The sequence below is a fragment of the Pseudomonadota bacterium genome (assembly GCA_039028155.1).
GTDB lineage: Bacteria > Pseudomonadota > Alphaproteobacteria > SP197 > SP197 > JANQGO01.
This window is the reverse complement of sequence record JBCCIS010000017.1, coordinates 1-57,671: the sequence shown is the minus strand read 5'-3', so window position 1 is coordinate 57,671 and position 57,671 is coordinate 1. Positions and strand designations below refer to the sequence as shown.

Here is a 57,671-nt window from a genome sequence, read left to right as displayed (position 1 = left end):
ATACGTTCGAGGTGGCGGTCGCGTTCTATCCGCGTTGCCAGTCACACGCGCCTGAGTTGGATGCGCCGCTGCTGATTCTGGTTGGCAGCGAGGACACGGCGACGGCGCCTGTCCTGTGCGAAGCCATGAAGCAAGAGATCCGCGCCGACCACGGTTTTGACCTTATCGTCTTCCCCGGCGCCACCCACGCTTTCGACTGGGAGGGCGCGCCCAGCACCTATCAGGGTCATCAGATCCGCTACGACCCCGACGTCACGGCGATCGCCTATATGCGCATGCGCGCATTCTTGTCGCAGCACCTGCAGTAGACGGCGCCGCCTTAGAGCAGTTTTACGCGATCAGCCAGAGCCGCCGAATGGCTCTGATTAATCGCGATCGGCTCTAGCCGCGCGCGCGATCGACTTCTTTGCGCTTCGAAGGATTGGGCGATTGGACCACGTGTTCGTCGCCGGGGAAGGTGCGTTCGCGCACCTCGGTCGCATAGGCGACGACGGCTGCTTCCAGGGCGTCGCCGAGTTCGGCGTAGCGTTTGACGAAGCGCGGTTTGAAGTCGGTGAACAAGCCCGACATATCCTCGGTCACCAGGATCTGGCCATCGCATGTCGCCGACGCGCCGATGCCGATGGTCGGCACATGGACGGCGTCGGTGACATCCTGTGCGACCGAATCGACCACGCCTTCAACGACCATGGCAAAGGCGCCGGCATCCGCAATGGCCCTGGCGTCTTTGACGATGCGCCGGGCTTCGGTGTCGCTCTTGCCCTTTGTGCGGAAGCCCGAGCGGTCCTTCGCCCGCTGCGGCATCAGTCCGATATGGCCCATGACCGGAATGCCGCTTGCCGTCACCGCCGCGACCGTCGGCGCCAGATCGGCACCGCCCTCCATCTTGACGGCATCGCAGCCGGTTTCCTCCATGACACGTTTGACGTTCGCCATGGCGGTGTCGCGGTCGTCCTCATAGGTGCCGAACGGCATGTCGACGACAACGACTGCCTGGTGCGCATGTTCGGCAACGGCGCGGCCATGCCGAATCATGGTGTCGAGATCAATCCCGCGCGTCGTCACCATGCCGTAAAGCACCATGGCCAGGGAATCGCCGACCAACATGAAGTCGACATGGCGATCCAGCCGTTTGGCCACCGGTGCGGTATAGGCGGTCAGGCCGACGATCGGTTCGCCGCCCTTCGGCCCAAGCACTTCATTAACCGGAAGCTGAGACTTGCTGCATGATCTCTTCGCTGTCATGGCGACCTCACACCTTGCCTGGGGCAACGGCGACATTGTCGATGAGCCGAGTCGTACCCAGCCTGACCGCCGCCAACAGGCGGCTTGGCCGATCGTTCGCCGGATTGGGCATCAGCGTTTCCCCGTCACGCCACGCGACATACTCCACCTCATCAAAGCATGCTTCAAGGTCACGCTTTGCGTCGGCCACGATGGCGTCCGGCGTGTCGGTCGTCCGGATCGTTTGTGCCGCTGTGGACAAAGTCTGCCACAGACGCGGCGCGATCCGGCGCTGTGCCGTGTCGAGATAGGCGTTGCGTGAGGAGCAGGCGAGGCCGTCTTCCTCGCGAATGGTCGGCATGGCGACGATCTCGATTGGCACATCAAGATCCCTGACGAAACGTTTGACGACGATGAGCTGTTGGTAGTCCTTCTCACCAAACGTCGCGACGTCCGCGCCGGTCTGCAGAAAAAGTTTGGTCACGACCGTCGCGACGCCGTCGAAAAAGCCCGGCCGATGGTCATCTTCCAGGCCTTCTGCGGGACCTTTAGGCGAGATGGTTGTCGCAAATCCCTCCGGATAGACCTGGTCGAGCGTCGGCGCATAAAGCAGGTCGACGCCTGCGGCATCGAGTTGCGCCGCGTCGCTTTCGACATCGCGCGGATAGGCATCAAGATCCTCATTCGGGCCGAACTGACGCGGGTTGATGAACAGGCTGACCACGACCTTACCAGCGGCGGCTCGGCATCCGTCCACCAGCGACATGTGGCCGGGATGCAGCGCGCCCATGGTTGGCACCAGGCCGATGCGCTCTCCCGCGGCGCGCCAGTCTTTGAGGCGCGCCCTGATCTGATCGAGGGTCGTTGCCGTTTCCAAGCCGTGTCTCCGGCCTCCCAATATTGTGCAGTGCAGCACAAACCCTTCGCGCATGCAACATTCAGCGCTGAGCGGTTCCACCAGTTCATAATCGGTTCTAGGCTGCGCACGGTTTTCCACAGGTGGATAAGAGACCGCCATGCGGTTCGACAGCACGCTCTTCTATCACGTCGGCGATCCCTATGACTGGGAGCTGTTGTTCGACGAAATGCATGAGACGACAGAGCTGCTCGACGAGCTCGGCTTCACGGGCGTCTGGCTCGCCGAGCATCACTTTGCCTGGGACGGCTGGTACCGGTCCGGCTCCAACGCGCTGCTATTGGGCGCCGATCTCGCGCGCTACAGCGACCGGCTGCGGTTTGGCCAGTGCGGCAACGTGGTGCCGGACTGGCATCCCATCAGGCTTGCGGAGGACATCGCGTTCCTTGATCAGATGACTAAGGGACGCGTCGATATTGGCATCGCGCCGGGCATCAACAGCCGAGCGTGTAAGAACTTTCACCCCGCCGGCGACCGCCGCGACCGTGATCTCAATCGCGCGCTCTACGAGGAGAACGTCGAGGTTCTATTGAAGGCGCTGACCCAAAAGGCATTCCGCCACGAAGGGCGCTTCCATACCTTTCCGGCGCCGGGCTGGAAGGAAGCCAACCCCTTGGCCCACGACCCCGACTATCATGCCGAAGATGGCGAGCTGCAGAATATCGGCATCTTTCCCGGCCCTTACCAGAAGCCCCGTCCGCCGATCTGGGCGATGGCTGAGTCGGTGCCGTCCCATGAATACTGCGCGCGGCTGGGGATTGGCACCATGTGCCAGTTCCTGTCGCTCGGCCGTATCCGTGAGAACTGGACACGCTACCAGGAGGTCGCGTCGCAGACACAGGGCAGGGACGTCGCCTATGGCGATGGCCTTGCTGTCATGCGTGTCGCTTACATTGCCGAGGATTACGATGAGGCGCTCGCCGCGGCGGCGCCCGGCCTGGACCGCCTGGCACAGTGGGCCAGCGGCAATCTCTATCGGATGCGCAAGGCGACGGTATCGGAAGCGGAACTGGACGACGGGGACCTGGAACTAGGCGCTCTCGACTTCCAGCTTAAGCACGATCTCGTCCTGATCGGCACGCCGGAAACGGTCGCGCGCCAAATCGAGCGTCTGCGTGACGAGACCGGCTGCCAGCATCTGGCGCTGTTTCTCAACGTGCCAGGCCTGACATTCGATCAGGTGAAGTCCAGCCTGCGGCTGTTCGCGACCCAGGTCGCCCCGCGCTTCACGAACTAGGTTTTTCTCCACTCACGCGGCATCGCCGCCGGTCCACTCCCCAGGCTCCGCGGCAAAACGCCGAGAGGCGTTTTCGCCGAGGCCAGCCATGGCAGCATACTCGGGGTGGCCGGGTGGGGGAGTGGGCTGGTGATGCCAACTAAACCGAGTGTGACTAACACTCGGAAATCAAACAGCTTTCGGATTGATTTGGCGCGGCCGGTCGGGCGTGCCAGGATTGGTTTCCTCCCTGGCGCCATGAAAAAAAGGGGCGCGCCGAAACGCGCCCCAAGTCAGGGAGGACACACCATGAGCGGTGGCCGGCGAAACCCCTCAGGGACGTCGGCCACCCGTGCCTGCAACAGGACGCTTCTTCACGAGCAACCGCTCGTTGCGCCACAAGTGACACACTTGAGGCACGTCCCGTTGCGGACCAGGGTAAGGTTTCCGCATTCTGAGCACGGATCACCTTCATAACCTTGCATACGCGCGGCGCGGACTTTCTCGGCCTGGTCGCCGATAACCGCATCGACAACCTCGACCGCCGCGACGGCGGCACCGGATGTTCCCGATACCGATACGTTGCCGAAAGCCGCTTCCGTTTCGACCATCTCGGTCTCGACGACCTCGACCTCGGATGTCGTAACCTTGGTCTGTTCCTTCAGACCGCCGTCGAGCACCTGCAGACGGCCGCGTGTATAGCCGTTGCTGGTGATACGGCGGAGCAGTTCGGCGACTTCATTCATGCCGTTGTCTTCTTCGCCGGTAAACTCTTCGGCGGCGTCGCCACGGCCAACCGTGTCGGGCGTCAGATCGGTCGGCTCGACATGGGCCAGATCGTCGCGCGCCAGATAGCTGATAGCGAGTTCGCGGAAGATGTAGTCCAGGATCGAGGTCGACATCTTTATCGTTTCGTTGCCCTCGACCATGCCCGACGGCTCGAACCGGGTGAAGGTGAAGGACTCAACGAACTCTTCCAGCGGCACGCCGTACTGTAGGCCGATCGAGACGGCGATGGCGAAGTTGTTCATCAAGCTGCGGAAGGCCGCACCTTCCTTGTGCATGTCGATGAAGATCTCGCCCAGGCTGCCGTCGGCATACTCGCCGGTCTTCAGGTACACCTTGTGACCGCCGACGACCGCCTTTTGCGTGTAGCCGCGGCGGCGGTTGTCGAGACGCAGACGCTGACCACGATCGCCTTGATGCACGATCTTGGTGACGATCCGCTCGACGACGTGATGCACCTTCTCGTTCTGGTTGGCGCTTTCCATCAGATCGTCGACATCGTCGCCCAGATTGATCGCCGACAAAGGCTGCGACAGTTTCGAGCCATCGCGGTAGAGAGCGTTGGCTTTCAGACCCAGCCGCCATGACAGCAGATAGGCTTCCTGGCATTCCTCGACCGACGCCGAGTTCGGCATGTTGATGGTCTTGGAGATGGCGCCGGAAATGAATGGCTGCGCCGCCGCCATCATATTGATGTGGCTGTTGGTCGACAGGAAACGCTTGCCCAACTTGCCGCACGGGTTGGCGCAGTCGAAAACGGCCAGGTGCTTGTCCTTCAGGTGCGGCGCGCCTTCAAGTGTCATGGCGCCACAGCAGTGCAGGTTGGCCGCGTCGATTTCGTCCTGACTGAAGCCGATCGCCTTCAACAAATCAAAGCTGGCGCTGTCAAGCGACGCCGCGTCGAGCTTCAGCACATCGGTGCAGAACTCCGCACCCAACGTCCACTTGTTGAACACGAACTTGATGTCGAACGCGTTGCCCAGCGCAGCCTCGACCGTGTCGAGGATCTCCGGCGTGAAGCCCTTGGCGGCAAGCGTCTCGTGGTTGATGCCGGGGGCGTCCTTCAGCGAGCCGTGACCGACCGCGTAGTCTGCGATGTCGTCGATCTGGTCTTCGTTGTAGCCCAGATGCGCAAGCGCGATCGGCACCGTGCGGTTGATGATCTTGAAGTAACCGCCGCCGGCGAGCTTCTTGAACTTGACCAGTGCGAAGTCCGGCTCGATGCCCGTGGTGTCGCAGTCCATCACCAGGCCGATCGTGCCGGTCGGCGCGACGACGGTGGCCTGGGCGTTGCGATAGCCGTGGTATTCGCCAAGACGCACCGCCGATTCCCACGCGCGGATCGCGGCTTCGCCGAGATCGCGGTCGGGCAGGCTGTCATGGTCGAGCGCGACCGGCGTCACCGACAGGGCCTCATAGTTATCCTGGCCGCCGCGTGCCGCCTGACGGTGGTTGCGCATCACGCGCAACATGTCATCGGCGTTTTCGCGGTACCGTGGGAAGGCGCCGAGTTCGCGGGCCATCTCTGCACTCGTGGCGTAGGAAACGCCGGTCATCAGTGCAGAGATGGCGCCGCATATCGCTCGACCCTCTTGCGAGTCATAACTGAAGCCGCCGGCCATCAAGAGGCCGCCAAGGTTGGCGAAGCCGAGGCCCAGTGTGCGGAAGTCATAGGAACGCTGCGCGATTTCCTTGGACGGGAACTGCGCCATCATCACCGAGATCTCAAGCGTGATGGTCCACAGACGCACGGCGTGCTCGAACGCCGCCACATCGAAACTGCCGTCGTCCTCGCGGAAGCGCAGCAGATTCAGCGACGCCAGATTGCACGCCGTGTCGTCCAGGAACATGTACTCAGAGCACGGGTTTGACGCATTGATCCGGCCCGAGGCAGGGCAGGTATGCCACTCGTTGATCGTCGTGTCGTATTGCACGCCAGGATCGGCCGATGACCATGCGGCATAGGCGATCTGATCCCACAGGTAACGCGCCTTGACGATCTTGTGGGTCTTGCCGTCCGTGCGGCGTACCAGTTCCCAGTCATCGTCTTTGCCGACGGCTTCCAGGAAATCGTTGTTGACGCGCACGCTGTTGTTGGCGTTCTGGCCGCTGACCGTGCGGTAGGCTTCGGAATCCCAGTCGGTGTCGTAGGACTGGAACTCGATGCCGGTGAAACCCTGGCGCGCCAGTTGCATGACGCGCTGGATGTAGTTTTCCGACACCATCGCGCGCCGCGCTTCCAGCACCGCCTTCTTCAGCGAGCTGTTCTTGCGCGGGTCGAATCGTTCGTCGTCGTGGCGCTCGGTCTCATGGCACGCGCTCATCACCTCGTTGAGATGGCGTTCGCAGAGCTTCGAGCCGGCGACTAGCGCCGCGACCTTCTGCTCCTCAACCATCTTCCAGCTGATGAAGTTCTCGACGTCGGGATGGTCGATGTCGACGACGACCATCTTGGCAGCGCGCCGTGTCGTGCCGCCGGACTTGATCGAGCCCGCGGCCCGGTCGCCGACTTTCAGGAAACTCATCAGGCCCGACGACTTGCCGCCGCCCGACAGGTTTTCGCCTTCGCCCCTGAGCTTGGAGAAGTTCGACCCGGTGCCCGAACCATACTTGAACAGGCGGGCTTCGCGCACCCACAGGTCCATGATGCCGTTGTCGTTCACCAGATCGTCTTCGACGCCCTGAATAAAGCAGGCATGGGGTTGCGGATGCTCGTAAGCGCTCTTGGAGCGGGTGAGTTCGCCGCTCTCGTGGTCGACATAGTGGTGACCCTGCGCCGGCCCCTCGATGCCATAGGCCCAGTTCAGGCCGGTATTGAACCACTGGGGCGAGTTCGGCGCCGCCATCTGCGTCGCCAGCATGTAGCGCATCTCGTCGAAATAGGCGCGCGCGTCCGCCTCGGCGTCGAAGTAGCCGCCCTTCCAGCCCCAATAGGTCCAGGTGCCGGCGAGCCGGTCAAAGACCTGGCATGCATCGGTTTCGCCGGTCATGGCGGAACGCTCCGCCGGCTGCTTCTTCCACAGCCAACTGGGGACGTCCGCCTCTTCAACGGCGACCAGTTCCTCGGCTATGCCTGCTTTGCGGAAATATTTCTGCGCGATGATGTCGCAGGCCACCTGGGACCACGACGCCGGCACGTTGATATCGTGTTGTTGGAAAACGACAGAACCATCCGGATTACGAATTTCGCTGGTCGCTTTGCGGAACGTGATGCCGTCATAGGCGTCGTTCCCGTCTTGTGTGTAATGGCGCGAAACACGCATACTTGCCCCCACCTCCAAGGCCGTTCGTAGACTGAAATCAGATCCCGTCTACGGGTTTTGGGAGCGTATGCCCCGGCACCCCTGACCACCCAAGATCTTGTGGGTGGCGATCCCCTAACCCTCAACGGGCGGTGATGGTGAGTCTGGAGGCCGGTGCTGTCAAGCTGATTTTGTGGGCAGGTTCCGACGAGCTACTATATTTGGTGGAATGTGACAAAAATATGTGGTCTGGAATCGTGGCTATACAACATATAGTACGCGCGAGCGGGTTTTTCGTGGATAGGCAGGTCGTTACGAAAAAGACTTCATCCATCGCCTCATTCAGCCGGAGGAGAGCGCCGAAATCGTCGTCTTGAGACAAACTGGCGCGACTCGACTCCGGATGGGGTTTACGGCGCGCGGCGGACGTGATCAATATGCGCCGCGCTTGATGGGAATGTCGCGGGATCTGGAGAGGTGCATGGCGACAATTGGGACACGACTCTATACCTGGATGAAGGGCGAACTGGTCGGCAGCGACGAGTTCGGCAACCGGTACTATCAGGAACGGGGCGTGAAAGAGGGTCGCTGGCGTCGGCGTTGGGTGCTCTACAAGGGTAAGCCCGAGGCGTCGAAGGTGCCGCCGGACTGGCATGCCTGGCTGCATCGCACCACCGCAGAGCCGCCCAGCGAGGCACCGCTTCCCGAAAAACCCTGGGAAAAAGAGCACCTGCCGAACCTGACGGGGACAAAGGAACGCTATCTGCCGCCGGGCCACATCCTGAAGGGCGGCCATCGTGCCGCCGCAACCGGCGATTATGAAGCCTGGCGTCCGGAATAAGCGGGGGTAGGGACGATCATGGGCGGAAAAGCGATTGAGACACTGGTCGGGGCGGTGGTGGTCGTCGTCGCCATCGGCTTTTTCATCTTCGCCTACAATAAGTCGGACGTGGCGCGGGTCACCGGCTACACGGTCACCGGCTCGTTTTCATCTGTCGGATCGCTCAAACCCGGCGCCGATGTGCGCCTGAGCGGCATCAAGATCGGCTCGGTGCAGGGCATGCACCTGGATCCCCAGTACTTCCAGGCGATCGTCTCGATGAGCATCGATGACGACGTCAAGCTGCCTGAAGACACGTCTGCCAGCATTTCCGCCGACGGCCTCTTGGGCGGCAGCTATATCTCGCTGCAGCCAGGCTTTTCCGATGTGGATCTGGCCGATGGCGGTGAAATCACCATCACCCAAGGTGCGGTCGATATCATGGACCTGATCTCGCGCGCCCTGTTCGGCGGCGTCAGCCAGTCAGGCGACACCGGGGGTTGATGGCGGCACCGGTCGCTCCGATATCCGCGACGGTGTCCGTCATGTCACGTCGGACTTTTGCCATCGAAACGGCCCAGCGCTGACAACACCATGTCCTCAAACGATCACAAATACCTGCCAGAAACCTGGCTCGGCCCGGACGGCGAGCCGGTGTCGTGCGTCGACAAGCTCGCTTTGTTGAACGAGAACCTGGACGAGCTTCACGAGATGGCCCAGGAAGCGCTTGAGGACGCGGTCGTCATGGGATGTGACGAAAAGCAGGTCAGGCAGGTACTGACCGACCTGATCGCGGCGCTGGAGAAACCGTTCGCGTGAGGCTCGCCCTTACATTGTCTCTTGCGGTTCTTGGTTGGATGGCGGCGCATGGCGCGGCGGCCCAGACCTATGAACCCTATCCTTATGTCGTGCTCGGCGGCATGGACAAGGTCACCGCGCGCTTTACGTCCTTCACGGTGCCGGTCGGCAGTCCCGCCCAATTTGGCACGCTCGAGGTAACGCCGCGCAGTTGCCAGAAGACGCCACCGGAGGAAACGCCGGAAAGCACGGCCTTCCTTGAAATCGACGAGGTAAAGGACGAGGAGCGACAGCGCATCTTCAACGGCTGGATGTTCGCGTCGAGTCCCGGCGTGTCCGCCCTGGAACACCCGGTCTACGACGTCTGGGTGATGGACTGTTCGCTCACCGCTTACGATGAGGTCTCAGAAGACGGGGAAGGTGGCTCTGAGGCCGAGCCCGACGCCGAATCCAGCGAATAGAAGTCGGCCTCGATCTTCAGCGCTTCCTTCAAGAGCCGGTGATAGGCGGCGCGCGACACCTCGACCGCGCCAAACCGCGCGAGATGATCGGTCATGAACTGGGCGTCCAAGAGTTGAAATCCGCCGGCCCTTAGGCGCTCCACCAAGTGGACCAGCGCGACCTTGCTGGCGTCCGTCGTGCGCGAGAACATGCTCTCGCCAAAGAACGCGCCAGCCAGACTGACGCCATAGAGACCGCCGACAAGTTCGCCGTCGCGCCAGGTTTCGACGCTGTGGGCATGCCCCAACTGATGCAGCATGCCGTAGGCTTGGCGAATCGCGTTGTTGATCCATGTCGTCTCGCGTCCCGGGGAGGGTTCGGCGCAAGCTTCGACGATGTCGTCGAACACGGTATCGACACGGATCTCGAAGACCTCGCGCTTGAGCGTGCGTCTCAGTTTTCTCGGTACGTGAAAGGCATCGAGCGGAATGACGCCGCGCCGTTCGGGGTCGACCCAGAACAACTCGGCGTCGTCCTGGTGTTCGGCCATCGGAAAAACACCGGCGGCGTAGGCGCGCAACAACAGGCCCGGCGTCAGTCCCGTCACGCTGCTTCCTCGCTCATAGCCTGATTTGATGGCACCGCCGGGCGGCGAAATCAAGGCGTCCCCGCCCGGTTATCGATCTACTCGTCTTCGGCCAGCAGGCGTTCCAGCCACGCGACGTCATAGTCGCCGTTGGCGAAGTCCTGGTTGGCCATCAAGCGCTGGTGGAGAGGAATGGTCGTCGCGATCCCGTCGATGACAAATTCCTCAAGCGCTCGCCTCAGCCGCATCATGCATTCGATACGGTTGCGGCCGTGGACGATCAGCTTGGCGATCAGGCTGTCGTAGTTCGGCGGCACGGCGTAGCCGGCATAGAGAGCGGAGTCGACGCGCACGCTCATGCCGCCTGGCGGATGGAAGCTGGTCACCTTGCCCGGTGCCGGCATGAACGTCTCGGGGTCTTCCGCGGTGATGCGGCATTCGATCGCGTGGCCTTCGAAGCGGACGTCTTTCTGACCGAAGCTAAGCGGCGCGCCGGTGGCGAGGCGGATCTGTTCGCGCACCAGGTCGATGCCGGTGACAAGTTCAGTAACCGGATGCTCGACCTGCAGGCGGGTGTTCATCTCGATGAAGTAGAACTCGTCGCCGGTATACAGGAACTCGACCGTCCCAAGGTTCGTATAGCCCAGTTTCTTCATGGCGTTGACCGCCATGTCGCCCAGCCGCGCGCGCGCCGCGTCGTTCAAGGCGGGGCTCAGCGCTTCTTCGACGACCTTTTGGTGGCGCCGCTGCACCGAACAATCGCGTTCGCCTAGATGCACGACGTTACCGAAGCTGTCGCCGCAGATCTGAACCTCGATATGACGTGGTTTGACCAGGTACTTTTCGACATAGAGCGCGCCGTTGCCGAACGCGGCCTCTGCCTCGTGCTGGGTGCGCGAGAAGGCGCCCGCCAGGTCGTCGGCGTTGTGGACCAGTGTCATGCCGCGCCCGCCACCGCCTGCGGCCGCCTTTAGCAAGACGGGATAGCCGATCTCGTCGGCGATGGCGGCGGCCTGTTCAGGGGACTCGACGGCGTCTGGCGAGCCCGGCACCAGGGGTAGGCCGAGCTCCGCGGCTTTCTCGCGCGCCACGAGTTTGTCGCCCATCAGGCGAATATGCTCGCTGCTCGGGCCGATGAACGTGATGCCGTGTTCCTCGACGATTTCGGCGAAACGGGCGTTCTCCGACAAGAAGCCGTAGCCCGGATGGATCGCCTCGGCGCCGCTGATCTCGGCCGCCGATACGATGGCCGGAATGTTGAGATAACTCTCCGACGCCGGGGCGGGCCCGATGCACACGCTCTCGTCGGCCAGGCGCACGTGCATGGCGCCGGCATCGATCTCGGAATGAACGGCGACGGTGCGGATGCCCATTTCGCGGCATGCGCGATGGATGCGCAGCGCGATCTCTCCGCGGTTGGCGATCAGGACTTTGTCAAACATCGCCGTCAGGCGAGAACGATCAAGGGTTGGCCGTACTCGATCGGGCTGCCGTTCTCGATCAGCACACGCTCGACGGTACCGCTATGGGGCGCGCGGATCGGGTTCATCACCTTCATGGCTTCGATGATGAGCAGCGTGTCGCCCTCGGCAACGCTGTCGCCCGCCTTGACGAACGGCGCCGCGCCCGGTTCCGGCGCCAGATAGGCGGTACCGACCATGGGCGAGGCAACGGCGCCAGCAAGCTCCGCATCGCCCGCGGCCGGCGCCGCCGGCGCGGCGGCTTCCGACGATTGCGCGGCCGGCGCTGACGCTGGTGCGGCGGCAACCGGCACGCTCGTCATGCCACGCGCGACGCGCAGCCGACGTCCGGTGTCCTCGATCTCGATTTCACTCAACCCGGTTTCGTCGAGCAGATGCGCCAATTCGCGGATGGCTTCGGCATCGACCTTGAAGTTACTGCTCATGCACCCTTCCGTTCGATCAAACGCGCGATGGCATCCAGCGCGAGAACATAACCGTGGGACCCGAAACCGCAAACCGAGCCGGTCGCGGCCTGCGCGACATAGGAGTGGCGGCGGAATGCGTCGCGCCGGTGAATGTTCGACAGATGGACCTCGACGACCGGCATGTCCATCGCGTTCAACGCATCAAGCAAGGCAACGGACGTATGGGTCAGTCCACCGGCATTGACGATCACGCCGCTCGCCTTGCCGCGTACCTCGTGAAGCCAGTCGATTAGCTGGCCTTCATGGTTGGATTGGCGGAAGTCGACATCAAGCCCGACCCCTTTGCCGTGCTCGCGCGCCGTTGCCTCGATATCCGCCAGGGTCTCGGAACCGTAAATCTCCGGCTCGCGGTCACCCAGCAGGTTGAGGTTCGGGCCATTCAGGATGAGCACCTTTGAGGCCATGGTCCGTTCCGTTTCAGTCGCGGTCGGCAGGCATCCGGGCGGATGCCGTGATGGCGAGTTTTATAGCATGGGGCAGGGACCGCGCAATTGGCGGACGGCCGCCATGCCGCCTGCGAGGCGGTGGATAGAATGCCAGAGTATTCTTTGTGTACATGGAATCGGTGCTGGCCCACCCCGCCTTTCGGCCACCCCGAGGACCCCGCCATGGGTGGCCGGGGAGGGGCAGTGGGCTGGTGATGCCGCTTGAAGGGAGAATACTCTAACCGTCGCCGGCGTTGAGGGCGTTCAGGATGTCGTTGGCTCGCTGCCAGTCGGGCGTGCCGTACTCAAGACCCTGGACCGCACGCCGGGCCAAAAACTCGGCCTGCTGGTGGTCGCCGGTCAGGTAGGAGAACTCGGCGGACGCCACCGACGCGCGTGCTTCAAGGCCGAGCCGGCCATAGGCCATACCCAGAAGACGCCAGGCAGTGGCGTTGCGTGGCTCGATACGCAATGCCTGCTCGAGGGAACTGGCGGCAATCTCCAGATTGGTCTCCTCACCGGATTCGATCAGGGCCTGGGCATAGCCGATTGCCAGCAGCGGCTGATCAGGCGCCAGCTCAACTGACTGTGCATAACTCGCGAGCGCCAGGTCGCCAGACCCGGTCTCGAACAGCATTTGCCCCTTCAATTCGTGGAAATAGGGGTTGTCCGGCTCCTCGGCGATCAGGCCGTCGATCAGCGGCACCGCCTTATCCATCTGGCGGTCCTGGAAATAGGCAATCGAGCGGGCATAGCGGGCCGGTATGCTCTGATCGCTTTCGGGATAGCGCTGCAAAGTCACCCGCAGGCTCTCCAGGAAGCCGACCAGCTTGGCGACCATGCGCGCCTGGCGCATCATCAGGTCCGGATCGGCGGGCGCGTTGCTATGGGGTGAAACCTCGATGTGATGTTTGACCGCCTGCAACCGGTCGCTCGTCAGCGGATGGGTCCGCATGTAAGGGTCCTGGTTGGTCGCCGAAAGCAGTTCCTGGTTTTCGAAGGTGCGCAGGAGGTCGTAGAGCCCCTCCGACGACTGGCCGGTGGCGTCGAGATAGGACAGGGCGGCCTGGTCGGCAGCCGATTCCTGGGTGCGGGTGTAGCGGAAGAACTCGCGTTGTGCGATGCCAGAGCCGATCGTGCTGCCGGCCGCGGCTGCCGCGCCTTCACCCGTCGCGGCGGCGACGGCAATGCCCAGGATGGTTGACAGAATGGCCGCGGCCGTCGCCTTTTCTACTTCGCCACGCACGCTGACCAGATGCCCGCCGGCAATATGGCCGGTCTCATGCGCGATCACCCCGATGATCTGGTTGGGGTCATCCGTACTCATCAAAAGCCCGCTGAACATGAACATGTTGCGCCCGTTGGAGACGAACGCGTTCAGCGATCTGTCGTTGACCAGATGAATATTGATCGACTGAGGATCAAGGCCGGCCGCCACGAACAGTGGATCGGCGTAAACGCGGATGGTATCTTCGATCTCTGCGTCACGCAGGATCGAGATCTGCCTGGACTGAGCGTAAGCAGGATCCCACGGCAGAGCACCTAAAACCAACACGGTCGACAAAACCGCAAGGAGAGAAATGCGGAAAGCGCTCGCAGATGCTGTGACAATACCACGCATGATCCGCCATTGTGCGGCGGTTTTGCTGGTCTCGGCAACGCTCATCGGTTGCGACTCCTTGGACGGCTTTGACGATGACGTTACCGAGGGCGTGCCCATCGTCGAGGGTTTCTTCGGTGGCGTCGCCGGCGATGAGCCGCGCGCCGTTCTCGTTGCACGCTCGACCCTGGCGGCTGGCGGCAGCGCCGCGGATGCGGTTGTGGCCTACTTCTTTGCCAGCGCCGTGACCTATCCGGCGGCCTCCTCTCTGGCCGCAGGTGGTGCGTGTATCGCCTACACACAAGGCGAAAATCAGGCACGATTGATTGATTTCCGTGACGCTATGCCGGCCGCCTCGCCGGAAGGCGAGTTGCGGCCCACGATGATCCCCGGCGCCGTGCGCGGGATGGCTGTATTGCACGCGGAAATGGGCGTCCTGGCATGGACCGATCTGATCACGCCGGCCGAGCGCATGGCGCGGTTCGGCCACCCGGTCTCGCGGGCTCTGGCGCGCGATCTCTCCTTGGTCGGCGACGCGCTGATCGAGGATCCCGGCGCCTATGCTGTCTTTACCGGGCCTGATGGCAGGCTGCTGCGTGAGGGCGACGACCTGATCCAGCTCGATTTGAGCGCCATGCTGACCTATATCCGCACCCGCGGCGCTGGCGATTTCTACACCAGCCTGGGCGCCGCACAGTTCGTGGAAGCCGTGCAGTCAGTCGGCAACCGCATCACGCTCGAGGACATGCGCAACTATCGGCCACAGTGGCGCGAGACCTATAGCGTCGCCGTGCCGCAGGCGATTTTCGGCGCGGAAGCGCCGCTGCGCGTGCCCGGACCCGGCTTCGATGCAGGCGCGACGAGCCTGTGGGTCTGGTCGATGTATGACGAGGGCGATCTTTTCGCCCAGTCGGATCCGGCTGCCCGGGCGCACCTTCAAGCGGCGACCTCGCTGCGTGCCGCCGTCGCGCGGACGATGGCGCCGGACGCGCCGCCCGACCCGGCGATCGTCGACCTGTTGATGTCGAGCTACAGCCCTGGCGCGGCCACGCCGATCGGCGAACTGCCGGCAGCGCCGACGCCGCTGCAGGAAAACCCGGCATCGACCAGTGTTTCCGCCGTCGATGCGTTCGGCAACGCGGCGTCCTGCGTCTTCACCATGAACAGCCTGTTCGGCAACGGGCGCGTGGCACCGGGCACCGGTATCGTTCTGGCGGCCAGACCCGGCGAGGGATGGGGTAACGGCATGTCGTTGATGCCGGCCCTGATGGTGAACGAGAACACGCAAGATGTGATTTTTGTCGGTGCGACATCGGGCGGCATTGTCGCAGGCCCGGTCATGGCGACCGTTACCGCCGGCATCATGCAGGCAGATATGTCATTGGCCGAAGCCATCGATGCGCCCAGGGTCTTCGACCCCGGCTTGCCCGACGTCGCCATCGTCGAGGAAGCGATACCGCAGAGCACGCTCGATACCCTCATTGCCCGGGGGTACGAATTGCGCTCGTTCCCGGAGCTTGGGCGGGTCAACGCGATTTATTGTCCAGGCGGCGTGCGCAGTAACCCAGGCAGCTGCAGCTTCGTGAACGATCCCCGCGGCTTCGGTCTTGCGGTTGGCGGCTGACGCTGCCTGAGCCTGTCTGATATTGGCAGCTTTTGGGCTGATTGGGACTGACCATGGCGATCAAGGTCTCCAAGCGCGGCAGCGTACCGCCGTTCTATGTCATGGAGGTGATGCGCGCCGCCGCCGAGCGGCTGGCGTCGGGCAGGGACGTCTTGCACCTGGAAGTCGGCCAGCCCGGTACGCCGGCGCCGCGCGGTGTACGGCAGGCCGCGCAACGGGTTATTGACGATGAGCGGCTGGGCTACACGGTCGCCCTCGGCATCGAGCCGCTGCGTGCGGCGATCGCGCGTCACTATCAGGACAACTACGGTGTCCATGTGCCGAGCGAACACATCGTTGTCACCACGGGGTCGTCAGGCGGGTTCGTGTTGGCTTTTCTCGCCGCCTTCGATGTCGGCGACCGCGTTGCCATCGCCGAGCCGGGTTACCCCTGCTACCGGAACATCCTGAGTGCACTGGGCATTGAAGCCGTCGGTTTGCCAGTCGACCACGAGACACGCTATCAGCCGACGGTCGCCATGCTGGAGGCGTATCAGGGAAAGCTGGACGGCCTGATCATCGCCAGCCCCTCCAACCCCACCGGCACCATGATCGACCGTGCCGGCATGGTGGCGCTGTGCGACTATTGCGCGGCCCACGGGATCCGGCTGATATCCGACGAGATCTATCACGGGATAGCGTTCGACTTTGATGCGACGACGGCGGTTGGCTTGAACGCCGACGCTGTCGTCATCAACAGCTTCTCGAAGTATTTCTCCATGACGGGCTGGCGTGTCGGTTGGATGGTCGTGCCCGAAGACCTGCAGAAACCGATCGAGCGTCTGGCGCAGAACTTCTTCATCTCGCCACCGACGCTCTCGCAGTTCGCGGCCGTCGCCGCCTTCGACTGCCATGACGAGCTGCGTGGCAACGTCGCCGTCTACCGCGAGAACCGGGAACTGCTGCTCGACCGGTTGCCCAAGGCCGGTCTCGACCGCTTGAGCCAGGCTGACGGCGCCTTTTACATCTACGCCGATACCGCCCATTTGGCCGATGACAGCGAAGTCCTGTGCGAGCAGATCCTGGACGCGACGGGCGTCGCGATGACGCCCGGTATCGACTTCGACCCGCTGCGCGGCCGCCAGTCGATCCGGATCTCGTTCTCCGGTCCGACGGCGGACATTGACGAGGCAGCCAATCGCCTCGTGGCGTGGCTGCCCAGTCAACTTCGGCGGTAACATCTCAGTCCAGCCGAGTCATCCTGGTTTCCCTCGCTCCTTGAGGGAGAGGGATACGCAGGCTTGGGCGCGCGAGCGTCCTAGCCGAAGCAGGGTGCGGGGCACGTGCTCGGGATACGCCGGCGCCGGTTGTCCACGCGCGCTATCGCGCGCTGCGCTCTCACCCCGGCCCTCTCCCTCGTTGGGGAGAGGGGGACGTGTTGGCGTGTAAGCGGCAGAGCTCTAACGAACGATCTTTTGCCACCAACCGCGCCGCGGCGGGCCGGAGCGCGTTGTCTCGGCGGCTTCGTCCGGTGTCGGGTCGGGCTCGCGCACCGGTCCGCCGCCATTGTTGCCGCCGGGCGCAGTGGTCACGGTGTCGTCGCCACCAGACGCCGCGACCGGAACGGTCTCGTCATCATGGGCCGGCGTTTCGGCAGCTGGTGTCGGCTCCACTTTGCCCTTGTCGTCGGCCGGTTCGCCGGTGTCTTCGGGGGGCGTCGGCGCATCATCATCGCCGCCCTCGGCCTCGCTCGCTTTCTTGGCCTTCGACTTGGCGCGGGAGCGGCGTTTTTTCTTCTCCGGCTTCGCCTCGTCGTCGCCAGAAGCACCGTCGGGTGAGGCAGTCGCTTCGCCAGCGTCGGTGCTCTCGCTGGCAGCAGACGCGTTGCTGTCCCCCTGGACGGCGTCTTCGGCACCGGCTTCGCCTGGCTCGGCCGCGGCGGCCTCGCCACGTCCGCGTCGACGGCGGCCGCCGCGTTTGCCGCGCCGGCGTCGTTTGCGGCCTTCGCCGCCTTCCTCGTCGTCACGCTCGGACTTGGCCTTTGAGCCGTCCTCGTCACTGGCGGCGTTATCGTCACCAGCCGCGTTCGCACCGTCACGCTCGTTGTCGCCGCCGCGCCGCCGTCTGGACTTGCGCCGGCGTTTGCGGCGCCTGCCGCCGTCCTCACCGTCGGCGTCATCGGCATCGGCTCGGTCATCGCTCTCCTGCGCGCCCGCTTCTGAGCCGGCCAGCAATTCGATCGGTTGTCCGTCCGTGCGCGGCACCACCGTTTCGACCCGGAAGTCGGGCGGCACCAGATCCTCGTCGCGCTCGACCAGCACCGTCATGTCGTAGCGCTGTTCGATCTCGATCAGGGACGGGCGTTTGTCGTTCAGCAGATAGAGCGCGACTTCCGTCGGCACCTGAACGCGGATCGACTGGGAACGCTGTTGCATGCCTTCCTGTTCGATGCCGCGCAGGACGTGCAACGCGGTCGATCCGATCGAGCGTACGAAACCGCTTCCGCCGCAATGGGGGCAGATATCGCTCAGCGCCTCATGCAGGCTGGGCCGCAAGCGCTGACGTGACAGTTCCAGCAGACCGAACGAACTGATGCGCCCGACCTGGATGCGGGCGCGGTCGCTCTTCAGCGCCTCTTTCAGTTTGCGTTCGACGGCGCGTTCGTTACGGCCTTCATCCATGTCGATGAAGTCGATCACGATCAAACCGGCGAGGTCGCGCAGGCGCAGCTGGCGGGCGATCTCGACGGCCGCCTCGCTGTTCGTCTTCAGCGCGGTCTCCTCGATATTGCGCTCCTTGGTCGAGCGCCCGGAGTTGATGTCGATGGCGACGAGCGCCTCGGTCGGGTTGATGACGATGTAGCCGCCGGACTTCAACTGCACGATCGGGCTATGCATGGCGTCGAGCTTGTGTTCGACGTTGAACTTGTGGAACAGCGGCACCGCTTCGGTGTACTGCTGCACGCGCTTGGCGTGGCTCGGCATCAACAGGCGCATATAGGACTTGGCCATTTTGTAGCCTTCGTCGCCCTCGACCAGCACCTCGTCGACATCCTTGGTGTAGAGGTCGCGGATGGCGCGCTTGATGATGTTGGCCTCTTCATAGATCAGCATCGGCGCTGACGATTTCAGCGTCTCTTCGCGGATGCTCTCCCACTGCTTGAGGAGGCCGGTGAAGTCGCGCTTGATCTCGGCTTTAGTGCGGCCCATGCCGGCGGTGCGGATGATAAGGCCGGTGCCCTCTGGCACGTTCAGGTCCTGGGCGATGGCTTTGAGGCGTCGGCGCTGCTGCGGGTCGGCAATCTTGCGCGAGATGCCACCGCCGCGCGGTGTGTTCGGCATCAAGACGCAATAACGTCCGGCGATCGACATATAGGTCGTAAGCGCCGCGCCTTTGTTGCCGCGCTCTTCCTTGACGACCTGAACCAGCAGGATCTGGCGACGCTTGATGACTTCCTGGATCTTGTAGCCGCGCTTCAGAATTGCTTCGCGACGCGCCACCTGCTCGCGATCATCGCCGTGATCGTCGTCGTTGGTCTGGCGGCGGCGACGGCGCGGCCGCCGTTTCGGTTTTTCGCTTCGGGCTTCGACCGGCTTCTCGTCGTCCTTTGATGTCTCGGCTTCGTCGCCGTCGGTTTGTTCAGCGCCGGTTTCGTCGTCGTCCTGTTTGTCGCCCGTGTCGTCGGTGTCGTCCGTGTCGTCCGTGTCGTCGCCGGTGTCGCCACCTTCGGCTTCGGCGGCCGGTTCATCATCGGCGTCGTCACTGTCGTCATCGGCATCGCCGGCGGCTGCGTCGGCGCTGTCATCGTCGTTCAAATCTTCGGCATCGTCGTTATTGTCGGCTGCCTCATCGGCGGCGGCCTCTTCGTCGGCTTCGTTTTCGTCGGCGTCGCGCGCTTCATCAACAAGGCGCGCCTGTTCGGCGGCCAGCGCTTCGCGATCGGAAACCGGGATCTGGAAGTAGTCGGGATGGATCTCGCTGAACGCCAGAAAGCCGTGGCGGTTGCCGCCATAGTCGACGAACGCCGCCTGAAGCGACGGTTCGACACGGGTTACCTTGGCGAGATAGATGTTCCCTTTAAGCTGCGATTTGCTTGACGATTCAACGTCAAATTCTTGGAGCTCCTGTCCATCTGCGACGACGACCCGGGTCTCTTCCCGGTGGCCGGCGTCGATCAACATACGTCGTGTCATGTAAGGTCCTGTGGTCGGGGACGACCGGGACGGCGGCGATCAAGTCGCGCCGTCTTGGGGCCGTCGCGGTTGCGTGCGAAACCCCAGAAATGGCCGCAAAACCGAGGGCCGGCCGGCCTTGTCCACAGCCGGCATGACCGGTGGGTGGATGGCTGGTTCCGGATGTCGATTTCGGTGTCAAAATTCGGGGTTCCACCTGAATCCTTTAGTCAGGGTGCACGCCAAGACTTGCCGTGGCGCGCAGATCGTGATTCTATAGGGTCGCTTTTTACCCATTTCTATCAATGCCATAGAGGCAATGATAAAAGCGACGGTTCAGCGACAGAGACATTCTAGTATGCGGCAAGCCCGGCGGACAACCGTTAGTTCTTGGCGTCAATGGCCCACACGGTGCGGCTTGGCGGCGCTGGCTTTGGCGGTGACGGCCTTCCTGGCGGTCGACGTGGCGCGCGCGGCCGAGACCCAGGTGATCGGGGTCAGGACCGGCGTGAACGCCGAAGCGACGCGGTTCGTGCTGGATGTCAGCACCGCGGTCGACTACCAGATTTCGACTCTTGAAAATCCCTATCGGGTGGTCATCGACCTGCCTGAGGTGGCGTGGCAGATCCCCGAACAGTCGCAGCAGGTCTCGACCGGCCTGATTGACGGTTTCCGCTTCGGTCCGTTCGAGCCCGGTCGATCCCGCATCGTGCTCGACGTCAGCGGGCCGGTCAGCGTGCAACGCGTTTTCATCCTGGAGCCCTCGGCCAGCTTCAGCTACCGCTTCGTCCTCGACCTTGTCGCCGCCCAAGAGGAGCCGGGCGTGGTGCCCGAGCCGGTCGTCGACATTCAGCAGACGAGCGTCCAGGTTCCGGAAAGCACATTCGATGTGCCGGTCTATGACGGTCCGCCGTTGCCTGGCGTCAAACCGAATCCTGACAGGTTTGTCATCGTTGTCGATCCTGGTCATGGCGGTGTTGACCCCGGCGCAATCGGTCACAGCGGGATCTACGAGAAGGACATTGTTCTGGACGCCGCGCGCGAACTGAAACGCCAGCTCGAGGCGACAGGCCGTTACACCGTGGTCCTGACGCGCGACAGCGATATCTTCCTGCGGCTTGCCGAACGCGTCGAGATAGCGCGCGCCTCCGGTGCCGATCTGTTCATCTCGGTCCACGCCGACAGCATGGATGACTCAAGCATGCGCGGCGCCGGCGTCTACACGCTTTCGGAAACGGCATCCGACGATGAGGCCGCCGCCCTTGCGGCTAAGGAAAACAAGGCCGACCTGATTGCCGGCGTCGACTTTGTCAACGTCGCCTATGACCCGTTGACGACAGATATCCTGATCGATCTTGCCCAGCGCGAGACGACCAACGCGTCTGCGCAATTCGCGCGCCTTCTGACCGCGCAGTTACAGAGTTTTGTGAAGCTGCGTTCGAACGCGCACCGCTTCGCCGGGTTCCGTGTCTTGAAGGCGCCGGATGTTCCGTCTGTGTTGGTCGAGCTGGGCTACATGTCGAACGCCGACGAGGAATCGAAACTGAAAACCGAGTCCTATCGTCGTGATTTCATGTCGGCCATCACCGCGGCGATCGACGTCCACTTCCAAGACGGCGGCTACTAGAGCGGATCGTGTTTGGGCGGAACCGGCTGAAGGTTCCACCTAAACGTGTGAATCCGCTCGCCATCTATGGGTAGAGCAGACCGCGCTTCCAGCTGAATCAACAGCGTGAATCTTGCTCGACTTCACGCTAAGAGAAGGTTAACGGTGTCGCATATTGCATGAATGTGTGACGGCGGGACTTAAGCTGGGTGTCCCATCCGCGCCATAATTCGGAGCCATAGTCGGGCGGCCCTGGAGACGATATTTGGCAAAACAACGCCGATCTCGCGTGCTACGTGCCCTTGTTTGGCTGTTCGGGCTGCTAACGCTTGGCGTTGTGGCGGCGGTCGCCGTTGTTGCGTACATTTTCTATGAATACGGACGCGACCTGCCGGAATACCGGCAGCTCGCGGACTACGAACCGCCGGTCGCCACGCGCGTCTATGCCGGCGACGGGCGCCTGATGGCGGAGTACGCCATTCAGCAACGCGTGTTCGTTCCGATCGAAGCGATTCCTCAGCGGGTCATCGACGCGTTCCTTGCGGCCGAGGACCAGCACTTCTACGAGCATCGCGGTGTCGATCCTCTGGGCGTCGTTCGCGCGGCCATCGTCAACCTGCGCAACCTCGGCGAAGACCGGCGCATGCAGGGCGCATCGACCATCACCCAGCAGGTTGCCAAGAACTTCCTGTTGACCAACGAGGTCTCGATCGAACGCAAGATCAAGGAAGCCATCCTGGCGTTCCGCATCGAGGAGGCGTTGAGCAAGGAACGCATTCTCGAGCTCTATCTCAACGAGATTTATCTGGGTTACGGCGCCTATGGCGTCGCCGCGGCAGCACTTGCCTATTTCGACAAACCGCTCGACGAATTGACCATCGCCGAAGCGGCCTACCTGGCGGCGTTGCCGAAAGCGCCCAACAACTACCATCCGATTAACCGCACGGCAGAAGCCAAGACCCGACGCGACTGGGTCATCGCGCGCATGTTCGCCGACGGCTTGATCACCCGCGCCGAGGCTGCCGCGGCCCAGAGCGAACCGCTCGAAGTCCATCCACGCGAGGCCGCCGACATCGCTGTCGCCGATTACGCGACCGAGGACATCCGCCGCCAGATTGTCGAGCTCTATGGTACCGACGCGCTCTATGAAGGCGGGCTCTATGTGCGCTCCACCATCGATCCCTGGCTGCAGGATATCGCGCGCACGGTATTGCGCGACGGCCTTGCCGAGTATGACCGCCGGCACGGTTGGCGCGGTCCCTTCGACACCATGGAACTAGGCGACGATTGGGCCGAGCGGCTTGCCGCCTATGAGGAGCCGGAAGCGTTGGCGCCGTGGTTCAAGGGCGTCGTTCTGGAAGCCGACAGCGCCGGCGCGACCATAGGGCTTGCCGACGGCACGACCGGCTATATTCCGTCGAGCTATCTGACCTGGGCGCGCCGGGTGCAGGAAGACGGCAGCCTGGGCCCCGCCGTCAGCCGGGCCTCGGATGTGCTGAACACCGGCGACATTATCGGCGTGCGCGACTACGACGCGCCGGATGATTGGAACGGCGGCGATGACGTGCGTTTTCTCGCCATGCGTCAGATCCCCGAAGTCGGCGGCGCGATCATCGCGCTTGATCCGCATACCGGCCGCATCCTGGCGATGGAAGGCGGCTTCAGTTATGCCGACAGTGAGTTCAATCGTGCGACCCAGGCGTTGCGCCAGCCGGGTTCCGCGTTCAAGCCATTCGTCTACATGGCGGCCCTCGACAACGGTTTTACGCCGGCGAGCCTGGTCGAGGACGCGCCGATCGTGTTCGCCCAGGGCGAGGGGTTGCCCGATTGGCGGCCGGCGAACTACACACAGGAGTTTTATGGGCTCTCGACCCTGCGCCTGGGGCTTGAGAAGTCGCGCAACCTTATGACCGTGCGCCTGGCCAACCAGTTGGGCATGGATGTCATCGCCGACTACGCCTCGCGCTTCGGCGTGATCGAGGACCTGCCGCCTTATCTGCCGATGGCGTTGGGCGCCGGCGAGACGACACTGCTGCAGATGACAACGGCCTACGGCATGATCGTCAACGGCGGCATGCGCATCGAGCCCTCGTTGATCGAACGTATCCAGGACCGCAACGGCTTGACCATCTGGCAGCGCGATGAGCGGACCTGTCTGGTGTGCCAGGCCGACGTCTGGCACGAAGGTGCCGAGATACCGCGCCTGCCGGACCTGCGTGAGCAGGTGGTCGAGGCGACCACGGCCTATCAGATGGTGTCCTTGCTGGAGGGCGTCGTGTTGCGCGGCACCGGTGCGCGCATCTCGACCATCGGCAAGCCGCTCGGCGGCAAGACCGGCACCACGAACGAATATCGTGACGCCTGGTTCGTCGGCTTTTCACCGGACCTCGTCGTCGGCGTCTATGTCGGGTTCGATCAGCCGGAATCGCTCGGCCCGCGCGAGGCTGGCTCCGCGGTCGCCGGGCCGATCTTCAAGGCGTTCATGGAAGCGGCCTTGGCCGAGACGCCCGGCATCCCGTTCCGTATCCCGCCGGGCCTTGAGCTCGTCCGCATCGACGCCGACAACGGCCTCTTGCCTGGCGCCGGCACCAGCCGCGTCCTGGTCGAGGCATTCAAGTATGGCACCAGCCCGACCAGCAGTGAACACGCCGACAGTCTGGACGCATCCGGTCTCTACTAGACCGAGCTTCGCCATAGCGAACCACAGGGTGTTCCCACAAGCAGGCTTGACGCGAGGGCGGCGCATCGTCAGGTTGCCGCCCGAAACGCCTTTGGAGAACGTCATGCGTGCCGATATGCAGGAACTGAGCGCCAGCATCGAAGCTTCCCTCCAGCTCGTACGGAGGCATCTTTGACTGGGATAATGCCCTAGTCCGCCTCGACGAAATCGAGCATCTCGCTCAAGACCCAGAGCTTTGGAACGATCCCGAACGCGCGCAAAAGGTGATGCGCGAACGCACGCGCTTGACCGGCGCGATCGATGCGGTGCGCGAGATGGAGACGGCACTAAACGACAACATTGAACTCGCCGAACTGGCCGAGGCCGAAGGCGAAGAGCAGCTTGTCGAAGATGCCGTCAAGGCACTGAAGGCGCTGGCCGCCAAGTCGGACAAGATCCGCGTCGAGAGCCTGTTGTCCGGCGAGGCCGACGGCAATGACTGTTATCTGGAGGTGCACGCCGGCGCCGGTGGCACCGAAAGCCAGGACTGGGCCGAGATGCTCCTCAGGATGTACGTGCGCTGGGCCGAGCGACGCGGCTACAAGGTCGAGGCGATGGAGGCAAGTGCGGGCGAGGAGGCCGGTATCAAGTCGGCGACGGTCAAGATCAGCGGGCTCAATGCCTATGGTTGGGCGAAGACGGAGACCGGCGTGCATCGCCTGGTGCGCATATCGCCCTATGATTCACAGTCGCGCCGCCATACCAGTTTCGCCAGTGTCGATATCTCGCCGGTCATCGATGACACGATCGAGATCGAGATCGACGACAAGGACCTGCGCGTCGATACCTATCGCGCGTCCGGTGCCGGCGGCCAGCACGTCAACAAGACCGACAGCGCCATTCGCCTGACCCATTTGCCCAGCGGCATCGTCGTGCAATGCCAGAACAACCGCTCGCAACACCGCAACCGGGCCGAGGCCATGGCGATGCTGCGCTCCAGGCTCTACGAGCGCGAACTAAGGGAGCGCGAGGAGGCGGCCCAGGCGGCCAATGCCGAGAAGTCGGATATCGGCTGGGGCCATCAGATCCGCTCCTATGTGCTGCAGCCCTACCGCATGGTGAAAGACCTGCGCACGGGGGTTGAAACCAGCAACACCGATGCGGTACTGGACGGCGATATCGATGCGTTCATTTCTGCCGCCCTGGCGTCGCGGATTGGCGCCGAGACATCGGAATCAGAGCCCGGGAAGGCCAACTAAGACGCGCTAGATCCGTTGTTGGCAGGCTGTTTTCGACACTTTAGAAAGAAAATGCTAGGTTTACTGTGGACCGAATCGCATGAGCGCCATGGCTGGTGATCAACGACCGACGCAGGATCGCATCCTTTTCCTGCTGAAGACCAAGGGCGAATTGACCGCTCAGGCGCTGGGCGAGCGACTTGGCATTACCGCCATGGGCGTGCGCCAGCACCTCTACCGCCTTCAGGAAGACGATCTCGTCACGTTCCGCGACGAGCGTGCGGGTGTCGGCCGCCCGTCCCGTCACTGGCATCTGACGGAAACCGGCAACGGCCGCTTTCCCGACGGACATAGCGAACTGGCCGTCGCCATGCTGAAGAGCATCGAGGACCTGTTCGGCGCCGATGGCCTTGATCGCTTGATCACCGCGCGCACGAGTGAGATGCAGGACGCCTACGGCCAAAGCCTGAACGGCTGCCGCTCGATCGAGCAGCGCATTGCCGGCCTTGTCGAACTGCGCAGCAAGGAAGGCTACATGGCGGAGTGGCGCAAGGAGGACGACGGCAGCTACCTGCTGGCTGAGAACCATTGTCCTATCTGCGCGGCAGCGAAAGTCTGCCAAGGATTGTGTCGCTCGGAGCTGGAAGTTTTTCAGAGCGCCCTTGGCGACCAGGTTACGGTCGAGCGTACCAGCCACATATTGGCCGGTGCCAGACGTTGCGCCTATCGCATCACACCGAAGGCGAAGAACTGAGCGCCTCATAAAAGGCACTGGGCAGACCGGCCGCCTGGCGCGCCGTATCGTTGAACGGCGGCTTCAGATCACCCTTGAAACGCTCTCTGACGACCATGCGCCATGTCGGCGCGGGGTCCAGACCACGTTGTTCGCAGACATGAGTGAACCAGCGGCTGCCTGCCGCCACGTGGTCGATCTCTTCGCGATAGATGACCTCCAGGATGGCGACGCTGTCGTGGTCACCGGCGCGCTTCAGGCGCGTGATCATGGCCGGCGTCACGTCGAGCCCTCGCGCCTCGAGCACCAGGGGTACGACGGCGAGACGCGCGAGGATGTCGTCACGGGTGTCGTCGGCGGCCTGCCACAGCCCGTCATGGGCAGGCAGATCGCCATAATCGGCGTCGAGCTCCTGGAGCCGGCGCCTGAGCATCTGAAAGTGGCGCGCTTCGTCATCGGCAACGCCGATCCAATCGCCATAGAAAGTCGGCGGCATGTCGTCGAAGCGTGCTACGAGGTCGCAGGCAAGATCGATGGCGTTGAATTCGATGTGGGCGAGGGCGTGCAACAGCGCGACCTGACCGGCGCGCGTGGTGAGCGCGCGGCGTTTCGGCATGTCGCCGGGCCGTGTCAACTCGGGCCGATCGGGGCGTGCCGGACGGTCCGGCAGGGTTCCCTGTCCCGGCTCGCGTCTCCCATCGCGCCAGTCCTTTGCCATGGCGCGAACCGCCGTCGCCTTCGCCTCCGGTTCACCTGTCCGCAGCGCGGCAATCGCGGCGCCACGGTAGCCTGTCGACACCGTCAGGCGAGCTCCTTGACCGCCTCGAGCACGGCGTCGGAGTGACCCTTGACCTTCACCTTACGCCAGACCTCGCGCACGACGCCCTTCTTGTCGATAAGGAAGGTCGCGCGTTCGATGCCCATGTAGGTGCGGCCATACATGCTCTTTTCGACCCAGGTTCCATAGGCCTCGGTGATCGCGCCGTCTTCGTCGGAGATGAGCGTGAAGGGCAGGTCGTACTTGGCCTTGAATTTGTCGTGCTTTTTGACGGTGTCGCGCGACACGCCCAGGATCACCGCATCGGCCTTGGTGAAATCCGGCAGTTGATCGCGGAACGCGCATGCCTCTTTCGTGCATCCGGGCGTGTCATCTTTGGGATAGAAGTAAAGGATGACGTTCTGGCCCTTCAGTTTGGCCAGGTCGACGGTGCCGTCACCGTCGGTGGGTGCCTTGAAGGCGGGTGCCTTGTCGCCGGGTTGGGGGCCGCTCATGATTCGCTGTCCTCCGTTGCTGCGATGTTGGTGATCAAATCTTCGAACGTTTCTTTGACACGGGCCTGATCGTTTTCAAGCTCTTGTCGCAGGGCGTCGAATGATGCCTCGCCCGTCATGCGCACCAGCATATCGCACAGCGCCTGCGGGAATTCCGCTTCATCGGTAGGCTGCGCCATCGCCAGCCGCAAGATGCCCTGGACCTCATGCATACGCTGGCGCGCGGCGATCAGATCGCGCGCCAGGCCTTCGTCGACCAGGCCCGCCTCGACGGCTCGCTCAAGCACGTCGACGGAGTTGTTCGCGATGATGGAGGGATGCGCGTCGGCGTAACGCAGCACCAGAAACTGCGCGATGAAGTCCAGATCGATCAGCCCGCCATCGGAAAACTTGATGTCGAAACTGTCGCGCGGCGGATGACGGCCGGCAATACGCGCGCGCATGTCGACAATGTGGTGGGCAAGTCTTGGTGCGTCGCGCGGGCTCATCAGTTTGGCGCGGATGCCTTCATTGATTTCCCGGGCCAGCCATTCGGGCGCCAGCACGATGCGCGAGCGGGTGAGGGCAAGGTGCTCCCATGTCCAGGCGTCGTCGCGGTGATAGCGCAGGAAACCGGAGACCTCCGACGCCAGAGGCCCGGCGCTGCCTGAGGGGCGCAGCCGCATGTCGATCTCGAACAGACGCCCGGCATTGGTCATGGTGGTCAGCGCGTTCAGCATGCGTTGGCACAGGCGGATAAAGTACTGGCTGGCGGCAAGCGGCTTGGGGCCGTCGGAGGCATCGGCGTCGCCGCGCGTGCCATAGATGAACACCAGGTCCAGATCGGATCCGAAGTTCAGCTCCCGGCTGCCGTACTTGCCGAGCGCCAGAACCGCCATGCCGCCGTCGGGTACCATGCCGTGTTGACCGGCGAACTGCTCGGCGACATGGGGTATCAGGGCGCGCAACGACGCATCGGTCAAATCAGAAAGGCTACGCGCGGCGTCCCCTGGCGTGACCTTGCCCAGCAGCAGCTGGACGCCAAGCTGAAACTCGCGATCGTGGGTCCACCGGCGGATCCGGTCGAGCAGGTCTTCCTCGTCTTGCGCCAAGGCAAGTTCGGCGGTGGCGTCGGCCTCCAGGGTTCTCGCATCCGGTAGCGCCTCGAAAAAGTCGGGCGACAGCACATGGTCCAGCAGGGTCGGCGTGCGGGCCAAGTGCTCGGCCAAGCGCGGCGCGGTGCCCATGATGTTGGCGACCAGCGCGAGCAGGCCGGCGTTGCTCTGAAACAGCGAAAATAGTTGTACGCCCGCCGGCAGGTGGTCGAGAAACTCGTTGAACCGCATGAGCGCGGCATCGGGATTGACGCCGCCGGCAAAGGCGTTCAGCAGATCGGGGACCAGCTCGGTCAGGATCTCACGGGCCCGGCGGCTGCGTGTCGCGCGCACCCTGCCGTGGTGCCAGCCGCGTACCACGGCCGCGATGGCGGCGGCGTCGGCAAAGCCCATCCGGGTCAACGTCGCCAGCGTGTCCGGGTCGTCCTCGTTGCCGGTGAAGACCAGGTTGCCGGCCTCGTCACCATCGCCGCCGCCCGAAAGCGGCTCAGCCTCCTCGAACAGGTCGGCGTAGTGGGACTCGACACGCCGCAGGATACCGGTCAGATCGTCGGCGAAAGCATCGACACTGCCATAGCCGAGAAACGTCGCGAAACCCGCCAGGGCATCCGCGCTCTCGGGTAACGAATGGGTTTGCGCGTCCTCGATCATCTGCAGACGATGTTCGATGCGACGCAGTTTGCCATAAGCATCGATCAGATCGTCGGCGGTCTGCCGGTCGATGCGTGTCGCCCGGGCCAGGGCGTTGAGCGCCTCGCAGGTCGCGCGCGGCCGCAGGCGGCGGTCCCGGCCGCCGAAGATCAACTGCTGGGTTTGGGCAAAGAACTCGATCTCCCGGATGCCGCCGCGGCCCAGTTTGACGTTGTGCCCGGCGACGGCAATCTGGCCGCCGCCCTTATGCGCGTGGATCTGCCGTTTGATTGAATGGATGTCCTGGATCGCCGCGAAATCCAAATGACGGCGCCAGATGAAGGGCGTCAAGCGGTCGAGAAACGCGTTGCCGGCGGTTGCGTCGCCGGCTACCGGCCGCGCCTTGATCAGGGCCGCGCGTTCCCAGTTCTGGCCCAGGCTCTCGTAGTAGAGCTCGGCGGCATCGACCGACAGTGCCAGCGGCGTGGCGCCGGGGTCAGGCCTGAGCCGCAAGTCCGTGCGCAGCACGTAACCGTCGGCGGTCCGTTCCTCCAGCATCTTGACCAGATTGCGGGTCAGGCGGACGCAGATCGCCTGGGGCGCTTCGTTTTCGGCCACCTGCAGCCGCTCATCGTCCCACAGGACAATCAGGTCGACATCACTGGAGTAATTCAGCTCGCCACCGCCCAGCTTGCCCATGCCAAGGACGATGAAGCCGCTGTCGCGCGTCGGGTCGTCGGGGTGCGTCAAGCCGATCTTGCCTGCCGCCGCGGCCTGGGCCAGCAGGCTCGCCAGGGCGCCGTCAATCGCCGCCGCGGCAAAGTCAGAGAGCGCGCCCGTGATGCGCTCAAGTGGCCACAATCCCGTGATATCGGAGAGCGCCACCGCGACCGCGACATTACGCCTTGCATCACGAAGCGCGCTCATCATGCCTTCCGGACGCTCTTGACGGTTGTCATAGAGGCTCGCAAGGGCCACGTCCACGATGTGATCGGGGCCCTTTTCGGCCCATTCGGTCAGCAGGACTGGTTGTCGCTCGAGGCTGCGTGAGAGATAGGGACTATTGCCGAACACAGCGGCCATCAGAGCTTGGCCGTTCGGATCGGCGTCGAACGCATCGGCGTGATCGGCAAGACCTGCCGCGACAGCGGCGTCATGCCATGCTAGACGGCCGCGTTCAGCACGCTCCATATCGGCGGGCTTCGGCAGGTCGGTTAGTCCGCCAAGGTAGGGCAGGTGCATGGCGCCCATCATAGAGACTCGCCGTGAAGAGAGGAAACCGGCTAAGTTGATGAAAATTCAATCGGTATCTGAATTATCGTGACCCGCCGTTCAACACGATTTGTCGTCCATTTGCTCGGCACGCTGGTCGGCATCGCCGTGATCTTGCTGGCCGCGCTGGCTTGGCGGCTGACTCAGGGTCCGATCGTGCTCGGCAACGTGACGCCCTATCTTGAGGCCGCGCTTAACCGCGACGACGGCGCGTTCCGCCTGGGCATCGACCAGGCCGTCCTGACCTGGGGCGACTGGGAAGGCACGCTGGAGGTCAGAGGTTACGGCTTGCGCGGCGTCGGCATTGACGGCCAGACCGCGTTCGCGGCCCGCGAGGTGGCGATCGACCTGGCCCTGGGGCCGCTGCTGCGCGGCGAGTTCCGGCCCATCGACGCCACTGTCATTCGACCGTGGATTCGTGTCGTGCGCGACGCCGATGGCGCGGTTTCCCTTGATATCAGCGCCGACCGGACCGCCGAGAGCGAGGCGGCGCTGATCGACCATCGCCAAGGCCTGCTGGGTGGCGAGGCGATCATGGATGCGCTGCTTGACGCCGGCAACGCGTTGCCGGCGCTTCAAGATCTTCATCAGGTCAGCGTCGTCGATGCCGATCTGTGGGTCGATGACCTTTATCTCGGTGTCGTGTGGAACGCGCCGCAGGCCGACATCGTCATGCGCCACGAGGGCGACGACCTGCGCCTGGTCGGTGACCTCATGGTGCGTCTCGATGAAGTCGATGTGCCTGTCGACGTCTCCGCCGTCTACCGGCGCGATGACGGTCGCCTTATGGCGCATTTGGGCCTGCAGCAGGTGCCGATCGAGAAACTCGCCCAGGCGGTGCCGTCGCTTGAACCGCTGGCCGGCATCCAAGCGCCGGTCTCAGGGCGCGTTCAGCTATCTCTGGACCGCGATCTGGCCCTTCTGGACGGCCGGTTCGCGGTCGAAGCTGGTGGCGGGTCGCTCAGTTTTCCCGGTTTCTTTGCCGACACCATTCTCTTTTCGACCGGGGAGGCACGGGGCGAGGTCGGCCGCGGCCTCAGCGACATCGAGCTGCACGCCTTCCATTTGGTGACTGACGAGGCTCTGGTTTCGGGTGATGCCTTCCTTGATGGACTGGATTCCGACAGCGTCTTTGACCTGAACGTGACGATCGAAAATCTGCCGGTCGACGCGTTGCCGGGTTATTGGCCGCTTACGGCCTCCGCGTCGTCGCGGCAATGGGTGGTCGAGCACTTGTCCGGCGGCACGGCCAACAGCGTGGTCTTGAACTTCGACTGGCGGCTTGAGGATCTCGCCCGCGGGAATTTGCCGTTGGAAGACTTCAGGTTTGTCGGCGACGTGTCGAACACGACGATCACCTATTACGGTGACATGCCGCCCATCAGCGGCGTCGACGGCCGCATCACCATCGCCGACGACCGTATGGTAGCCGAAACCCAGGGTGGCAAACTGCTCGATCTTACGGTTGGCGCGGGCGAGATCGTCATCGCGCCGCTCAGCGCCAACACTGAAACCGCGATCGGTTTTGCATTCGACGGCCCGGCAAACGATCTAGCCATGATCGGGACCCATCCAAGCCTTGGTGTCGGCGACGAGCTTGATCTGGGCACCGAACCGTTGAGCGGAACCGCGACTGGCCGTCTGGACATTACTCTGCCGCACTTGACCGGTCTCTCAAGCAGCGACATCGCGTTCGAACTGTCGGCGGATCTGAGCGGTGTCGGTCTGCCGTCAGGTTTCCGAGACATCCGCGTTCAAGGTGCCACTGGCACATTGCGCGCCGACAACGCAAGCATGGACGTTGCCGTCGACATGACCTTGGGCGGTGTGCCGTTCAGGGCGGACATGAGCCAGGCCTTCGTCGCCGACGGGCAGGCGCGCCGCATCTTGTCGCTGAGTGGCACGATCGATCGTGAGGCCCTTGATCCGCTGGGTGTGTCGTCCCTGGTCGACGTCGACGGCGCGATGCCGCTTGATGTCGACATGGTGGAGGCGTGGAGTGGCGAGATAGCCTGGGACATCGGTGTTGACCTGACCCCGGCCGATGTCGCGTTCCCCGCCATCGGCCTGGACAAACCGCCAGGCGAGCGCGGACGCTTCGCGCTGCGCCTGTTGGACCGCGGAACCGGCGGGGTGCTGATTGAATTGCTCAACCTGGCGACCGAGGACGTCACGGTCGCAGGAAACGGCGCGCTGTCGCCCGAAGACCTCGCGCTCCAGCATTTGCGTTTCGAACGTGTCTCCTTCGGCCGCAACGATTTTGCCGCCTCTCTCGCGGCCCGCGACGACGGCGGATACAACATCGCCGTCGATGGAGGCGATGTCGACCTGGTGCCTTACATGAACGATCTGAGCTCGGCGAGCGGGCCGGAGCTCCCGCCCTTTCATCTGGAGGGCCGGATCGACCGCGTGTGGTTAAGCGACAATGACAGTTTGGATTCGGTCGTCATCAAGGCCGACTACGAGGTCGACCGGTGGGAGGAATTACATCTGACCGGTCAGCTCGCCGGCGGCGCGCCGATGACGATGCGCATTTGGCGTCACGACGAAAACGAGCGGCGTTTCGCCCATACCGCCGGCGACGCCGGCGATGCCATGCGGTTGTTCGACCTGTTCGACGATGCGCGCGGCGGCACCATCGACATCCGCGCGCGCATCGATGACTCGGCGCCAGGTCGGCCGGTAACCGGTGTCATGCAGATCGATGACGTGACCATGACCGAGACGCCGATTCTGGCGCGTATTCTGTCCTTGGCGTCCTTCACCAGCATCGCCAACGCGGTGTCTGGCGAGGGGCTCGTCTTCAACAGTGCCTCAGTGCCCTTCGAGAAGCATGACGATAAAGTCACGATCAATGACGCACGAGCCTATGGGCCGGGTATCGGGATCACGGTCGAGGGCGATATCGATTTGACCGACAACACACTCGGCCTGAACGGTACGCTGGTGCCGGCCTATGTCGTCAATAGCATCCTGGGTGACTTGCCGATTGTCGGCGACATTCTGACCGGCGGCGACGAGGGTGGCGGCATCTTTGCCGTGACCTATCAGGTCGAAGGGCCTTATGCCGACCCGGAAGTCGGCGTCGACCCGCTGTCGGTCCTGGCGCCCGGATACCTGCGCAGTATTTTCACGGCGCCGACCAACGACGAGATCGGACCGTTCAACGTCGACGGCACGACCCACGATCGCTAAAGCGAGCTAGGCGAGACGCAGCAGCGCGTGACGTTTCTTGCCGGCGGAGAGTTTGATGGTGCCGTCGCCATCCAGATCGTCGGGTCCGAGTTTGTGAAACTCGTCGTTGACGACCTTGTCGTTTACCCGTGCGCCACCACCTTTGATCAAACGTCGGGCCTCGCCGTTTGAGGCGGCGAGACCGGTCTCCTTCAGCCCTTCATAGAACGGGAAACCCTCGTCCAACTGGTCGCGGGAAATGTCGGCGACGGGAAGGGCATCGCCGCTGGCGCCTTCCTCGAAGGTGCGGCGCGCGGTCTCCGCCGCGTCGGCGGCCGCGGCCTTGCCGTGGCACAGGCGCGTGGCCTCGTTCGCCAGGACCTTCTTCGCTTCATTGATCTCCGAGCCGTCTAGCGTCTCGAGCCGTTCGATCTCGTCTTGCGGCAGATCCGTGAACAACCGCAGGAAACGCCCGACATCGGCGTCTTCGGTGTTGCGCCAAAACTGCCAGTAGTCATAGGGCGAGCGCATCTCGGCGTTGAGCCAGACCGCGCCCTCGGCGGTCTTGCCCATCTTGGCGCCGGACGCGGTTGTGATCAGTGGCGTGGTCAGGCCCCAAAGCTGGGCATCGGCCATGCGACGGCCAAGGTCGACGCCGTTCACGATGTTGCCCCACTGGTCCGAGCCGCCCATCTGCAGCACGCAATCGAAGCGCCTGTAAAGTTCGACGAAGTCATAGGACTGCAAGATCATGTAGTTGAACTCGAGAAAGCTCAGCGGCTGCTCGCGGTCGAGCCTGAGCTTGACCGAATCCATCGTCAGCATGCGATTGACCGAGAAGTGGCGGCCGGCATCACGCAGGAACGGCACCAGCTCCAGTTCGCTGAGCCATTCGTCGTTGTCGACCATGATTGCGTCGCTCGGACCATCGCCAAAGGTCAGAAAGCGTTCGAAGATCTTGCGGATGCCTGCCTTGTTCTCGGCGATCATGGCATCGTCCAGAAGCGGGCGCGCCTCGTCGCGAAACGACGGGTCGCCGATCTTGGTGGTGCCGCCGCCTATCAGAACAATGGGCCGGTGACCGGCCTGCTGCAGGCGCCTGAGCTGCATGATCTGCACCATGCTGCCGACATGCAGGCTGGGTGCGGTGCAGTCGAAGCCGATATAGCCGGTGATGATGCCCTTGCTCGCGGCCTCGTCCAGCGCATCGATGTCGGTGCACTGGTGCATGAAGCCACGCCAGAGAATTTCGCGGATGAAGTCGGATTGGGTCTTGGACATGGCGCGTTTCTGGATAACCGGCGAAACCGTCCTTCGTGACGGGGCGCGTCGTGTAACATAATCGCCATCGCCCCTCAAACGCAGGCGTCACAGCAGGAGATCCAGTTGGCTGAGAACGGTTGGTTGACCGCGATAGGTCTGATGAGTGGCACGTCGGTCGATGGCGTCGACGCCGCATTGCTGAAGAGCGACGGCCATCGTGTGGAACGCATCGGCAAGCCGGTGACGACTACCTACGACGACGGGGAGCGTGACCTTATCCTTGCGGCCCTGGGTGGCGCCGGCGACGTCCTGGCGGCCGAACGTGCGCTAACCCTTCGGCACGTCGACATTGTTCGATCGTTACTTAAGGAAAACGACCTAACTGTAGAAAATATAAATGTTATTGGATTTCATGGCCAGACCATCATTCACCGTCCTGACGAGGAGCTGACATGGCAAATTGGCGATGGCGCCTTGTTGGCCCAGCGCTGCGGGATCGACGTCGTTGCCGATCTACGCCGCAGCGATATGGCCCGGGGCGGTCAAGGCGCGCCCTTTGCGCCACTTTATCACGCCGCCCTTGTCGCGGATCTGAAGACCGAAGTGCCGGTCGCCGTGCTGAACCTGGGCGGTGTCGCCAACATCACGTGGATCGGCGACGATCGGATCATCGCATTCGACACCGGTCCCAGCGGCGCCTTGCTCGACGATTGGGTGCGCCGGCATACGGACCAGCCGTTTGATCGCGATGGTCTGCTGGCCGCCAGTGGGCAGGTCCATGACGAACGGGTCGATGTGGTGTTGCGCAACCCTTACTTCGCCCGGCCCGCGCCGAAGTCGCTCGACCGCAACAGCTTCTCGATCGATTTGGAAGGTTTGTCGCCCGCCGACGGTGCGGCGACGTTGGTCGCGCTGACGGCGCGCACTGTCGCGATGGGGTCGGACGTGGTCCCGCAAGCGCCGAAGCTCTGGATCGCGTGTGGCGGCAACCGCCTCAACCCGACCATTCGTGGTGCCATTGCCGATCGCGTGACGGGCGAGGTGGTGACCGCCGAGGACGTCGGTTGGAATGGCGACGCCATCGAGGCCGAGGCATTCGCCTATTTGGCCATCCGATCGCTGAAGGGATTGCCGCTCAGCCTACCCACGACCACCGGCGTCGAAGCGCCGACGACCGGAGGCGCCCTCTACAAGGCGCGAACCTTTACCGGCTGATCAGTCGTCTTCCTCGATGACCAGGTTGTAGTGTTTGGTGTGGTCGGCGATGTAGCTGTCGACGATGCCTTGCAGTTCGTCCAGCTCGCGCTCAAAGAAATGACCCGCGCCTTTGATGATCTTGTAGGTCACGTCATGCTTCTTGCGGTCCAGCCGCTCGGCCAGCTTGCCGACGGCGTTAGGGTCGACGACATCGTCCTGGTCGCCCTGAATGATCAGGCCATCGCACGGACAGGGTTCCAGAAACGCGAAGTCGTAGTGATCGGCCCCGGGGGCGACAAAGATAAAACCGTCTACTTCGGGCCGGCGCATCAAGGCTTGCGCGCCGATCCAAGCGCCAAACGAAAAGCCAGCGATCCAGCAGCCGACGCGATCGGGATTGTGAAGCTGCAGCCAGTCCATCGCCGCGGCCGCATCGGCCAACTCGCCGACACCTTCGTCGTAGTAACCTTCGCTGCGTCCGACGCCTCGAAAGTTGAAACGCATGACCGAAAACCCGGCCTGCGCATAGGCGCGGAACAGCGTGTAGGTGATCTTGTTGTTCATGGTGCCGCCGAACTGCGGGTGAGGGTGCAGCACCACGGCGATCGGCGCGTTGCGGGCCTTGCCGTGGGTGTAGCGACCCTCCAGGCGGCCGTCGGGACCATTAAATATGATATCGGGCATGAGTTCCTAAACGGGGCAGAAAGCGCTGATTTCAGCACTTTTTGGGGGATGGTTCTGGCGAAATTGTGTGCGGCCGGAGAGCCGAGAATACTTGACCGGAGCAGTCGGGCTTTCTATCTGTATGGGGTCCGATGATACGCGCGGTTCGCCGCCCGCGGTTCGGGCGTGTCGATGAGTTGAACAAGGACACCCCCCATGCTGAAGGCGCTTCGCGAGGAAATCGACTCCGTATTCGGCCGCGACCCGGCTGTCAGGACCCGGCTTGAAGTCGTCCTGTGCTACCCCGGCTTTCACGCCATTCTCTTTTATCGTTTTTCTCATTGGCTTTGGCTTAAGCATCTGAAGCTGATCGGACGACTTATGTCTCATGTCGGTCGCGTCTTGACTGGAATCGAGATTCACCCCGGCGCGAAGATCGGTAAACGTTTCTTTATCGATCATGGCATGGGCGTTGTTATTGGCGAGACGGCCGAAGTCGGTGACGACGTGACGCTCTACCACGGTGTGACCCTTGGTGGAACCACTTGGCAAAAGGGAAAGCGGCATCCGACGTTGGGCAATGATGTCGTTGTTGGTGCCGGCGCAAAAATCCTTGGCCCGATCACGGTCGGTGACGGCGCGCTTGTCGGTTCCAATGCGGTCGTCGTGCGCGATGTGCCGCCGGGCGTGACGATCGTCGGCATACCTGGTCGCGCGGTCGATCAGGCCAACAAGGAGTCCGAGCCGCACTTCGCAGCCTACGGCGCTTCGGCGCAAGACATGCCGGACCCGGTCAGCAAGGCGATCAACGGACTGCTCAATCACGTCAGTGTTCTTGAAGCGCGTATCAAGGAACTGGAAACCAACCGCGTCGACGGTATCGACGTTGTTGAACCGAACGATCTGGAGATCGACGAGGAACGTCGAGACATCTAACGCAAGGGAGCGTGACGCCGCCATGAAACTCAGCAGCAAAGGTCGTTATGCGGTGATGGCCATGGTCGACTTGGCCTTCAACAGTGATGGACGCCCGGTGTCGCTTGCCGAGATCGCAGCGCGCCAGGAGATCTCGCTGAGCTATCTCGAACAGCTTTTCGGCAAACTGCGCCGCGCCGAACTGGTCGCTAGCGTGCGCGGCCCGGGCGGCGGTTACCTGTTGGCCAATCCGAAGAGCGAGATCTGCGTCGCCTCGATCATCGACGCGGTCGACGAGCCGATCAGGGTGACCCGGTGCAAGGGTGATGCGGAGCCGGGACAAGGCTGCATGAAAGACAAGAGCCGTTGCCTGACCCATGACCTGTGGGAAGAGCTCGGCAATCACATCCGCGACTTCATGTCGTCGGTGACGCTGGAGGATATCTGCGAGCGCCGGGTGTGCCGCGCCGTGCCCGAGTTCGACGAGGATATTGTCGCAGCCGAATAGGGTGCAGCTGCCGGTTCCATGACTCCCAGCGTTTACCTCGATTACAACGCCACCGCGCCATTGCGGCATGAGGCACGCGATGCTGTGTTGGCCTCGCTCGAGGTCACCGGCAATCCGTCGTCGGTGCACGGTTTCGGTCGGGCAGCCCGCTCGATCTTGGAAACCGCGCGCGAAGAGGTCGCGGCGCTGGCCGGTGTGGCGCCGCGCCTGGTGACGTTCACGTCTGGCGGTACGGAAGCCAACCAGATGGCGCTGAATGGTCTGGCGGTCGAGCGTGTTCTGATCTCGGCGGTCGAACACCCGTCGGTCCTGAAGGCGTGCGACAACCCGACGATCATACCGGTCGATGACGCGGGCCGCGTCGATCCCGATGCATTGGATACGCTTCTGGCAGCGGGGCAGGGGCGTGCCCTTCTCTCCGTCATGGCCGCCAACAACGAGACCGGTGTCATTCAGCCGCTCGCCGATATCGCCAACGTCGCCCATCGCCACGATGCCGTGCTCCATGTCGATACGGTCCAGGCGGCGGGCAAACTTGATCTCGACGCCATCGACGCGGATCTCATGACCCTGTCCGGTCACAAGCTCGGTGGACCAGCCGGCGCCGGCGCGCTGGTACGCAAGCGCGAGTTGCAACTTCGCCCGCTGATGCGTGGCGGCGGTCAGGAGCTCGGGCTTCGCGCGGGAACCGAACCGCTGTCGGCGATCGCCGGTTTCGGTGCCGCCGCGCGCGCCTGTCTCGATGACGACGTGACGTCGTGGCGTTCCCGTCGCGACCGCCTGGAAGCTAATGTGATGGCTTCGACGACATCGGCTGCCGTCGTTGCTGGCGATGTTGATCGTCTGGCCAACACCAGCGCGCTCGCCATGCCCGGCGTCGGCGCGGAGACCCTGGTCATGGCCTTCGACCTGGCCGGTGTGGCGGTGAGTGCCGGTTCCGCCTGTTCATCGGGCAAGGTCGGACCATCACATGTCTTGACCGCCATGGGACGCGACGATATTGCCGCCAACACCGTGCGTATAAGCCATGGCTGGGCGACCACCGACCACGACATCGACGTTTTCCTGGCCGCGTGGACGGATATCGCACGCCGACTTGGCGGCGGCCAGCATGCGGCGTAATAGGTAGGGCATGACGACAGAGCGCAACATCAAGACCCCGGTCTATCTGGACTATCAGTCGACGACGCCGGTCGACCCGCGCGCGCTGGAAGCCATGTTGCCGTGGTTCACCGAAAAATTCGGCAACCCCCATTCGACCAGCCATGAGCTGGGCCGCGAGTCCGCCGAAGCTGTGGAGGAGGCGCGCGGCAAGATCGCCGACTTGGTCAACGCGGACCCGCGTGAGATCGTCTTTACGTCCGGTGCGACGGAATCGAACAACCTGGCGATCAAGGGCGCTGCGCGCTTTGAACGCGCCCACCGCAACAAGCGCGACAAGATTGTCTCCGTCGTTACCGAGCACAAGTGTGTCATCGAGAGCGTCAAGGCGATGGAGGCCGAAGGGTTCGAGACCGTCTTCCTGCCGGTCGGCGCGAACGGACTGGTCGATCGCGCGGCGCTGGACGCCGCCGTCGACGACCGCACGGTGCTGGTTTCTATCATGGCCGCGAACAACGAGATCGGCGTGCTGCAGCCTGTCGCGGAGATCGGTGCGCTGGCCCGCGAACGCGGCGCGCTGTTCCACACCGATGCTGCCCAGGCGATAGGCAAGACGCCGATAGATGTCGAGGCGATGACGATCGACCTGATGAGCATCTCCGGTCACAAGGTTTACGGTCCCAAGGGCATTGGCGTGCTCTATATGCGACGGCGGCCGCGGGCCCGTCTTGAGCCGCTGTTTTCTGGTGGCGGGCAGGAGCGCACGATCCGATCCGGGACGGTGCCGACCCCGCTCGTCGTCGGTCTGGGCGAGGCCGCCGCGATCGCCAAGCGGGAGATGGGCGAGGAGGGCGTGCGTCTAGGCGCGCTGCGCGACCACCTTTGGCAGGGCATTCAGAAGCGCATTCCCGACGTCGCCTTGAACGGCGACCCGGATGCGCGCTTGGCGGCCAACCTCAACATCGCCTTCGACGGCATCAAGGCGCTCGACCTCATCGAAGGTATGCCGGATCTGGCGGTTTCGACGGGTTCGGCCTGTACCTCGGCCGTTGTCGAGCCCTCCTATGTTCTGCGCGCGCTGGGCCTGGATGATGATCGAGCCGGCAGTTCCATCCGCATCGGCCTGGGTCGTTTCACCACCGAGGCCGAGGTTGAATTCGCCCTCGACCACCTCGCCGAGGCGGTCTTAAGGCTGCGTCAGCACTCCTCGGCGGCGTGACCGCGATCCGCTCTAAAGCTGGACGCGAACAGCCGCTTCGGATTAAAAGCGCGCCGCAAAGACGGAGAGTACATGCCCAAAGTGACGTTTATTGACCGGGACGGCACCCGGATCGAGGTCGATGCCCCGGTGGGCCTTTCGCTTCTGGAACTCGCGCACCGCAACAACATCGACATTGAAGGGGCGTGTGAGGGTTCTCTGGCGTGTTCGACCTGTCATGTGATTGTCGACGACGACGATTTCGACCGGCTTGAGGAGCCGACTGAGGACGAGGAGGATATGCTCGACCTCGCCTTTGGCCTGACCAAAACGTCCCGGCTTGGCTGTCAGATCATCGTGACAGAGGAACTCGACGGCCTGACCATCTCGCTGCCGCCGGAAACCCGCAACATGATGGCGGACTAGTTCCGGGCCCACTTTAGGCGGACGTAACCATCAGCCGACAACTCCGACTCTTCAAAGGCCCGCTAGGCGGTCTGATTCTCAGACCCTGGTTCGACCGTCTGGCCTTGCGCTTCATGGTCGGCACCTATTTCCCAATCTCGCGTCTGTGGGCGGCCAGTGAAACTGCTGGCGACGACCTCTCGGGCTACGCGGAGAACGTGCCGATAGAGCTGCCGAACGGCAGCCGGCGCGCGCGCCTACAGAACGTCTTGGGGCACACCATGCTGGCGCGCGTCAGCGCCGAGCAGGCGGAAGCGGATTGGCAGGACGCGATGTTCACCAACACCAGCGGCGCGCGCCTGGACGACCTGACGGTGCGGCGGCGGCAGTCGGTCGGCACCTACATGATGGCGCGCATGCGGTTTCGCTTCCTGCGCCGGCGCGCGCCGGCGATACGTTTCGCGACGATCACACCGGACGAGGCGCAAAGGCGGTACGGCGCATCGTGCGCCGATCCTGCGGCGTTCTTCGCTGCGCCGTCGAACCCGCCGGCGGTTGAACAGTCGCGTTCCATCAACGGCGAGGGTTTTGTTCAAAGCTGGCTGCGCTTCGCTAGTCCGACCGCCGCCATGGGCGACACGGTCTGGGCCCATGTCTTCGAGCCGCCCGACGGTTACGATCACACGGTGATCATCTGTCACGGCATCGGGATCGAGGCCGACATGTGGGACAGCTCGCTGCACTTCGCGCCGCAGTTCGCCGGTCGACGCATTCGCGTGATCGAACCGGAAGCGCCCTGGCATGGTCGCCGCCGTCCGCCGGGCGTGCACGGTGGCGAACCATTCGTCGCTCACGGCCCGATCGGCGCGGTCGAGGAGTTCCAGGCCCACGTCGCGGAGATCGCGTGCCTGATCGGTTGGGCGCGGGCGACCGGGCCGGGCAGGGTGGCGGTCGGCGGCATCAGCATGGGTGCGCTGAACAGCCAGCTGGCGATCGCCCATGCCGGCGCCTGGCCCGAGGCCATGCGCCCGGACGCCGCGCTTCTGGTCACCACGACCGACCGGCTCGACGAGGTCGCCTGGGACGGCAGCTTCGCGACCGGCTTCCACACCGCCGAAGCCTTTGCCGAGGCCGGCTGGTCGCGCGAGCAGATCCACGACTGGATGCCGTTGACCGCACCCATCGGCGAGCCCGGCATCGACCCCGATCGCATCATCATGATGCAGGGCAGCCACGACACGATCACGCCGTTCCCCGGCGGCCTGGCCTTCGCCCAACGCTGGGGGATTCCCGAGAAGAACCTCTTCATCCGCCGCCAGGGCCATTTCTCCGTGCCGCTGGGCCTGACCCGCGACGCCAGCCCGGTGGCCCGCCTGGTCGAGATCCTCAACACTTGAACCCGGCGCCCGCCGCCCTATGTTGCGGCCCATGAACACGCTTGGATTCGATAAGCCGGAAACGGCCACCCGGGTCGTCGTCGCCATGTCGGGCGGGGTCGACAGCTCGGTCACGGCCGCGCTCCTCAGAGAATTCGGCTATGACGTGGTCGGCATCACGCTGCAGCTCTATGACCACGGCCAGGCGATCCAGCGCCCGGGAAGCTGCTGTGCCGGCACCGACGTGCACGATGCCCGCCGCGTCGCCCAGATGCTCGATATGCCGCACTATGTGCTGGACTATGAGTCCCGCTTCCGCCAGGCGGTCATGGACGACTTTGCCGACACGTATCTGGCCGGCGCGACGCCGATCCCGTGCGTGCGCTGCAACCAGCGGGTCAAGTTCGCCGACCTCATGTCGACGGCGAAGGACCTCGGCGCGGATTGTCTGGCGACCGGCCACTACGTGCAGCGTATCGATGGCTCGAACGGGCCGGAGCTTCACCGCGGCGCCGAACAGGCGCGCGACCAGAGCTACTTCCTGTTCGCGACCACGGCCGATCAACTCGCCATGCTGCGTTTCCCAATCGGCGCCATGACAAAGGCGGAGGTGAGGGCGCATGCCGCCCGCTTCGGCCTCGCCATCGCCGACAAGCCCGACAGCCAGGACATCTGCTTCGTGCCCAACGGCGATTACGCCGGCATCGTCGCCAAGCTTCGGCCCGGCGCGATAGAGCCCGGCGACATCGTCGATCAAGCGGGTAACGTGCTCGGCCGTCACGACGGCATCATCCACTTCACGGTCGGCCAGCGCCGTGGCATCGGCATTGCCGCCGCCGAGCCGCTCTTCGTGCTGCGCCTGGAGCCCGACCAGCACCGCGTCGTCGTCGGCCCGCGCGAGGCGCTGCAGGAGGCGAGCCTCACCATCAGCAACGTCAACTGGATCGACGGCCGCGCCCTGCCGGACGAGGGCCTGACTGGCGCGGTCAAGCTGCGCTCCATGCAGGCGCCCAAGCCAGCGACGGTGACACCGCTTGAAGGCGCACGCGCCCGCGTCGTTCTCGACGAGCCCGCTGAGGCGGTCGCACCCGGCCAGGCCTGCGTCCTCTACGACGGCGACCGCGTCATCGGCGGCGGCTGGATCGATCGCCGCGAGTCGCTCGCAGCCTAGATCCCGCCGCCTGCACACGGCCAAGCGCGCCACCGGCTTGACTTGGCCGGAGGGCAACTCTATATGCGGCGGACCTTTCTGGGGCGGAGTAGCTCAGTCGGTAGAGCAGGGGAATCATAATCCCTGTGTCGGGGGTTCGAGTCCCTCCTCCGCTACCAGTTTCCCCGGCTTGTGAATCCCTTTTTGCGGTTGGGCACACTACCAGGTCGCCAAAAGAGCATGAGATCTATTGCTGAATATGATCTAGCACCGTGTCAATGCGAGCCTGTGTGTTGGGACCAACTGTACCACGCCACTCAGTCAACGCGGACGCAAGGTCCTGACTTTCGGCCGGCGTTAGATTGGGGACGGTTCCTTCAAGCACGACAATCAAATTGTATTTGCCGTCAGCGGATGCTGATGGAAAGAGATCTTCAGCGATCGATACAACTCGCTTGTCGCCCAGATCATAGAGAAACTCTGACGCATACACGCGGACGGTTCGATCGTCCTCACCGGCGGCTGACGTTATCAATGCAAGCTGTTCATCAGTCAGCATCTCAGAGACCATGAATCTCTGATCCTTGTTCTCGCGTAGATACTCTGCAAGCGCGACCGAAACACCAAGCCGAACCCGGTAAATGTGAAAGTCTTCCTCCAGCGCTGCCATCATTAGCGCAACAGCGTCCGCACCTTGCATTGAGAGTTCCTCTCTTGCGTTGCGGCGTACCAGCGCTGAGTCAGAAGTCAGATCGTCTATTAGGGCATCGACGTCCGCAGAAGTCTGCGCCAATGCGCTGGAAAAAATTGTTAGTTCCCCATCTTTAACCAGTTCCAGCCCACCAGGAATTGGGCAAGGACCGCTCCGCACCGTCTTGTTCTCTGCGCCATCGACACCGGTGAGTTCTTCGGTGCTTGCGTTGAAACGCCACTGAATGATTTTTCCACTACCCAAGAACTGTCCAATTGATCGACCTGGGAGGCACGAAAACTCTACGTCTGGCTTTCCCGCCTTCTCGGCATCCTCTGGAGACAACTCCACCACCAAAGTTAGCCACTCACTTTTCACCTCCCGTCCGATGATCACAAACTCATGCCGATTTTCACCTTCGGCACCGGGATATGTCTCGTCGCCAAAGAGCGTTAGATCCGCCTCCCTGACATCCCCATCTATGCGCAACCGGACCAGGTCATCACGCATCAACAAATCGACAAAATAGAGCAATGCAATGGCGATCGCCGCGACACCGGCAACCACAACACCCTTGTATCTAATGACTGCGGTTGAGCCGAAAGCACCGAAGATAATGCCCAGCCCACTACAGGTTATGAGCAACGAGATAGTTTGAGCGACGGCAAGAAAGGCCATGCAAGTGAGGCCAAGGAGGAGCAAGAACAGGCCTACAGCAACGCCGGCTCGAAAGACACCGTCAGACCAGACCGGTGCCTGGTTCGGCGCGTCGTCTACAGCCGTTTCATCGCCGGAGTCTGCCATCGTTCAAATCCGAGAACGCTCGTAAGCAACCTAAGATTGACGGTAATCAGCAATAATCAATAATAAACTGTATGTATCAGATCTACTGACCTAATTCGTGCTCTTAGCACAATACTATAATGTCAGGCTAGCACACGGCACTTCCGATCAACACGAAATTGTGATGGTTCGGTAATTAAGGATGCCGCGGTTGACCGATACTTCAATCAGAGCGAGTGTTTTGGCGACCTTACCCAAGAGTTTCGGGGCAAGCTGCGAGGTAAGGCTGAATCGGGAGTGCGCTATCCTGATTCTGGAAACCTTGCGGAACCCACCAACCAGGTCCGTCCCGGTCGACGTCGCAGTACTGTTGTCGAAGGCCCTGTCATGAGTGGGGGAGAACCGCCCAATAGGAAGTTCAACGAGAGACTCATCGGATTGATGGGAGGCAATTGTTCCATGGTGGAGAAGCGAACATGATAGTTGAACCGACAACGCAGTCGACATCGCCGCCATCCGATAAGCCGTTGGTGGAGAGCCCGGTGCTGGTCGGGATGGATGTGCCACTGTTCTACATGACTGAGCGCGGACCAGTAACGTGGGAGCACAAGGTGTTCTGTGGGAGAGCCTTCGCAGATACTGTGCTGACCGAGATGAACGACATCATGAAAGTTGCTGAACTCGGACTTGTTCACCTTGGCTTCTACAATCCGCGCAAAGCGCGGCGCAGGGATGGCACTCCGATATCGCCGGAGCGCTGGAGCAACCACGCCTTTGGTGAAGCAGTGGACTTCAAAGGTATCGTTCAAACCGATGATACTGACAATTTCCTGGATATCGCGGCGATGAAAACCAGTGCCCCAGACGTTCTCAAGAACATGAGTGAGCGCTGTGCGAACGCTATAGAGGCGATCGGTCGGAAACCAGAGATCGTCGACGAAGGTAGCTGGCTGCACATCGGCATTTGGCCGAAGTAGGTGAGGTAGTTGGCGAGTCTGAGCGGTCGCTTGAACTACGACACTGTTCTGAGAATTCCTGGCTCTGATTGAGTTAGTCCAGAGCTGCTTGTTGCCCGTGAGCAGAAACTAGACTGGTAGGCAAGAAGAGCAATTTAGTCATAGCCTAAGCCAGTAGATCTACATGGGCAGTGGTGTTGCATTGTATGGCGAGTGTGAATCGAAACACTGGACAACAGAGCCCCGGCAGTCCCCTGATGCCAAACAAGCAAGCGTCGGTTAGGTGGGTGTCGACAACGCGCGAAGATTTTGGTGAAGAACCGGTCACGACTTGCAAGAAGCTGTCATGCTCGCGCGGTGTTGTTATTGGTGATCCGCTTTGGCGGTGAGCCGCAATCCCCGTGTTTGAGGTTCTAGTGCCTATTTCGCCGCCATCGGAAACCCATCTAAGTCAGACGCTTAGGTGGGCTTTGTTTCATTCTCTGCGAACCTGTTGGAGCACGTCATGAGTAACCCGGTCTTTCATTTTGAGATCCCTGTGACCGACATGGATCGTGCCGTCGCGTTTTATCAAAGCGTTCTGGAGACTGAATTGGATCGCCAGAGCGTTGACGGTTACGACATGGCTTTCTTTCCACGCGATGACAGCCAACCCGGCTGCAGTGGCGCGCTGGCGAAAGGCGAAGTCTACAAGCCGACGCAGGACGGCTCGCTCATCTACTTTGATGTTGCCGATATCGACGCGGTCCTTGCTCGCGCAACCGCCCTGGGTTCGCGCGTCCTTTACGAGAAAAAGGACATCGGTGACGCCGGTTATGTCGCCGAGTTCGAGGACAGCGAGGGCAATCGGGTTGCCCTCACGCAAGGTAAGGACTGACCAGCGTCCGGCGGCAAACCTCAAAGTATCGTTGCAGCGGGCGCTCTTTTCCGTCGGTTACGTCAATCAAGCGCGCCCATGATCGAATGGGCTCTGTCCTTCGGGGCGACCAATATCTTTGATCGCCCGAAGGACAAACCGTGGGTGAGCGCCAACACGCTTAGCCAACGACCTCCAGCGACCCATGGTCGTCGCAATGGCCGTCATGAGGATGGTGCAAGCGGCCGTCCACCAGATAGCAGACGTGGTCGCCATGGGGGACGGCTTCGTGTCCGCATCCGGGGCCGTGGACATGGTCGTGGTCATGACCCAGGCCGTCGTTTGCAACGGGCGCACAGGGGTCGGGGTTTGTGACGGATACCTCGATGACATGCTCGTCCACGTGATCCTCATGGGGATGGTGAAGGTGGCCATCGTGAAGATAGTCCACGTGATCGCCGTGGCGCACCGCCGTGTGGCCGCAACCAGGGCCATGGACATGCGGGTGGTTCTCGTGCTTCGGGTTCGTGCAAGTCATCGGTGTTTTCCTTGAGTTGTGGGGATTAGAGCGTGTCTTCGGCGGCGTAGTCGAGGATGTTCTGGACCAGCCGGAGAACGTGGTCGTCGTTCAGTGCGTAGTGAACGTGTTTGGCTTCCCGCCGGCGCTTCACCAGCCGGGCGGTGTGCAGCAGCTTGAGTCGCGCCGAGATTGTCGCAAGCTTGTCGCCCTCGGCTTCTGCCAGTTCGCTGACGCATCGCTCGCCTTCGGCAAGGCGCAGCAAAAGGCGCAGACGGGCCGGGTCGCCCGCGGCGCTGAGCATGGCCGCCGCACTCTCCAGAGCCTGGTCCGAAGGAGCCGCGAAAGGGGCGCGCTCGGGATGGGCGCCATGCCCACATGCCGGATCGTCAAGAGATTGCGACATCGTCATCCAATCAATCAATAGATTCATTGAATAACAGATTGTGTTGTAGGCTGCAAGCCCTAAAACAGCTGTTTGTTGCTCGCGGGTAACGAAGGGACGTCTGCACGCAAGGCTGGGGCGGCCGGCATAGGAACGCCGCCAACATGAGAAGGCAGCGTCGCCGCCATCGCGTTGAACGTATGGGTGGGAGATTCTTTGGGGTTGTGGCCTTCGTCTCGGCCATTCCGCTCGACGATGACGCCGATCCACCTGGAATCAGGTCTCGATATAGCTGCAGATAACGATCACCATGCCGACCCTTTGGCAAAACGATCGGATAGGGAGGAAAAAGATGCAAAGCATCCGACGAGTGGGAATCGCTGGCCTGTTGTTCTTCGCTTCAAGCAGCTTGGCATTTGCCGAACCTATGACGGAACAGGTCTTTCTCGATACGCATGTCGGTAACTGCGTGGCGTACACCGGTCCAAGCACCGGCGAACAGTGTTACACCGCGGATGGGAAAACGACTTACACCGACCAGACCTACGGGAACGACAGCGGGACCTGGGAGTATCGAGACGGCGAAGTTTGCGTCAGGTGGTCAAAGGAAGCCGGCGAAGCCTGCGAAGCCTATGTCATGGAGGCTGACGGATCGTTCAGCGCGACATCCGGCTACACATGGCAGGTCATCCCCTGATCCTGCTTGACGTGCCAAACTCGGGAATCCGTTAGCCCGCCAAGGGCTGTAGCTCAATCCTGCCGAACTGGTTTGCGTAGGCATGTATGGCGGGTGAACCGCCGAGGTGCATGAGCAGTACGTTGTCATCCGGCGTGAACCGTCCGGAAGCATTGAGATCAAGCAGCCCGCGAATGGCGCGCCCCTCGTAGACGGGATCAGCGATCAACCCTTCCGTTGTCGCCAACTGGCGGATGCCGTCCTTGATCGCCTCATCAGCGTACCCGTAGGCGGCCTCGTTTGACGCATAGACCTCGACGTCTTCGGCCTTCACCAAAGGCGGAAGCTCCAGAACACCGAGGGCGGCGTTGGCCAGTTCCAACACGCGCCGACTCTTGATCTGTGTTTCGCCGTCATCAGCGACGCCGATAACCCTGGTGTCGATGCCCAGAGCCTTGAACCCGGCGACCAGTCCGGCCTGCGTGCTGCTCGATCCCGTCGTGTGAATGAGGTAGTCGAACGTCATACCCAGCTGGCTCGCCTGAGAGGCCAGCTCAGCCGCACAGTTCAGATAGCCGAAACTGCCAAGCGGATGCTCCGATGCTCCGCCCGGGATCAGATAGGGTCTGTGGCCGTGATTGCGAAGTTGGTCCATGAACTCATCGAGTGGACCTTGATCCTCGATCGGTCGCTCTGTCTCGTCTAGGTAAAGCTCCGCCCCCATCAGGCTGCTCAACAGAATGTTCCCGACATGGCGATAGTTGGGTCCTGCATCTTTTGTCCACGCGCAGTGCAGGAGGGCACACTTCAATCTTGCCTTTGCCGCGGCCGCAGCGGTTTGTCGCGTGTGGTTCGATTGGATGGCGCCAACGGTCACGAGCATGTCGCACGCGCGTTCAATCGCATCGCCAACCAGAAACTCCAGTTTCCGTGTCTTGTTCCCGCCGCCTTCCAGTCCGGTCAGATCATCCCGCTTCATCCAGATGTCCGGTCCTTCCAACGAAGCACCGAAGTTCTTCAAGGCGTGAAGAGGCGTCGGCAGTTGAGCGAGTGAGAACCTTGGCAACGTGTCCAACCGCGAAACGAGTTCCGCCGCCGAGACTGTATCGGACATGTCCATTCTCCCTATCCTCAAGAGCCGACCTGGTCGGGCCTGGTGCTGATGCCCGCCGACCGGTCGTACCAGCGGACGATGGCGGGCGAAACCCACCTTTGCTACCACCAACCCTTTCAGTCATTAACGAGAAGAATCACCTGTGCCGCCCGATCGGCGCATTCGAGACCTGAGGCGGATTGGAACGTGACGGCCGTCCTATGACAGTGCGCAGCGTTCTGGTGTAGATTCACCTCTAATTCGCTTGCGATAGCACCAACCCACCGAGCGCGGATAGAGAGGTCCGAGGTGAGGAAGGTAACCGCGACGGCGCCCCGGTGGGCGTGGCTGTTCCTGGCAGGCCTCGTGATCGTGGCCGCGAATGTTGTCACCCAGCCGGCCCGCGCGGATTTCGGCGACTGCATGGACGCCGACTATCTCAGCAACTTCGGGACATCAGGTGAGCCGCTGGAGATCTACGATCCCATCTCCGGTCTGGTGTGCATTGTCGAGTTCGACATTGCTTATGAAACACCCGGGGGCACGCGCAACATCCGGGGCATCCGTGACATCAACGCCGACTGGGCTTTCCTGCCCGGGGCGATGCCGGAGGTCGAACGCGGCGCGCGTGCCGCGATCGCGGCCCTGGGCACCGTGGGCAACTACCGGGTCGACGACATCACGATCCTGATGCTGGATGACCAGGAATCGGTGATGGCCGATGGCGAGAGCGAACGATCCGTTTTGGGAGTCGCCAATGGTCCGACTCTGGAGAATGAATGCGTGATCACCGCCTACATGTTCGGACCGGGCGGCGACCCCGATGATATCGCGCAGACAATTGCCCACGAGATCTTTCACTGCGTTCAGTCGGAGTCACTCTCGCCCGAGCAATACGACACCGTCACGGGCGGCGGCATCTGGTGGGGTGAGGGATCGGCCGAATACTTCGCGACGCTGGCAGTGCCCGAAGCCGGCGACCTGATGGGCCGCGCTTCCGAGTTCGATGATGGCGTCGCCGCCGGGATGCCGCTTCATGACATCGCCTATGGCATGGCCGTCTTCTTCTACTGGCGCCACAACAGCGCGGGCGGTCCGTCCTATCTGATGCCATTCCTGAGCCTCATGGCGCCGTCGAACGATGCCGCCGCCCAGCGTGTGGCCATGCGTGATGCCATGAGCGAGGATATGTGGTTGGACTTTGTCGAGGCCTATGCGGACCAGGCCATCACCGACCCCAGCGGCAACCCGCTCGGGTTCAGAGAGGTCGACGGCACCGAAATCACGTTTGACGGCAACGAAACGGAGACCGTCACGCTGAGCCCCTTTGTCGTGATGCAGGGTTACGCCGATCACCTGTGCGGGGAATGGCGCGCGACGCTTTCGCCCGGCACGGCCAATATCTCGAGCCGGAAGCTCGATACCAGCGACTGGATCAGGCCGTGGCCCGAGACCATCGACGCGCGGGCCGGCAGCAACGCGAGTTACCGCATGGCCGGCCTCAACACCGGCGACGACGACGTGCGCGTGGAGATCGAAGTGGAGCGCACGGCGTCATGCGATCCCTGCGGCGGCACCAAAGAAATCGACGCCTGCCTGGTCGGCACGTGGTCCTATGCCAGTGGCGGCGCGGTCGAATGGATGAAGTCGCAGGGCATCAACATCACCGCGGCCAACATTACGCCCGGCGATATGACGTTGCGCAGCGACGGGATCTTCATCACCGAACCTTTCGGCGGCAGCCTGACGATCGAGGAGGACGATGCCGTTGGCCAGGGCGTCGGCGACGTCACCGCTGCGACCGGCACGTGGTCGGCAGAGGATGGCATGCTCTACACCTGCCAGGAGACCGGCGGTCTGAGCGGGGAGGTCACGGTAACGACGCCGGACGCCACGATGACCGGACCGGTCAGCCAGCCGGGCGCGGGCATGCTGGAGCAGAGCTACACGTGCAGCGGCGGCACCATGACGACAACCCTCGACTTCCCCGGGTTGGGTCCGATGACGACGACGTTCTCGAAGATCGCCGAAGAGGAAACCTCTCCGTCGACAGAATGACCTTTGTCAGCGCGCGATGATCTCGACCCGGCGGTTCAGCGCGCGTCCTTCCTCGGTGGTGTTGGGTGCCAGTGGCGCCAGGAAACCGGCGCCGGCATGTGCCATGCGGTCGGCTGAAATGCCATAGGTCGAGACGAGCGCGTCACGCACCGCCTCGGCGCGCCGCGCCGAGAGGCCGAGGTTGTATTCCATCGAACCCTGGTTATCGGTGTGACCGACAATGACGATCTGCAGGTCCGGGTTGGCGGTCAGGAAGGCGGCCATCTCCGACAGGGTCGGTTCGCTTTCCGGTTTGATGGTCGCTTCATCCGTATCAAACTGGATGCCGTAGAGCGCGACGCGGCCTGTGTCCGTCAGCTCCGACTGCATTTCCGCCGCGTCGACCATGCGGAAACTCATGGCCTCTTCTTCGGTGACCGTGACGACCGACATGGCCTTGCTGTTGTTGATCGACAGGAAGAGTGTCGCGTGCACGGTGCCGTCGGCGTCCGAGCGGGTGCCCATGACATAGCGATAGTCGAACGACGTCGCCCAGGCCGGCGAATTGCCGAACTGCTCGACGTCGTAGTTGATGCGTCCGCAATCGTCCTGGTCGCAGTCGAGCTTGATAGTGAAACCCTTGTCTTCCAGCGCCTGGGTGAAGTTGCGGGCGATATGGACCAGCGACGTATCCGGCGGGTAGCCGTAGGAGAGGCGGGTGACGGCACCCTCGACGGTCTCGACGGTTCCCGGCGCCGTCGCCACCGCGACTTCGTCGAATTCGCGGGTTTCGTAGGCGCGGATCCAGCTGCCGTCGAAACGGCCGACCAGGGGATGGTCGGCGCTGCCCTCGACATCCTGGGCGAGCGCCGGTGCGGGCGCCAGGATCAAGAGGCATAGCGCTAGAAGGAGAAATCTCATGACAGTACCCATGCGTTTCGCAAGAGCGCTCCCGCATACTGTCAATCAAACGCGCCGGCATGACAACGTTTGCGCCGGAGCTATGCCCTGATTGGACGCCTCACAGACAAAGGCGTATCCTCAAAGCCTCGAAGCTGAAGCGAGGCTTGCGGTGGACAAAAGACGGACACCACGACAACGCCACGAGGAAGCCGAGTTGCTGCGCCAGACAGCGCGCTCGACAACGACGCCCGGTTACTTCCGCTTGCGCGGTCCCGGGCGTCCGCGCGGCAGCAGTCTGGATCACGCCATCGATGTGCGCGACTACTTCGCCGACCTGTTCGGGGCCTTCACCTCCGACGGCAGTTGGCCGAAGGTCGTCTTGGCGGCGATGGTGCTGGCGCCCCAGGCGCTGGCGTGCCTGCTGTTGATCATTGCCATGACAATCGTCCAAGGCGGCGTGTGATCGACCGCTGGCGCGGTAGCGTTCGGTAGTTCGTGGTGTCGAAGAGATTGAAGCGCGTGTAGCTGCAACGCGGGCCTGCTTGTGGCGCGTGGCGCGGCGACCCAGAGCCGGCGAGGCCACATCGTCACGAACAATCACTGTGGCCAAGGCGCCGTCAATCGCGGCATGCCAAGGCGACGACGTGCTACGCTGCCGCGTTCTCCTGGAAATGGTACGTCGCGTGGAATGGCGCGAGCTGTTCCTTACCCCGGATGAAGTCGGCGGCGCGGGCCGCAATCATCTGGGTGGGTGCGTTGAGGTTGGCGCAGGTGATGCGCGGCATGACGGAAGCGTCGACGACACGCAGGCCCTCGATACCGTGCACGCGGAGCTCACCATCGACCACGGCGTCCCGGTCGTTGCCCATGCGGCACGTGCAGCTCGGGTGATAGTCGGTTTCCATCATGCTCTTGATGAACGCCAGGATGTCTCCATCCGTCGTCGCATCCGGGCCAGGGTAGATTTCCGCACCCCGATACGGATCGAAAGATCTTTGCGCAATGACGTCGCGGGCCCGACGGACGCCTTCGACCATCCGGCGGCGATCTTCTTCTGTTGAAAGGTAGTTGAAGTGAAGCAGCGGTTTGTCCGTCGGATTCGCTGACGCAAGATCGATGTGCCCGACGCTGGTCGGTCGCGACTGATCGACGTGCAGCGAAAACGCCTGGTCCAGCCGGATCTTGCCGTCGGGGTCGTAGTTGATGCCCGCTGCGCCGAAGTGGTACTCGGTGTCCGGGTAGTCAGCGTCGGTCGTGCTTCTTACCATTCCGCCGGCCTCCCAGAAGTTCGAGGTGGCGAGGCCCTTGCGGCTGATCGCCCAGCGCGCGCCGGCCATCAGCATCTTCACGGGATTGAGGGCGTCGTCATACGTTACCGGTTGGGTGCACGCGTACTTGACGATGACGGTCGGGTGGTCCTGCAGGTTGCGTCCGACGCCCGGCAGGTCGAGCTTTACCTCTATGCCGTGTTCGCGTAGGTGATCCGCCGGACCGATACCGGACAGCATCAGGGTCTGCGGCGAGTTGATGGCGCCGCCTGAGAGGATGATCTCGCGTTCGGCCTCGATCGTGTGGCTCTCACCCCGGTGCGTGAAGGTAACGCCGGTGGCGCGGTTGCCGTCGACCTCGATCTTGCGGACCATGGCGCTGGTGTAGAGCGTCACGTTGCTGCGCTGCAGGGCGGGGCGCAGGTGTGCCACCGCGGCGCTGCAACGCCGGCCGTTGCGCTTCGTGCTGTCATAGCGGGCAAGACCTTCCGGCTTGTAAGCGTTGAGGTCCTCGGAATGGCCTTGGCCGGACGGTTCGCCGGCGGCCTCGAAGGCGTCGAACAGCGGGTTGTCGAGCGAACCCTTCGTCGTGTTGAGCGGACCTGTGCCGCCGCGCCAGTCGCTGGCACCCCGGTCTGACGTCTCGCCCGCCTTGAAGTAAGGCAGGCACTGGGCATAGTCCCACTTCGGCAGGTTGAAGTCCGCGCCCCAGCGGTCGTAGTCCAGGGGATGGCCGCGCATGTAGACCATGGCGTTGATGGACGACGAACCGCCAACGACCTTACCGCGCGGGATGTCGATGTTACGGTCGTCGATGTCGGTCTCGTCCTGGGTCTCGTAACCCCAATTGAGCTTAGGATCGGTGAAGACTTTGTAGACCCCGGCCGGCACGTGGATCATCAGGTTGCGGTCCCAGGGCCCGGCCTCAAGCACCAGGACCGAATACTTGCCGTCCTCCGACAGGCGGTTGGCAAGGACGCACCCCGCCGAACCCGCGCCGATGATGATGTAGTCCACAGTTTGCCGGTTGCTCACAACAGTCTCCAGACCTCAGTGACGTGCATGCGTCTTGCTTGTGGTCGCTATCGTTTATGCAAGAGCAGACGATGCCATGCTCGCGCATGGAACCATCCAGGCGTGATTTCGCAGTATTCCTTCAGTTTATACGGCAGTCAAAACCATGGGCCGGCCCTTGGCCACTTCTTACGAGCACCACCATGATGGCCATGGGCAATTGCCCTGGAAGGGACGCGAACGCCGTCGCGCGCGTCAGGGCTGCTGGTTCGTTGACCAAGCCTCGGCACGGGTGTTTGCTTCGTCGATCTCAGCGGCCGTCATGCGGTTCGCCAGAACGCTCAGCGCATGCGGTGCGTCCTCGTGGCCGCGTTCAGCGGCCAGCTTCCACCACATGAAGGCGGTAACGCGGTCAACGTCGACACCAAAACCGTTGGCGTAGATGACACCCAGGTGGTTCTGGGCGTCGGCATGGCCCTGGGCCGCGGCCTGTTCGTACCAGCCGATCGCCGCTTCAGCGTCGCGCGGCACGCCACGGCCATAAAGGTACATGTCGCCAAGCGCATTCTGCGCGTCCGCATCGCCGGCCTCCGCCAGCGGCTGCCAGATGGCAAGCGCGGCCGCCTGGTCGCCCTCCTCAAAGGCCGCGAGACCGGCGTCAAAGCACGCGTGCGCGGCCGGGATGGCCATGAGCATCACGACCAAAAACAGCATGACTCGGTGCATGTCATCTCCCTTGTGCCCCAGCAGTCTCGCCCATCGACCGTGCCGCCGCGACCGTCAAGTGAGGCGAAGGCAGCGCCTCGCTAAATGGCCTCCGAGAGCCAATAACATGAGAGAAATCGATTTATCCGATGAGAAATCAGATGTTGCCTCCGACGCCAGAACCCATCAGATAATGCCCTATGGGGCTCATTTGTCAGCATTTGTAAAAGGGCCGTCGCACCGCCGCGGCATCTGCGAAGGATGAGTTGATTTAATTGAATGTGGTGATCTGTACACGGCCCGTGCAGGTTGCGATGAAGGGAAAAGGAGATCGCCGTGTTTGCCATGCCAGGCCTAAGACATCGGTTCGCTATGCCGGCCTTCGCCGCTTTGCTCTCGCTTATGCTGGCGGGTAGCGGTGTGTCGCCGGCGGTCAGCAGCACGACAAAGCGCGTTCCCGCCGAGTGGGAACCCCAGGAGGCCGTCTGGCTGCAATGGCCGGGACGGTGGGAGAAGGCCTATGAGGAGGCCTTCGCCAAGATGTCGACGGTGATCGCGGGTTATCAGACGCTGCATATCCTGGTCGACGACGACACAGTTCGTGATGATGCCCGCGCGGCGATCGCGGACGCCGGCGGCGATCCCGATCATGCCAACATCGTCTGGCACGAGATCGCCAACGACAGCGCGTGGATGCGCGACAACGGGCCGGTCTACGTCGTCGAGGATGGCGAGATGCGCGTCCAGAACTGGGAGTTCGACGCCTGGGGCGGAGCCTTCGGCGCCGACATCCCCTATGGCAAGGATAACCGTGTGCCGGCGGAAGTGGGCGCTTATCTCAACATGCCGGTCGACCACATCGACATCGTTCACGAGCGTGGAAACCTGGAGTTCAACGGCGTCGACACGGTCATCTTGAACTGGAGCACGCTGGGCGATCCCCGCCGCAATCCCAACTATTCGAAGGAGCAGGCGAAGGCGGATCTGAAGGAACATTTCGGCGTCAGCAAGGTGGTGTTCATCGAAGGCGTTGTCGAAGGCGATCTGACCAACGGTCACATCGACGGCATCGCCCGTTTCATCAACCCGACCACCGTGGTCGTGGCCGAGTGCACGGCGAATTCCCTGTGCCAGCCAGGCGAGGGGGGTGACGCCGCGGTCTACGACAACGCGGCCGCCACGATCGCCGCGGCGGGCTTCGATGTCGTCCGCATGCCCATCGAGGGCACGGCCAGCGCCGGCGGTTACACCTTCGACACCAACTACATGAACTGGATCGTCGGCAATGGCTTCGTCATCGCCGTCGGTTTCGACAACCCGGAGACGGACGCTGCGGCGAAGGCGCGGCTGGAAGCCTTCTTCCCGGGCCGCAACGTCTACGTGATCGAAATGCTGGGCTCCTGGCTCGCCGGCGGCGGCGCCCACTGCCACACCAACGACCAGCCGGCCGCCTCGACCATCAACGCGACCCCCGCCGATCTCACAGACAGTTGAGGTTCGCCAACAGCCTCTCGTCAGAGGCAACACGGAGGGGATCGCACTCGCCTGTTTCCTGTGCTACGGCTTTTATTGAGCTGACGGCAGCCGAGGTGAGGCAGGAGGCGCGGTCATGGCGGAAACGACGGTTGGCGCTGACGACGGCGCGGTAAAGGCCGGCGCGGCTAAGGCGGCTTGGCTGTGGCAGCCGCCTCTGCCGATCAAAAGCGCGCCGCTCTTTGCCTGGCCACCGCAACCTGCAGCGTTGGCCAGGTACTTGGTATCGCCGTTCTTTTTGTGGTCGCTGATCCTGCCGTTCGGCGCGCTGGCGACGCTCACCTGGACGTACTTGCAACCGCCGCTCGCCATGAGCGTCACGTGGCAGGTTGACTGGGTTCTATGGGTTTTTGCCCGCAATCTCGGGCTGATGATCGTCGTTGCGGGTGGCCTGCACCTCTATTTCTATACGTTCCAGCGCCAGGGCATGACGCGCAAGTTCGACCCGCGCGACCAGGACCGCGACAATCCGAAGTTCTTCGCGCGCAACCAGATCTGGGACAACATCTTCTGGACCTGCGCCAGCGGTGTCACGATCTGGACGGCCTATGAGTGTTTCTTCCTGTGGGCCTATGCCAACGACTATCTGCCCTATTATCTGGAGTGGACGCGCCATCCCGTGTGGTTCGTTTTGATGTTCGTGGCGATCCCGTTCTGGGCCTCGTTCCATTTCTATTGCGTTCATCGCCTGCTGCACTGGCCGCCGCTCTTTAAGCTCGCCCATGCGCTGCACCACCGGAACGATAACCCCGGTCCGTGGTCAGGGCTCTCGATGCATCCGATTGAGCATGTGCTCTATCTCAGCAGCGTTCTCATCCACGTCGTCTTGATGTCGCACCCCATCCACATCCTGTTCCATAACCAGTGGAACACGTTAGGCGCGGCGACATCGCACACCGGCTACGACAGCATTCTGCTGAAAGACAAGCCGATGTTCATGTTGGGCGCGTTCCATCACCAGCTGCATCACCGCTACTACAACTGCAACTACGGCAACACGTTCACGCCGTGCGACAAGTGGTT

At 62.8% G+C, this 57,671-nt stretch carries 49 protein-coding genes and 1 tRNA gene (1 of these 50 running past the window's edge); 29 read left to right on the top strand and 21 right to left on the bottom strand.

Annotation, left to right across the window (positions count from 1 at the left end):
• Positions 1–308, top strand: partial view of a dienelactone hydrolase family protein gene (locus AAF563_11265; GenBank protein ID MEM7121848.1) — the 3' portion only. 484 nt of this gene lie to the left of the window's left edge; the window shows 308 of its 792 coding nt (coding positions 485–792); its start codon lies beyond the left edge, outside the window; it ends in the stop codon at positions 306–308.
• A gap of 73 nt (positions 309–381) precedes the next feature.
• On the opposite strand, the gene panB is transcribed toward AAF563_11265, so the two are convergent.
• Positions 382–1,245, bottom strand: a complete 864-nt coding sequence (panB, locus tag AAF563_11260; protein MEM7121847.1) for a 3-methyl-2-oxobutanoate hydroxymethyltransferase — start codon at positions 1,243–1,245, stop codon at positions 382–384.
• A gap of 7 nt (positions 1,246–1,252) precedes the next feature.
• The gene (gene panC / locus AAF563_11255) at positions 1,253–2,101 is read right to left on the bottom strand and encodes a pantoate--beta-alanine ligase (GenBank protein MEM7121846.1); all 849 of its coding nucleotides are present in this window, start codon (positions 2,099–2,101) and stop codon (positions 1,253–1,255) included.
• A gap of 139 nt (positions 2,102–2,240) precedes the next feature.
• Between panC and AAF563_11250 the strand changes: the two genes are divergently transcribed.
• On the top strand, positions 2,241–3,377 hold the full coding sequence (locus AAF563_11250) for an LLM class flavin-dependent oxidoreductase (GenBank protein ID MEM7121845.1): 1,137 nt from the start codon (positions 2,241–2,243) through the stop codon (positions 3,375–3,377).
• Between the two features lie 353 nt (positions 3,378–3,730).
• Here AAF563_11250 and AAF563_11245 read toward each other — a convergent pair whose 3' ends face one another.
• The gene (locus AAF563_11245) at positions 3,731–7,405 is read right to left on the bottom strand and encodes a vitamin B12-dependent ribonucleotide reductase (protein MEM7121844.1); all 3,675 of its coding nucleotides are present in this window, start codon (positions 7,403–7,405) and stop codon (positions 3,731–3,733) included.
• Between the two features lie 460 nt (positions 7,406–7,865).
• Between AAF563_11245 and AAF563_11240 the strand changes: the two genes are divergently transcribed.
• The 4 genes from AAF563_11240 to AAF563_11225 all read left to right on the top strand — a co-directional run bounded on the left by AAF563_11240 (position 7,866) and on the right by AAF563_11225 (position 9,463).
• Positions 7,866–8,225: an NADH:ubiquinone oxidoreductase subunit NDUFA12 gene (locus tag AAF563_11240; GenBank protein ID MEM7121843.1), complete on the top strand. Its 360-nt coding sequence runs from the start codon at positions 7,866–7,868 to the stop codon at positions 8,223–8,225.
• A gap of 18 nt (positions 8,226–8,243) precedes the next feature.
• A complete protein-coding gene (mlaD, locus tag AAF563_11235) occupies positions 8,244–8,708 on the top strand; it encodes an outer membrane lipid asymmetry maintenance protein MlaD (GenBank protein ID MEM7121842.1) in 465 nt (154 codons plus the stop codon).
• Positions 8,709–8,798: 90 nt separating this feature from the next.
• Positions 8,799–9,023: a hypothetical protein gene (locus tag AAF563_11230; protein ID MEM7121841.1), complete on the top strand. Its 225-nt coding sequence runs from the start codon at positions 8,799–8,801 to the stop codon at positions 9,021–9,023.
• A complete protein-coding gene (locus AAF563_11225) occupies positions 9,020–9,463 on the top strand; it encodes a DUF2155 domain-containing protein (protein ID MEM7121840.1) in 444 nt (147 codons plus the stop codon). The genes AAF563_11230 and AAF563_11225 overlap by 4 nt, the downstream gene beginning before the upstream one ends.
• Here the strand turns inward: AAF563_11225 and aat are convergent.
• The 5 genes from aat to AAF563_11200 form a co-directional block, all read right to left on the bottom strand.
• Positions 9,394–10,050: a leucyl/phenylalanyl-tRNA--protein transferase gene (gene aat / locus AAF563_11220; GenBank protein MEM7121839.1), complete on the bottom strand. Its 657-nt coding sequence runs from the start codon at positions 10,048–10,050 to the stop codon at positions 9,394–9,396. The genes AAF563_11225 and aat overlap by 70 nt on opposite strands.
• 77 nt (positions 10,051–10,127) lie before the next feature.
• Positions 10,128–11,471 (bottom strand): acetyl-CoA carboxylase biotin carboxylase subunit, encoded by a 1,344-nt coding sequence (gene accC / locus AAF563_11215; protein MEM7121838.1) that lies wholly within the window; start codon positions 11,469–11,471, stop codon positions 10,128–10,130.
• Between the two features lie 5 nt (positions 11,472–11,476).
• On the bottom strand, positions 11,477–11,935 hold the full coding sequence (gene accB, locus AAF563_11210; GenBank protein ID MEM7121837.1) for an acetyl-CoA carboxylase biotin carboxyl carrier protein: 459 nt from the start codon (positions 11,933–11,935) through the stop codon (positions 11,477–11,479).
• Entirely contained in the window at positions 11,932–12,381 is a 450-nt protein-coding gene (aroQ, locus tag AAF563_11205) for a type II 3-dehydroquinate dehydratase (GenBank protein ID MEM7121836.1), read from the bottom strand. The genes accB and aroQ overlap by 4 nt, the downstream gene beginning before the upstream one ends.
• A 259-nt stretch (positions 12,382–12,640) precedes the next feature.
• The gene (locus tag AAF563_11200) at positions 12,641–13,957 is read right to left on the bottom strand and encodes a M48 family metalloprotease (protein ID MEM7121835.1); all 1,317 of its coding nucleotides are present in this window, start codon (positions 13,955–13,957) and stop codon (positions 12,641–12,643) included.
• Between the two features lie 64 nt (positions 13,958–14,021).
• On the opposite strand from AAF563_11200, the gene AAF563_11195 reads away from it, so the two are divergent.
• Together AAF563_11195 and AAF563_11190 are read left to right on the top strand one after the other, a co-directional pair.
• Entirely contained in the window at positions 14,022–15,626 is a 1,605-nt protein-coding gene (locus tag AAF563_11195; protein ID MEM7121834.1) for a gamma-glutamyltransferase, read from the top strand.
• A 53-nt stretch (positions 15,627–15,679) separates the two neighbouring features.
• Positions 15,680–16,843: a pyridoxal phosphate-dependent aminotransferase gene (locus tag AAF563_11190; protein MEM7121833.1), complete on the top strand. Its 1,164-nt coding sequence runs from the start codon at positions 15,680–15,682 to the stop codon at positions 16,841–16,843.
• Positions 16,844–17,065: 222 nt separating this feature from the next.
• Here AAF563_11190 and AAF563_11185 read toward each other — a convergent pair whose 3' ends face one another.
• Complete coding sequence (locus AAF563_11185; GenBank protein MEM7121832.1) at positions 17,066–19,798, bottom strand: Rne/Rng family ribonuclease; 2,733 nt, start codon at positions 19,796–19,798, stop codon at positions 17,066–17,068.
• 397 nt (positions 19,799–20,195) lie between these two features.
• On the opposite strand from AAF563_11185, the gene AAF563_11180 reads away from it, so the two are divergent.
• From AAF563_11180 to AAF563_11165, 4 genes are all read left to right on the top strand, one after another.
• Positions 20,196–21,404 (top strand): N-acetylmuramoyl-L-alanine amidase, encoded by a 1,209-nt coding sequence (locus AAF563_11180; protein ID MEM7121831.1) that lies wholly within the window; start codon positions 20,196–20,198, stop codon positions 21,402–21,404.
• Positions 21,405–21,672: 268 nt separating this feature from the next.
• On the top strand, positions 21,673–24,063 hold the full coding sequence (locus AAF563_11175; GenBank protein ID MEM7121830.1) for a penicillin-binding protein 1A: 2,391 nt from the start codon (positions 21,673–21,675) through the stop codon (positions 24,061–24,063).
• A 103-nt stretch (positions 24,064–24,166) separates the two neighbouring features.
• A protein-coding gene (prfB, locus tag AAF563_11170; protein ID MEM7121829.1) for a peptide chain release factor 2 occupies positions 24,167–25,301 on the top strand; the annotation gives its coding sequence in 2 pieces (ribosomal slippage) (positions 24,167–24,235 and positions 24,237–25,301; 1,134 coding nt in all).
• 79 nt (positions 25,302–25,380) lie between these two features.
• Positions 25,381–26,034 carry a metalloregulator ArsR/SmtB family transcription factor gene (locus AAF563_11165; protein ID MEM7121828.1) on the top strand — a complete coding sequence of 218 codons (654 nt, stop codon included), beginning with the start codon at positions 25,381–25,383 and terminating at the stop codon, positions 26,032–26,034.
• Here AAF563_11165 and AAF563_11160 read toward each other — a convergent pair.
• Genes AAF563_11160 through AAF563_11150 form a run of 3 tightly spaced genes read right to left on the bottom strand, consistent with a single transcriptional unit; the run spans position 26,012 to position 30,251 of the window.
• The gene (locus AAF563_11160) at positions 26,012–26,812 is read right to left on the bottom strand and encodes a ferritin-like domain-containing protein (protein ID MEM7121827.1); all 801 of its coding nucleotides are present in this window, start codon (positions 26,810–26,812) and stop codon (positions 26,012–26,014) included. The genes AAF563_11165 and AAF563_11160 overlap by 23 nt on opposite strands.
• Before the next feature lie 2 nt (positions 26,813–26,814).
• Positions 26,815–27,285 (bottom strand): thioredoxin-dependent thiol peroxidase, encoded by a 471-nt coding sequence (gene bcp, locus AAF563_11155; GenBank protein MEM7121826.1) that lies wholly within the window; start codon positions 27,283–27,285, stop codon positions 26,815–26,817.
• Entirely contained in the window at positions 27,282–30,251 is a 2,970-nt protein-coding gene (locus AAF563_11150; GenBank protein MEM7121825.1) for a bifunctional [glutamine synthetase] adenylyltransferase/[glutamine synthetase]-adenylyl-L-tyrosine phosphorylase, read from the bottom strand. The genes bcp and AAF563_11150 overlap by 4 nt, the downstream gene beginning before the upstream one ends.
• Before the next feature lie 78 nt (positions 30,252–30,329).
• On the opposite strand from AAF563_11150, the gene AAF563_11145 reads away from it, so the two are divergent.
• Positions 30,330–33,476: an AsmA-like C-terminal domain-containing protein gene (locus AAF563_11145; GenBank protein MEM7121824.1), complete on the top strand. Its 3,147-nt coding sequence runs from the start codon at positions 30,330–30,332 to the stop codon at positions 33,474–33,476.
• A 6-nt stretch (positions 33,477–33,482) separates the two neighbouring features.
• On the opposite strand, the gene tyrS is transcribed toward AAF563_11145, so the two are convergent.
• Positions 33,483–34,736, bottom strand: a complete 1,254-nt coding sequence (tyrS, locus tag AAF563_11140; protein ID MEM7121823.1) for a tyrosine--tRNA ligase — start codon at positions 34,734–34,736, stop codon at positions 33,483–33,485.
• Positions 34,737–34,835: 99 nt separating this feature from the next.
• Here tyrS and AAF563_11135 point away from each other — a divergent pair, with 99 nt between their 5' ends.
• The gene (locus tag AAF563_11135; protein MEM7121822.1) at positions 34,836–35,933 is read left to right on the top strand and encodes an anhydro-N-acetylmuramic acid kinase; all 1,098 of its coding nucleotides are present in this window, start codon (positions 34,836–34,838) and stop codon (positions 35,931–35,933) included.
• Here the strand turns inward: AAF563_11135 and AAF563_11130 are convergent, their stop codons facing one another.
• Positions 35,934–36,599, bottom strand: coding sequence for an alpha/beta hydrolase (locus tag AAF563_11130; GenBank protein ID MEM7121821.1), 666 nt, complete (start codon positions 36,597–36,599; stop codon positions 35,934–35,936).
• Between the two features lie 195 nt (positions 36,600–36,794).
• Between AAF563_11130 and cysE the strand changes: the two genes are divergently transcribed.
• From cysE to AAF563_11090, 8 genes are all read left to right on the top strand, one after another.
• Positions 36,795–37,514, top strand: coding sequence for a serine O-acetyltransferase (gene cysE, locus AAF563_11125; protein ID MEM7121820.1), 720 nt, complete (start codon positions 36,795–36,797; stop codon positions 37,512–37,514).
• A gap of 22 nt (positions 37,515–37,536) precedes the next feature.
• Positions 37,537–38,001, top strand: a complete 465-nt coding sequence (locus AAF563_11120; protein MEM7121819.1) for an Rrf2 family transcriptional regulator — start codon at positions 37,537–37,539, stop codon at positions 37,999–38,001.
• 18 nt (positions 38,002–38,019) lie between these two features.
• On the top strand, positions 38,020–39,123 hold the full coding sequence (locus tag AAF563_11115) for a cysteine desulfurase family protein (protein MEM7121818.1): 1,104 nt from the start codon (positions 38,020–38,022) through the stop codon (positions 39,121–39,123).
• Positions 39,124–39,133: 10 nt separating this feature from the next.
• The gene (locus AAF563_11110) at positions 39,134–40,321 is read left to right on the top strand and encodes an aminotransferase class V-fold PLP-dependent enzyme (protein MEM7121817.1); all 1,188 of its coding nucleotides are present in this window, start codon (positions 39,134–39,136) and stop codon (positions 40,319–40,321) included.
• A gap of 72 nt (positions 40,322–40,393) precedes the next feature.
• Positions 40,394–40,726 carry a ferredoxin family 2Fe-2S iron-sulfur cluster binding protein gene (locus AAF563_11105; protein MEM7121816.1) on the top strand — a complete coding sequence of 111 codons (333 nt, stop codon included), beginning with the start codon at positions 40,394–40,396 and terminating at the stop codon, positions 40,724–40,726.
• A 113-nt stretch (positions 40,727–40,839) separates the two neighbouring features.
• Complete coding sequence (locus AAF563_11100) at positions 40,840–42,102, top strand: alpha/beta hydrolase (GenBank protein MEM7121815.1); 1,263 nt, start codon at positions 40,840–40,842, stop codon at positions 42,100–42,102.
• A gap of 19 nt (positions 42,103–42,121) precedes the next feature.
• Positions 42,122–43,252 (top strand): tRNA 2-thiouridine(34) synthase MnmA, encoded by a 1,131-nt coding sequence (gene mnmA, locus AAF563_11095; protein MEM7121814.1) that lies wholly within the window; start codon positions 42,122–42,124, stop codon positions 43,250–43,252.
• Positions 43,253–43,334: 82 nt separating this feature from the next.
• Positions 43,335–43,410 (top strand) — tRNA-Met (locus AAF563_11090).
• 68 nt (positions 43,411–43,478) lie between these two features.
• Here the strand turns inward: AAF563_11090 and AAF563_11085 are convergent.
• Positions 43,479–44,726: a hypothetical protein gene (locus tag AAF563_11085; protein ID MEM7121813.1), complete on the bottom strand. Its 1,248-nt coding sequence runs from the start codon at positions 44,724–44,726 to the stop codon at positions 43,479–43,481.
• 455 nt (positions 44,727–45,181) lie between these two features.
• Between AAF563_11085 and AAF563_11080 the strand changes: the two genes are divergently transcribed.
• Positions 45,182–45,682, top strand: coding sequence for a hypothetical protein (locus AAF563_11080; protein ID MEM7121812.1), 501 nt, complete (start codon positions 45,182–45,184; stop codon positions 45,680–45,682).
• 484 nt (positions 45,683–46,166) lie between these two features.
• Positions 46,167–46,538, top strand: coding sequence for a VOC family protein (locus tag AAF563_11075; protein ID MEM7121811.1), 372 nt, complete (start codon positions 46,167–46,169; stop codon positions 46,536–46,538).
• Positions 46,539–46,698: 160 nt separating this feature from the next.
• Here the strand turns inward: AAF563_11075 and AAF563_11070 are convergent, their stop codons facing one another.
• Both AAF563_11070 and AAF563_11065 read right to left on the bottom strand, forming a co-directional pair.
• Positions 46,699–47,055 carry a hypothetical protein gene (locus AAF563_11070; GenBank protein ID MEM7121810.1) on the bottom strand — a complete coding sequence of 119 codons (357 nt, stop codon included), beginning with the start codon at positions 47,053–47,055 and terminating at the stop codon, positions 46,699–46,701.
• Positions 47,056–47,080: 25 nt separating this feature from the next.
• Positions 47,081–47,338, bottom strand: a complete 258-nt coding sequence (locus AAF563_11065) for a metalloregulator ArsR/SmtB family transcription factor (GenBank protein MEM7121809.1) — start codon at positions 47,336–47,338, stop codon at positions 47,081–47,083.
• Positions 47,339–47,771: 433 nt separating this feature from the next.
• Here AAF563_11065 and AAF563_11060 point away from each other — a divergent pair, with 433 nt between their 5' ends.
• On the top strand, positions 47,772–48,116 hold the full coding sequence (locus tag AAF563_11060) for a hypothetical protein (GenBank protein ID MEM7121808.1): 345 nt from the start codon (positions 47,772–47,774) through the stop codon (positions 48,114–48,116).
• A 31-nt stretch (positions 48,117–48,147) separates the two neighbouring features.
• On the opposite strand, the gene AAF563_11055 is transcribed toward AAF563_11060, so the two are convergent.
• On the bottom strand, positions 48,148–49,209 hold the full coding sequence (locus tag AAF563_11055) for a D-cysteine desulfhydrase family protein (protein MEM7121807.1): 1,062 nt from the start codon (positions 49,207–49,209) through the stop codon (positions 48,148–48,150).
• Positions 49,210–49,497: 288 nt separating this feature from the next.
• Between AAF563_11055 and AAF563_11050 the strand changes: the two genes are divergently transcribed.
• On the top strand, positions 49,498–51,246 hold the full coding sequence (locus tag AAF563_11050; protein MEM7121806.1) for a hypothetical protein: 1,749 nt from the start codon (positions 49,498–49,500) through the stop codon (positions 51,244–51,246).
• A 6-nt stretch (positions 51,247–51,252) separates the two neighbouring features.
• Here the strand turns inward: AAF563_11050 and AAF563_11045 are convergent, their stop codons facing one another.
• Positions 51,253–52,146, bottom strand: coding sequence for an OmpA family protein (locus tag AAF563_11045; GenBank protein ID MEM7121805.1), 894 nt, complete (start codon positions 52,144–52,146; stop codon positions 51,253–51,255).
• Between the two features lie 151 nt (positions 52,147–52,297).
• Here AAF563_11045 and AAF563_11040 point away from each other — a divergent pair, with 151 nt between their 5' ends.
• A complete protein-coding gene (locus AAF563_11040) occupies positions 52,298–52,591 on the top strand; it encodes a hypothetical protein (GenBank protein MEM7121804.1) in 294 nt (97 codons plus the stop codon).
• A 184-nt stretch (positions 52,592–52,775) separates the two neighbouring features.
• Here AAF563_11040 and AAF563_11035 read toward each other — a convergent pair whose 3' ends face one another.
• Both AAF563_11035 and AAF563_11030 read right to left on the bottom strand, forming a co-directional pair.
• Positions 52,776–54,431 (bottom strand): choline dehydrogenase, encoded by a 1,656-nt coding sequence (locus AAF563_11035; GenBank protein ID MEM7121803.1) that lies wholly within the window; start codon positions 54,429–54,431, stop codon positions 52,776–52,778.
• Positions 54,432–54,665: 234 nt separating this feature from the next.
• Positions 54,666–55,136 carry a tetratricopeptide repeat protein gene (locus AAF563_11030; GenBank protein ID MEM7121802.1) on the bottom strand — a complete coding sequence of 157 codons (471 nt, stop codon included), beginning with the start codon at positions 55,134–55,136 and terminating at the stop codon, positions 54,666–54,668.
• A gap of 324 nt (positions 55,137–55,460) precedes the next feature.
• On the opposite strand from AAF563_11030, the gene AAF563_11025 reads away from it, so the two are divergent.
• Both AAF563_11025 and AAF563_11020 read left to right on the top strand, forming a co-directional pair.
• A complete protein-coding gene (locus AAF563_11025; GenBank protein MEM7121801.1) occupies positions 55,461–56,609 on the top strand; it encodes an agmatine deiminase family protein in 1,149 nt (382 codons plus the stop codon).
• A 115-nt stretch (positions 56,610–56,724) separates the two neighbouring features.
• On the top strand, positions 56,725–57,671 hold a 947-nt coding region (locus AAF563_11020; protein ID MEM7121800.1), incomplete at its 3' end, for a sterol desaturase family protein.

Excerpts from the sequence above, each read along its gene's own strand:
- AAF563_11110 (MEM7121817.1), top strand. The coding sequence starts at position 39,134 with ATGACGACAGAGCGCAACATCAAGACCCCGGTCTATCTGGACTATCAG.
- AAF563_11080 (MEM7121812.1), top strand. The coding sequence starts at position 45,182 with ATGATAGTTGAACCGACAACGCAGTCGACATCGCCGCCATCCGATAAG.
- AAF563_11085 (MEM7121813.1), bottom strand. The coding sequence starts at position 44,726 with ATGGCAGACTCCGGCGATGAAACGGCTGTAGACGACGCGCCGAACCAG.
- AAF563_11100 (MEM7121815.1), top strand. The coding sequence starts at position 40,840 with ATGGTCGGCACCTATTTCCCAATCTCGCGTCTGTGGGCGGCCAGTGAA.
- AAF563_11230 (MEM7121841.1), top strand. The coding sequence starts at position 8,799 with ATGTCCTCAAACGATCACAAATACCTGCCAGAAACCTGGCTCGGCCCG.
- AAF563_11045 (MEM7121805.1), bottom strand. The coding sequence starts at position 52,146 with ATGAGATTTCTCCTTCTAGCGCTATGCCTCTTGATCCTGGCGCCCGCA.
- tyrS (MEM7121823.1), bottom strand. The coding sequence starts at position 34,736 with ATGTCCAAGACCCAATCCGACTTCATCCGCGAAATTCTCTGGCGTGGC.
- AAF563_11105 (MEM7121816.1), top strand. The coding sequence starts at position 40,394 with ATGCCCAAAGTGACGTTTATTGACCGGGACGGCACCCGGATCGAGGTC.
- AAF563_11060 (MEM7121808.1), top strand. The coding sequence starts at position 47,772 with ATGCAAAGCATCCGACGAGTGGGAATCGCTGGCCTGTTGTTCTTCGCT.
- AAF563_11075 (MEM7121811.1), top strand. The coding sequence starts at position 46,167 with ATGAGTAACCCGGTCTTTCATTTTGAGATCCCTGTGACCGACATGGAT.
- AAF563_11240 (MEM7121843.1), top strand. The coding sequence starts at position 7,866 with ATGGCGACAATTGGGACACGACTCTATACCTGGATGAAGGGCGAACTG.
- AAF563_11065 (MEM7121809.1), bottom strand. The coding sequence starts at position 47,338 with ATGCTCAGCGCCGCGGGCGACCCGGCCCGTCTGCGCCTTTTGCTGCGC.
- aroQ (MEM7121836.1), bottom strand. The coding sequence starts at position 12,381 with ATGGCCTCAAAGGTGCTCATCCTGAATGGCCCGAACCTCAACCTGCTG.
- AAF563_11130 (MEM7121821.1), bottom strand. The coding sequence starts at position 36,599 with ATGCCCGATATCATATTTAATGGTCCCGACGGCCGCCTGGAGGGTCGC.
- mlaD (MEM7121842.1), top strand. The coding sequence starts at position 8,244 with ATGGGCGGAAAAGCGATTGAGACACTGGTCGGGGCGGTGGTGGTCGTC.
- AAF563_11070 (MEM7121810.1), bottom strand. The coding sequence starts at position 47,055 with ATGACTTGCACGAACCCGAAGCACGAGAACCACCCGCATGTCCATGGC.
- AAF563_11250 (MEM7121845.1), top strand. The coding sequence starts at position 2,241 with ATGCGGTTCGACAGCACGCTCTTCTATCACGTCGGCGATCCCTATGAC.
- AAF563_11120 (MEM7121819.1), top strand. The coding sequence starts at position 37,537 with ATGAAACTCAGCAGCAAAGGTCGTTATGCGGTGATGGCCATGGTCGAC.
- mnmA (MEM7121814.1), top strand. The coding sequence starts at position 42,122 with ATGTTGCGGCCCATGAACACGCTTGGATTCGATAAGCCGGAAACGGCC.
- cysE (MEM7121820.1), top strand. The coding sequence starts at position 36,795 with ATGCTGAAGGCGCTTCGCGAGGAAATCGACTCCGTATTCGGCCGCGAC.
- AAF563_11165 (MEM7121828.1), top strand. The coding sequence starts at position 25,381 with ATGAGCGCCATGGCTGGTGATCAACGACCGACGCAGGATCGCATCCTT.
- AAF563_11115 (MEM7121818.1), top strand. The coding sequence starts at position 38,020 with ATGACTCCCAGCGTTTACCTCGATTACAACGCCACCGCGCCATTGCGG.
- bcp (MEM7121826.1), bottom strand. The coding sequence starts at position 27,285 with ATGAGCGGCCCCCAACCCGGCGACAAGGCACCCGCCTTCAAGGCACCC.
- AAF563_11190 (MEM7121833.1), top strand. The coding sequence starts at position 15,680 with ATGGCGATCAAGGTCTCCAAGCGCGGCAGCGTACCGCCGTTCTATGTC.
- panB (MEM7121847.1), bottom strand. The coding sequence starts at position 1,245 with ATGACAGCGAAGAGATCATGCAGCAAGTCTCAGCTTCCGGTTAATGAA.
- accC (MEM7121838.1), bottom strand. The coding sequence starts at position 11,471 with ATGTTTGACAAAGTCCTGATCGCCAACCGCGGAGAGATCGCGCTGCGC.
- accB (MEM7121837.1), bottom strand. The coding sequence starts at position 11,935 with ATGAGCAGTAACTTCAAGGTCGATGCCGAAGCCATCCGCGAATTGGCG.
- AAF563_11055 (MEM7121807.1), bottom strand. The coding sequence starts at position 49,209 with ATGTCCGATACAGTCTCGGCGGCGGAACTCGTTTCGCGGTTGGACACG.
- AAF563_11245 (MEM7121844.1), bottom strand. The coding sequence starts at position 7,405 with ATGCGTGTTTCGCGCCATTACACACAAGACGGGAACGACGCCTATGAC.
- AAF563_11025 (MEM7121801.1), top strand. The coding sequence starts at position 55,461 with ATGCCAGGCCTAAGACATCGGTTCGCTATGCCGGCCTTCGCCGCTTTG.
- AAF563_11195 (MEM7121834.1), top strand. The coding sequence starts at position 14,022 with ATGATCCGCCATTGTGCGGCGGTTTTGCTGGTCTCGGCAACGCTCATC.
- AAF563_11185 (MEM7121832.1), bottom strand. The coding sequence starts at position 19,798 with ATGACACGACGTATGTTGATCGACGCCGGCCACCGGGAAGAGACCCGG.
- AAF563_11030 (MEM7121802.1), bottom strand. The coding sequence starts at position 55,136 with ATGCACCGAGTCATGCTGTTTTTGGTCGTGATGCTCATGGCCATCCCG.
- AAF563_11150 (MEM7121825.1), bottom strand. The coding sequence starts at position 30,251 with ATGCACCTGCCCTACCTTGGCGGACTAACCGACCTGCCGAAGCCCGCC.